At 64.5% G+C, this 55,727-nt stretch carries 52 protein-coding genes and 1 other RNA gene (1 of these 53 only partly in view); 17 read left to right on the top strand and 36 right to left on the bottom strand.

Annotated features, from left to right (window positions below; genetic code table 11):
- Window positions 1-138: 138 nt before the first annotated feature.
- Complete coding sequence (locus tag ABWW33_RS21455; RefSeq protein ID WP_353403668.1) at window positions 139-723, top strand: RNA polymerase sigma factor; 585 nt, start codon at window positions 139-141, stop codon at window positions 721-723.
- Between the two features lie 19 nt (window positions 724-742).
- Here ABWW33_RS21455 and ABWW33_RS21450 read toward each other — a convergent pair whose 3' ends face one another.
- From ABWW33_RS21450 to ABWW33_RS21415, 8 genes are all read right to left on the bottom strand, one after another.
- The gene (locus ABWW33_RS21450) at window positions 743-1,177 is read right to left on the bottom strand and encodes an aldo-keto reductase family protein (protein WP_353403666.1); all 435 of its coding nucleotides are present in this window, start codon (window positions 1,175-1,177) and stop codon (window positions 743-745) included.
- A 147-nt stretch (window positions 1,178-1,324) separates the two neighbouring features.
- The gene (locus ABWW33_RS21445) at window positions 1,325-2,866 is read right to left on the bottom strand and encodes a class I SAM-dependent methyltransferase (RefSeq protein ID WP_353403665.1); all 1,542 of its coding nucleotides are present in this window, start codon (window positions 2,864-2,866) and stop codon (window positions 1,325-1,327) included.
- A complete protein-coding gene (locus ABWW33_RS21440; RefSeq protein ID WP_353403663.1) occupies window positions 2,863-4,464 on the bottom strand; it encodes a class I SAM-dependent methyltransferase in 1,602 nt (533 codons plus the stop codon). Before ABWW33_RS21440 ends, ABWW33_RS21445 begins: the two co-directional genes overlap by 4 nt.
- 37 nt (window positions 4,465-4,501) lie before the next feature.
- Entirely contained in the window at window positions 4,502-4,630 is a 129-nt protein-coding gene (locus ABWW33_RS21435; protein WP_353403661.1) for a hypothetical protein, read from the bottom strand.
- A gap of 105 nt (window positions 4,631-4,735) precedes the next feature.
- Complete coding sequence (locus tag ABWW33_RS21430) at window positions 4,736-6,760, bottom strand: hypothetical protein (protein WP_353403660.1); 2,025 nt, start codon at window positions 6,758-6,760, stop codon at window positions 4,736-4,738.
- Between the two features lie 279 nt (window positions 6,761-7,039).
- Complete coding sequence (locus ABWW33_RS21425; protein WP_176650105.1) at window positions 7,040-7,213, bottom strand: hypothetical protein; 174 nt, start codon at window positions 7,211-7,213, stop codon at window positions 7,040-7,042.
- 14 nt (window positions 7,214-7,227) lie between these two features.
- Window positions 7,228-7,440, bottom strand: coding sequence for a hypothetical protein (locus ABWW33_RS21420; protein ID WP_176650698.1), 213 nt, complete (start codon window positions 7,438-7,440; stop codon window positions 7,228-7,230).
- A 112-nt stretch (window positions 7,441-7,552) separates the two neighbouring features.
- The gene (locus tag ABWW33_RS21415) at window positions 7,553-7,708 is read right to left on the bottom strand and encodes a hypothetical protein (RefSeq protein WP_176650697.1); all 156 of its coding nucleotides are present in this window, start codon (window positions 7,706-7,708) and stop codon (window positions 7,553-7,555) included.
- 287 nt (window positions 7,709-7,995) lie between these two features.
- Between ABWW33_RS21415 and ABWW33_RS21410 the strand changes: the two genes are divergently transcribed.
- A complete protein-coding gene (locus ABWW33_RS21410; protein WP_176650696.1) occupies window positions 7,996-8,322 on the top strand; it encodes a hypothetical protein in 327 nt (108 codons plus the stop codon).
- Between the two features lie 102 nt (window positions 8,323-8,424).
- Here the strand turns inward: ABWW33_RS21410 and ABWW33_RS21405 are convergent, their stop codons facing one another.
- Entirely contained in the window at window positions 8,425-8,763 is a 339-nt protein-coding gene (locus tag ABWW33_RS21405) for a CesT family type III secretion system chaperone (protein ID WP_353403658.1), read from the bottom strand.
- A 271-nt stretch (window positions 8,764-9,034) separates the two neighbouring features.
- On the opposite strand from ABWW33_RS21405, the gene ABWW33_RS21400 reads away from it, so the two are divergent.
- Window positions 9,035-10,420 (top strand): aminotransferase, encoded by a 1,386-nt coding sequence (locus ABWW33_RS21400; protein WP_353403657.1) that lies wholly within the window; start codon window positions 9,035-9,037, stop codon window positions 10,418-10,420.
- Between the two features lie 35 nt (window positions 10,421-10,455).
- Here the strand turns inward: ABWW33_RS21400 and ABWW33_RS21395 are convergent, their stop codons facing one another.
- Window positions 10,456-10,623, bottom strand: coding sequence for a hypothetical protein (locus ABWW33_RS21395; RefSeq protein ID WP_353403656.1), 168 nt, complete (start codon window positions 10,621-10,623; stop codon window positions 10,456-10,458).
- 129 nt (window positions 10,624-10,752) lie between these two features.
- Between ABWW33_RS21395 and ABWW33_RS21390 the strand changes: the two genes are divergently transcribed.
- Window positions 10,753-11,115: a hypothetical protein gene (locus tag ABWW33_RS21390; RefSeq protein WP_353403655.1), complete on the top strand. Its 363-nt coding sequence runs from the start codon at window positions 10,753-10,755 to the stop codon at window positions 11,113-11,115.
- A 52-nt stretch (window positions 11,116-11,167) separates the two neighbouring features.
- On the top strand, window positions 11,168-11,401 hold the full coding sequence (locus tag ABWW33_RS21385) for a XapX domain-containing protein (RefSeq protein ID WP_353403654.1): 234 nt from the start codon (window positions 11,168-11,170) through the stop codon (window positions 11,399-11,401).
- 75 nt (window positions 11,402-11,476) lie between these two features.
- Here ABWW33_RS21385 and ABWW33_RS21380 read toward each other — a convergent pair whose 3' ends face one another.
- Entirely contained in the window at window positions 11,477-12,793 is a 1,317-nt protein-coding gene (locus ABWW33_RS21380; protein ID WP_353403653.1) for a hypothetical protein, read from the bottom strand.
- Window positions 12,794-12,974: 181 nt separating this feature from the next.
- Window positions 12,975-13,302: a transfer-messenger RNA gene (gene ssrA, locus ABWW33_RS21375) on the bottom strand.
- Between the two features lie 113 nt (window positions 13,303-13,415).
- Between ssrA and ABWW33_RS21370 the strand changes: the two genes are divergently transcribed.
- Complete coding sequence (locus ABWW33_RS21370) at window positions 13,416-14,195, top strand: hypothetical protein (RefSeq protein ID WP_353403652.1); 780 nt, start codon at window positions 13,416-13,418, stop codon at window positions 14,193-14,195.
- Between the two features lie 266 nt (window positions 14,196-14,461).
- Window positions 14,462-17,692: a di-heme oxidoredictase family protein gene (locus ABWW33_RS21365; protein ID WP_353403650.1), complete on the top strand. Its 3,231-nt coding sequence runs from the start codon at window positions 14,462-14,464 to the stop codon at window positions 17,690-17,692.
- A gap of 50 nt (window positions 17,693-17,742) precedes the next feature.
- On the opposite strand, the gene ABWW33_RS21360 is transcribed toward ABWW33_RS21365, so the two are convergent.
- The 8 genes from ABWW33_RS21360 to ABWW33_RS21325 all read right to left on the bottom strand — a co-directional run bounded on the left by ABWW33_RS21360 (window position 17,743) and on the right by ABWW33_RS21325 (window position 28,172).
- Complete coding sequence (locus ABWW33_RS21360; protein ID WP_353403648.1) at window positions 17,743-20,877, bottom strand: efflux RND transporter permease subunit; 3,135 nt, start codon at window positions 20,875-20,877, stop codon at window positions 17,743-17,745.
- Window positions 20,874-22,148: an efflux RND transporter periplasmic adaptor subunit gene (locus tag ABWW33_RS21355; RefSeq protein ID WP_353403647.1), complete on the bottom strand. Its 1,275-nt coding sequence runs from the start codon at window positions 22,146-22,148 to the stop codon at window positions 20,874-20,876. Before ABWW33_RS21355 ends, ABWW33_RS21360 begins: the two co-directional genes overlap by 4 nt.
- Window positions 22,145-23,437 carry a TolC family protein gene (locus tag ABWW33_RS21350; RefSeq protein ID WP_353403646.1) on the bottom strand — a complete coding sequence of 431 codons (1,293 nt, stop codon included), beginning with the start codon at window positions 23,435-23,437 and terminating at the stop codon, window positions 22,145-22,147. The genes ABWW33_RS21355 and ABWW33_RS21350 overlap by 4 nt, the downstream gene beginning before the upstream one ends.
- Window positions 23,438-23,515: 78 nt before the next feature.
- Window positions 23,516-23,923 carry a hypothetical protein gene (locus tag ABWW33_RS21345; protein WP_353403645.1) on the bottom strand — a complete coding sequence of 136 codons (408 nt, stop codon included), beginning with the start codon at window positions 23,921-23,923 and terminating at the stop codon, window positions 23,516-23,518.
- A gap of 39 nt (window positions 23,924-23,962) precedes the next feature.
- Entirely contained in the window at window positions 23,963-24,964 is a 1,002-nt protein-coding gene (locus ABWW33_RS21340) for a hypothetical protein (protein ID WP_353403644.1), read from the bottom strand.
- 39 nt (window positions 24,965-25,003) lie between these two features.
- On the bottom strand, window positions 25,004-26,395 hold the full coding sequence (locus tag ABWW33_RS21335; protein WP_353403642.1) for a multicopper oxidase family protein: 1,392 nt from the start codon (window positions 26,393-26,395) through the stop codon (window positions 25,004-25,006).
- The gene (locus ABWW33_RS21330) at window positions 26,392-27,750 is read right to left on the bottom strand and encodes a TolC family protein (protein ID WP_353403641.1); all 1,359 of its coding nucleotides are present in this window, start codon (window positions 27,748-27,750) and stop codon (window positions 26,392-26,394) included. Before ABWW33_RS21330 ends, ABWW33_RS21335 begins: the two co-directional genes overlap by 4 nt.
- Before the next feature lie 53 nt (window positions 27,751-27,803).
- Entirely contained in the window at window positions 27,804-28,172 is a 369-nt protein-coding gene (locus ABWW33_RS21325; protein WP_353403640.1) for a hypothetical protein, read from the bottom strand.
- Between the two features lie 111 nt (window positions 28,173-28,283).
- Between ABWW33_RS21325 and ABWW33_RS21320 the strand changes: the two genes are divergently transcribed.
- Complete coding sequence (locus tag ABWW33_RS21320) at window positions 28,284-28,499, top strand: VOC family protein (protein WP_353403639.1); 216 nt, start codon at window positions 28,284-28,286, stop codon at window positions 28,497-28,499.
- On the opposite strand, the gene ABWW33_RS21315 is transcribed toward ABWW33_RS21320, so the two are convergent.
- Together ABWW33_RS21315 and ABWW33_RS21310 are read right to left on the bottom strand one after the other, a co-directional pair.
- Entirely contained in the window at window positions 28,477-28,656 is a 180-nt protein-coding gene (locus tag ABWW33_RS21315; protein WP_353403638.1) for a hypothetical protein, read from the bottom strand. The genes ABWW33_RS21320 and ABWW33_RS21315 overlap by 23 nt on opposite strands.
- On the bottom strand, window positions 28,653-29,747 hold the full coding sequence (locus tag ABWW33_RS21310) for a PepSY-associated TM helix domain-containing protein (protein WP_353403636.1): 1,095 nt from the start codon (window positions 29,745-29,747) through the stop codon (window positions 28,653-28,655). Before ABWW33_RS21310 ends, ABWW33_RS21315 begins: the two co-directional genes overlap by 4 nt.
- 94 nt (window positions 29,748-29,841) lie before the next feature.
- Here ABWW33_RS21310 and ABWW33_RS21305 point away from each other — a divergent pair, with 94 nt between their 5' ends.
- On the top strand, window positions 29,842-32,013 hold the full coding sequence (locus tag ABWW33_RS21305) for a TonB-dependent receptor (RefSeq protein WP_353403635.1): 2,172 nt from the start codon (window positions 29,842-29,844) through the stop codon (window positions 32,011-32,013).
- Window position 32,014: 1 nt separating this feature from the next.
- On the opposite strand, the gene ABWW33_RS21300 is transcribed toward ABWW33_RS21305, so the two are convergent.
- The 8 genes from ABWW33_RS21300 to ABWW33_RS21265 form a co-directional block, all read right to left on the bottom strand.
- Entirely contained in the window at window positions 32,015-32,512 is a 498-nt protein-coding gene (locus ABWW33_RS21300) for a TPM domain-containing protein (RefSeq protein ID WP_353403685.1), read from the bottom strand.
- An 8-nt stretch (window positions 32,513-32,520) separates the two neighbouring features.
- On the bottom strand, window positions 32,521-33,369 hold the full coding sequence (locus ABWW33_RS21295; RefSeq protein WP_444551009.1) for a TPM domain-containing protein: 849 nt from the start codon (window positions 33,367-33,369) through the stop codon (window positions 32,521-32,523).
- Entirely contained in the window at window positions 33,366-33,998 is a 633-nt protein-coding gene (locus tag ABWW33_RS21290) for a LemA family protein (protein ID WP_353403633.1), read from the bottom strand. Before ABWW33_RS21290 ends, ABWW33_RS21295 begins: the two co-directional genes overlap by 4 nt.
- Before the next feature lie 113 nt (window positions 33,999-34,111).
- Window positions 34,112-35,506 carry a DUF2799 domain-containing protein gene (locus tag ABWW33_RS21285; RefSeq protein ID WP_353403632.1) on the bottom strand — a complete coding sequence of 465 codons (1,395 nt, stop codon included), beginning with the start codon at window positions 35,504-35,506 and terminating at the stop codon, window positions 34,112-34,114.
- A 59-nt stretch (window positions 35,507-35,565) separates the two neighbouring features.
- Window positions 35,566-37,347, bottom strand: coding sequence for a sensor domain-containing phosphodiesterase (locus ABWW33_RS21280; protein WP_353403631.1), 1,782 nt, complete (start codon window positions 37,345-37,347; stop codon window positions 35,566-35,568).
- Between the two features lie 14 nt (window positions 37,348-37,361).
- Complete coding sequence (locus ABWW33_RS21275; protein ID WP_353403630.1) at window positions 37,362-39,023, bottom strand: methyl-accepting chemotaxis protein; 1,662 nt, start codon at window positions 39,021-39,023, stop codon at window positions 37,362-37,364.
- A gap of 189 nt (window positions 39,024-39,212) precedes the next feature.
- Window positions 39,213-40,583 carry a sensor histidine kinase gene (locus ABWW33_RS21270; RefSeq protein WP_353403629.1) on the bottom strand — a complete coding sequence of 457 codons (1,371 nt, stop codon included), beginning with the start codon at window positions 40,581-40,583 and terminating at the stop codon, window positions 39,213-39,215.
- Between the two features lie 7 nt (window positions 40,584-40,590).
- On the bottom strand, window positions 40,591-41,247 hold the full coding sequence (locus ABWW33_RS21265; protein WP_176650670.1) for a response regulator transcription factor: 657 nt from the start codon (window positions 41,245-41,247) through the stop codon (window positions 40,591-40,593).
- Window positions 41,248-41,425: 178 nt separating this feature from the next.
- On the opposite strand from ABWW33_RS21265, the gene ABWW33_RS21260 reads away from it, so the two are divergent.
- The 6 genes from ABWW33_RS21260 to ABWW33_RS21235 all read left to right on the top strand — a co-directional run bounded on the left by ABWW33_RS21260 (window position 41,426) and on the right by ABWW33_RS21235 (window position 48,672).
- Window positions 41,426-44,173, top strand: a complete 2,748-nt coding sequence (locus ABWW33_RS21260) for a TonB-dependent receptor (protein ID WP_353403628.1) — start codon at window positions 41,426-41,428, stop codon at window positions 44,171-44,173.
- Window positions 44,160-45,329, top strand: coding sequence for a DUF5009 domain-containing protein (locus ABWW33_RS21255; RefSeq protein ID WP_353403626.1), 1,170 nt, complete (start codon window positions 44,160-44,162; stop codon window positions 45,327-45,329). Before ABWW33_RS21260 ends, ABWW33_RS21255 begins: the two co-directional genes overlap by 14 nt.
- A gap of 12 nt (window positions 45,330-45,341) precedes the next feature.
- Entirely contained in the window at window positions 45,342-46,403 is a 1,062-nt protein-coding gene (locus ABWW33_RS21250; protein ID WP_353403625.1) for an acyltransferase family protein, read from the top strand.
- Between the two features lie 176 nt (window positions 46,404-46,579).
- Window positions 46,580-47,302 (top strand): PEP-CTERM sorting domain-containing protein, encoded by a 723-nt coding sequence (locus tag ABWW33_RS21245; protein WP_353403624.1) that lies wholly within the window; start codon window positions 46,580-46,582, stop codon window positions 47,300-47,302.
- A 69-nt stretch (window positions 47,303-47,371) separates the two neighbouring features.
- A complete protein-coding gene (locus ABWW33_RS21240; protein WP_353403623.1) occupies window positions 47,372-48,184 on the top strand; it encodes a sterol desaturase family protein in 813 nt (270 codons plus the stop codon).
- Window positions 48,181-48,672: a hypothetical protein gene (locus tag ABWW33_RS21235; protein WP_353403622.1), complete on the top strand. Its 492-nt coding sequence runs from the start codon at window positions 48,181-48,183 to the stop codon at window positions 48,670-48,672. Before ABWW33_RS21240 ends, ABWW33_RS21235 begins: the two co-directional genes overlap by 4 nt.
- On the opposite strand, the gene fusA is transcribed toward ABWW33_RS21235, so the two are convergent.
- Entirely contained in the window at window positions 48,669-50,771 is a 2,103-nt protein-coding gene (fusA, locus tag ABWW33_RS21230; protein WP_176650664.1) for an elongation factor G, read from the bottom strand. The two genes, ABWW33_RS21235 and fusA, sit on opposite strands and share 4 nt — an antisense overlap.
- Before the next feature lie 155 nt (window positions 50,772-50,926).
- Between fusA and ABWW33_RS21225 the strand changes: the two genes are divergently transcribed.
- Window positions 50,927-52,084 carry a phospholipase A gene (locus ABWW33_RS21225; RefSeq protein ID WP_353403620.1) on the top strand — a complete coding sequence of 386 codons (1,158 nt, stop codon included), beginning with the start codon at window positions 50,927-50,929 and terminating at the stop codon, window positions 52,082-52,084.
- On the opposite strand, the gene ABWW33_RS21220 is transcribed toward ABWW33_RS21225, so the two are convergent.
- The 3 genes from ABWW33_RS21220 to ABWW33_RS21210 all read right to left on the bottom strand — a co-directional run bounded on the left by ABWW33_RS21220 (window position 52,081) and on the right by ABWW33_RS21210 (window position 53,640).
- Window positions 52,081-52,278, bottom strand: coding sequence for a hypothetical protein (locus tag ABWW33_RS21220; protein ID WP_176650662.1), 198 nt, complete (start codon window positions 52,276-52,278; stop codon window positions 52,081-52,083). The genes ABWW33_RS21225 and ABWW33_RS21220 overlap by 4 nt on opposite strands.
- A 131-nt stretch (window positions 52,279-52,409) precedes the next feature.
- Window positions 52,410-52,658, bottom strand: coding sequence for a hypothetical protein (locus ABWW33_RS21215; protein ID WP_353403619.1), 249 nt, complete (start codon window positions 52,656-52,658; stop codon window positions 52,410-52,412).
- A 58-nt stretch (window positions 52,659-52,716) separates the two neighbouring features.
- Window positions 52,717-53,640: a class I SAM-dependent methyltransferase gene (locus ABWW33_RS21210; RefSeq protein WP_353403618.1), complete on the bottom strand. Its 924-nt coding sequence runs from the start codon at window positions 53,638-53,640 to the stop codon at window positions 52,717-52,719.
- Window positions 53,641-53,825: 185 nt separating this feature from the next.
- On the opposite strand from ABWW33_RS21210, the gene ABWW33_RS21205 reads away from it, so the two are divergent.
- Window positions 53,826-54,623: an alpha/beta fold hydrolase gene (locus ABWW33_RS21205; RefSeq protein WP_353403617.1), complete on the top strand. Its 798-nt coding sequence runs from the start codon at window positions 53,826-53,828 to the stop codon at window positions 54,621-54,623.
- Between the two features lie 11 nt (window positions 54,624-54,634).
- On the opposite strand, the gene ABWW33_RS21200 is transcribed toward ABWW33_RS21205, so the two are convergent.
- Together ABWW33_RS21200 and ABWW33_RS21195 are read right to left on the bottom strand one after the other, a co-directional pair.
- Window positions 54,635-55,306, bottom strand: coding sequence for an ankyrin repeat domain-containing protein (locus tag ABWW33_RS21200; protein WP_353403616.1), 672 nt, complete (start codon window positions 55,304-55,306; stop codon window positions 54,635-54,637).
- A gap of 7 nt (window positions 55,307-55,313) precedes the next feature.
- Window positions 55,314-55,727, bottom strand: the 3' portion of a protein-coding gene (locus tag ABWW33_RS21195) for a TatD family hydrolase (protein ID WP_353403615.1). 366 nt of this gene lie beyond the right edge of the window; 414 of the gene's 780 nt are visible here — the last part of the coding sequence; the start codon falls outside the window, past its right edge — the gene reads right to left on this strand; its stop codon occupies window positions 55,314-55,316.

The raw sequence follows: 55,727 nt of genomic DNA, 5'->3' as shown, positions 1-55,727 counted from the left end.
TCTCACGAATGTTCACCGAACCGATGCAGAGGCCGCTTGCGCTGCTATCGTCCATCCATACCCAGCCGCAACGGCGATCAAGCAGTGCTTGCGCCGGCAGGCTGTTTCCCCACCAACACATGCAGCAAGGAGAACATCATGACCCAGACAGTTTCCGCCGGCGAATCAGCGTTGGCCGAGGCCGCCAACCCCGGCATCGACATCGTCAAGCTCTACACCACCCACCGCACCCACCTGCTGCGCTTTGTGCAGCGCTATGTCGGCAACCGCGAGGACGCCGAGGACGTGGTGCAAAACACCTTCATCGAGGTGGCCAAGTGCGCGCATCGTTTTTCCGGCCTGTCCAAGCCGTCGACCTGGCTGTTCGGCATCGCGCTGAACCTGGCGCGCAACCAGGTGCGCCGCAACGCGGCCGACCGCTACGATGCGGTCGACGACGATTTCATGGACCAGATCGCAGACGTGTATGCCGATCCCGCTCTGCTGTTCGAGTATCGCCAGATCGCGGAAAAGGTCGGCGCCATGCTGGACCAGCTGCCGGTCCGGATACGCTCGACCTTCGAGGCGGTGCTGGACGGCGACGCCACCTACGAGGAGGCGGCCGAACAGCTGCATATCCCGATCGGCACGGTGCGCTCGCGGGTGTCGCGGGTACGGGCGGCGGTGCGCAGTGAATACGGCGCCGCCAGCGACGGCAATGGCGTGTCCCACGGCTTTCGCTGATGGCGCCGGCGCGCTCGTCTCAGGCCGGACTCTGGCCGGCGCAGGCCGCCGCGAAATATCCCCTGGCCATGTCTGCCGTGGCCAGGATGGCATCCATCACGTCGCGCTCGTCGCGCAACTCCTGCAGCGGCACCTTGCGCACCACGATGTAGCGCCCTTCATCGGCATGCCACAGAAAATCGATCGACATCAGGCGCTGGTCGGCGCCAGGCGCCGGCGGATGCGGGCTGTAGCCCGGCTGTTCCGCCGTCTGCAGCAGCGCCGTGATGGACAGCCAGTGTTCCGCGCCGCCCGAGGCCAGCGCGGTGCGGGTCAGGATGTCGCCGATCAGCAGTTCGATCACCGGCGGTCCCGCCGTCTGTTGGTCGGACAACTCCACCATCTCCAGCAACAGGCGCTGTACGGCTGCCACGGAAAAGTCGTCGTCGGGGTGCTTGTCTTCGTCGCGTCGCAAGATGATGGCCTTGTAAAATCGGCGCCGGAGTGCCACGGCCGATGGGTGTCGATCTGATTATTTTATCCCAGGCGAGCCGCGGCAGGCCGCATTTTCGCGGACCGTGCCGGGCAAAGCCCCTGAGGCGGGGCTCGGAGATGGGCTGCGCTACAGCATGTGCAGCGCGCGCCAGACCGGCGCCCGCTGTCGTACGATGGCCTCGGTCAGGTAGCACAGCTCGGCGTGCAGGTCGTCCTCGTCCACCAAAGCCTTGCCGTCCTTGTTCAGGTGCAATCCCTGGCTGCGCAGGATGGCGCCGATCCGGCGGGCCCAGTTGACCGTGTCGGCCGGTTCCGCTTCCTGTTGCAGCAGGCCGTACACCAGGCGCTGCACCAGCCCGGACTTGAGTCCGTTGCCCAGCAGCGGCGACGCCAGGGCCTGGTACTGGTCGCCAAACAGCGACGCCTGCGCCACGGCGGCGTTCATCTTGCGCGCCGCGTCGGGCGCGGTGGCGGCGGCGCCGGTGAAGTAGGCCGAGGCCTGGTCCGAGGCGGTCAGCAAGGCCGCCATCTCGCCGATTTGCAGCAGGCTGCAGCCGGCCAGCGCGGGCAGCGCCGCCAGTTCGTCCAGGGTGTGCGGCCGCAGCGCCAGCGCGTCGAGCACCGGTTGGTAGGTGGCGGCGTCGACGTCGATGTTGCCGATGGGGAGCTTCAGCGCCAGCGTGGCCTGGCCGGGCAAGGCCGTCAGCGCCAGGCCGACCTGGCGCAGCCAGTGTTCCTGGCGCGCCGGCGTCATGCGGCGCGCGCCGCGCACGAAGATGTCCTCGCGAAAACTGGTGTTGGTCAGGTAATCCTTGATCGTCTCGCGCAGCGCCAGGTCCGGCACGGTCTGCAGCAGCTCAAGCTGCTCCGGCGTCAGGAACAGCTGGGGGAAGCTGCGCGACAGCTCGCCGGAGCCGATGTAGTCGAGCTTGGCGGAGGCCATGTCGCGCACTACATCGGCGTGGTACAGCGGCCGCCAGCCGGTGCTCATGTATTCGTGCGCCAGGTAGTGGGCCTTGTCGCGCATCAGCGAATCGATGCGGTATTGCAGGTCCGGATTGCCCTTGAAAAAGTCGGCGCCGCTGTCGACCAGGCCGCCGACCAGCGCGCGCACATGCTCGACCTGCTGCGGACGCGGATGGCTGTCGCGCTGCGCATATTCAAGGATAAGACGCTGCAACGGCAGCGCCGCGGTCCAGCCCGGCATGGCGTTGTAATTGAGATAGACGATGCCGCCCGGCTTCAGGTAGCGGTTGATGAAGTCGGCGATGTGCCGGCGGTTGTCGGCGTCGACCCAGCTGTAGACGCCATACATGGTGATGAAGTCCAGCTGCGGCAGCGCCACCTTGCCGGCGGCCAGTTCGGCAAAGCTGTTTTCCAGCAGCGTCAGGTTGTTCAGTTGCGCCGCCGACGACAGCTGGCGCGACGCGGCCACCTGCGACGGACTGAAGTCGACCGCGTAAAACTCGCCCCGAGGATGGCTGGCGGCCAGGATGTTGGCCGTCAGGCCCTGGCCGGCGCCCAGTTCCATGTAAGTGAAATGGCCGTCCAGCGGCACCGGCTCGTAGCCGTTGAGCACGCAGGCGAAACTCAGGTGGGTGGGACTCTGTTCGCGGAAAAACGCGGCCGGGTAGTCGATATTGGATACGTAACCGTCATTCCAGTTCATTGCTCGCACTCCTCTGTATGCAATGGCGGCGGCAGCATCAGCAGGCCGCGCCATAGCGGACTGCGCCGTTCAAGTATGGCTTGCACCGTGGCCCAGATGCCGCTGATGATCTCGTCCTCCGAATCGAGTTCGAGCTCGTCGCGCACCACCGCCCGGCCCTGTTCGACCACCTGCCGCCAGACCTGGGTGGCGATCGCGTCCACGTTGAGCGGCAGCGCCTGCGCCGCCACGGCCGGCAGCACGGCGCGGTAGACCAGGCGCTGGAACAGCGGCGCCTTGATGCCGCTGCCCAGCAGCGGCGCGGCAAACACGCGGTAGGCCGCCTCGCCGCCGCGCGCCTGCCCGGCGATGGCCAGGTTGAGCCGGCGCGCGGGCGACGTGTCGGCGCCGGCGGCGCCGAGGAAGTACGGGGCGGCTTGGCCGGTGTCGGCCAGCAGCGCCGCCGCTTCGGCGATCTCGGCCAGCGTATGCGATGCCATGGCCGGCAGCCGCGCCAGCTCCAGCAAGGTGCGCGGCTCCTGCCCCAGCGCCGCCAGCAACGGCGCGTAGGCCGCCGGCGGATTGGCGCCCTGGGCCGGGAACTTCAGGCCGGCATGGAGCTGTTCGGGCAGCACCGTCAAGGCGATGCCGCACTGTTCCTGCCATTGCCGCTGGCGTTCCGGGCCCATGCGGCGCGCTCCGCGCACGAACACGTCCTTGCGGAAGCAGGTGTTCTTCATGTAGTCCTTGATGGTCTCGCGCAGCGCCGGGTCGGCGATGGTGTCGAGCAAGGCGCTTTGCGCCGGCGTCAGGTACAGGGCCGGCAGCGCCCACGACAGGCCGGCCGAACCGACATAATCAAGTTTGGCGGCGGCCACGTCGCGCACCACGTCGGCGTGGTACAAGGGCTCCCAGCCACGGTTCATGTATTCATGCGCCAGGTAGCTGGACCAGTCGGCGTCGCCGGTCATGGCGGCGTCGAGGTAGGTGCGCAGGCCGGCGCCGGCATTGTTGGCGAAGTAGGCGGCGTTGTTTTGCACCAGCCCGCCCACCAGCTTGCGCATGTGTTCGATCTGCTGGTGGCGGCTGCCGGGATACAGGTCGACATGCTCGAGGATCAGGCGCTGCAGCGGCAAGGTCGTGCTCCAGCCCGGCATCGCGTTGTAGCTGATGTAGGCGATGCCGCCCGGCTTCAGGTAGCGCGCGAGGAAGCGCACGATATGGCGCCGGTTCTCGGCGTTGACCCAGCTGTAGACGCCGTGCAGCGTGACGAAATCAAACTGCGGCAAGCTCACGGCGCCATCGGCCAGGTCGGCGAAGCTGCTGTCCAGGAATTCCACATTGGCCAGTTCGGCGCTTTCCGCCAACTGGCGGCTGGCGGCGATGTGCGCCGGATTGAAGTCCGCCGCATAGAAGCGCCCCAGCGGATTGGCGGCGGCCAGCACATTGGCGGTCAAGCCCTGGCCGGAACCCAGTTCGAAATATGTGAACGGCCGATCCAGCGCGACCGGTTCCACGCCGTTGAGTATGCAGGCAAAGCTGAGCAGCGACGGACTCTGCTCGGGAAAAAACTCCGCGACGTAGTCGATATCGGAAACGTAACCTTCATGCCAATCCATGGAGATTCCTTCAAGTGATGGGAAAAAGCGCGGACGCCTATTTGCGGTGCAGCCGGCGGATGCGGTGCCAGGGGAAGCCGTCGTCCAGGTGGCCGGTGGCGAAATCGATCATCGGCGGTGCGCCGGGATCGCGGTCCTGATCAATGACAAGAAAATGCTCGCTCATGAAACTCCTCCATCAAAAAGTGGGTACACCAGACGAGAGCCGGAACCCGTGCGGGTTCCGGTGTTGCGGCATCAAGGCGCGGCTGCCGCACCGCGCCTTTCAGACTCAGGCGGACACGGTGCCGTCCTTGCGGGCGGCGTCGGCATCCCAGGTGGCCAGCAGGCCGTCGTGCTGGCCGTTGGTGGCCGACTCGATTTTCTTGAACAGCTCGGCGTCGTTGGCCATGTAGGCCTTGGCTGCTTGCTGCACTTCCGGCGGCACCTGGATGGTCTTGCCATCCTTGCCCGTCAGGTAGCCGGTGTCGGCCATCTGCTTCATCTGGGTGTCGGACAGCATGCCGGTGGCCTTGTCGTTCTGGAAGTTCTTGATGGTGCCGACCGCGCTCGAATCGGATGGCAGGTTGGTGTTGCCAGTTCCAGTGACCGGCGGCTGGCCGCCCGGCGTCGGCGTGCCGGTAGGGCCAGGGCCGCCGTTGGCCGAGACGCTGCCGTCCTTGACGGCGGCGTCGGCGTCCCAGGTCGCCAGCAGGCCATCGTGCTGGCCGTTGGTGGCCGACTCGATTTTCTTGAACAGCTCGCCGTCGTTGGCCATATAGGTCTTGGCGGCCTGCTGCACTTCCGGCGGCACCTGGATGGTCTTGCCGTCCTTGCCCGTCAGGTAGCCGGTGTCGGCCATCTGCTTCATCTGGGTGTCGGACAGCATGCCGGTGTTCTTGTCGTTCTGGAAGTTCTTGATGGTGTTGACCGCGCTTGAATCGGACGGCAGGTTGGTGTTGCCGCTGCCGGTAGTGGCGACCGGCGGCTGGCCGCCCGGCGTCGGCGTGCCATTGGGGCCGCCGTTGGCCGAGACGCTGCCGTCCTTGACCGCGGCGTCGGCGTCCCAGGTCGCCAGCAGCCCGTCGTGCTGGCCGTTGGTGGCCGACTCGATTTTCTTGAACAGCTCGCCGTCGTTGGCCATATAGGTCTTGGCCGCTTGCTGCACTTCCGGCGGCACCTGGATGGTCTTGCCGTCCTTGCCCGTCAGGTAGCCGGTGTCGGCCATCTGCTTCATCTGGGTGTCGGACAGCATGCCGGTGTTCTTGTCGTTCTGGAAGTTCTTGATGGTGTTGACCGCGCTCGAATCGGACGGCAGATTGGTGTTGCCGGTATTGCCGCTGCCGGTGACCGGCGGCTGGCCGCCCGGCGTCGGCGTGCCGTTGGTGCCGTAGTTGGGCGCAATGCTGCCGTCGCTGACCGCGTGGTTGAAATCGCCCTGCCCCAACTGGCCGTCGTGCTTGCCGTCGGTGGCCGATTCCAGTTTCTTGAACAGGGCTGCGTCGTTGGCCATGTAGGTCTTGGCGGCGTCCTGCACTTCGGGCGGCACCTGGATGGTCTTGCCGTCCTTGCCGGTCAGGTAGCCGGTGTCGGCCATCTGCTTCATCTGGGTGTCGGACAGCAGGCCGATATTGTGTTCCTTCTGGAAGTCGTTGATGGTCTTGGCGGCGCCGTATTCGGACGGACGGTTGGGCGACACGTGGCCGTTCATGACCGCGCTCATGAAGCTGTCCTTCGGAATGCCGGTCGGGCCGTTGTTGCCGTTGCTGCCGCCATTGGCCTGGATGGTGCCGTCCTTGACCGCGTTGCCGTAGTCGCCCTGGCCCAGCTGGCCGTCGTGCTTGCCGTTGGTGGCCGATTCCATTTTCTTGAAGAAGGCGGCGTCGTTGGCCATGAAGACCTTGGCGGCGGCCTGCACGTCGGGCGGCACCTGGACGGTCTTGCCGTCCTTGCCGGTCAGGTAGCCGGTATCGGCCATCTGCTTCATCTGCGAGCTCGACAGCAGACCGATGTTGTTATTTTTCTGGAAGTCGTTGATGGTCTTGGCCGCGCCGGACTCGGATGGCTGGTTGCCGCCGCCGGTCAATCCCATGTTGGTGCGGATCATGTCCTTGACGCTGTCGGGGATGGGCAGGCTGTTCAGCCAGTTGTTGACCTCCTGCTTGTAGTTCTTGTCGTTGCCTGGGTCGTGCAGTGCGATGTCCACTTCTTCCGGGTTGGAGGGCGCGCCGGTCAGCTTGAGGGTGCCGACGAAGCCGGAAGGATCCTCCGTGGTATAGGTAGTGCTGGTGGTGGTAGTGGTGACTGTTGACGACATGCTTTTCTCCGAAAATGGTGGGGGTCTGAAACATTCTTGAACACGTCTCGCTATCCGGCCTGCCCGACTCATCTGAAATTGCATGGCCCGTCAGGGAGCTGGTCCGCGCGGACTCGCAAATAAGTCGCGGTGCATTTGCAATAGTTCCGGCGGCGTCACGCTATCTGCATGGGTAACGCGGCCGCCGCGCGCCCACGACGGACGCGCCGGACCGCGCAGCGGCGATCCGGCGACAAGCAACAGGGGAAGCCGGCGCACGCCGGTATGTGGCGCCGCGGCCTACAAGGCGGACTGCGCGGCCTCTTCGGCCTTCTTGATGAATTTGGTGAACACGTTGACGTTGTCGACGTTGGCGGCGGCGGCGCTGACCCCCGCCATATTGGCCCGGGCCTCGCTGCCGCCGGCGCGCGCGCCAGCGCTGATGGAACCGGTGCTGCTGGTGGATATACTCATGTCGACCTCCTCGGCTATTGCTGGTCGTTGACGCTTTTTGCCATGGTGCTGAAAATCTTCAGCTTGGCCAGCGAGGTTGCCTGCTGCGATACCCACAGCTGGAATTCCATCGCCTGCGCCGATCCCTGCTGGGCCGCGCTGACCATGGAGTTGGGTGTGCCCTGCTTCAAGCCGGGATTGTCCTGCGATGCGTATCCACTACCGAGTTGGCTTTGGAAGGTGGCCATGGTGTGCCTTTCAAAAGAATGATATGCCGCCGCCGGCGGAAACAGGATGGGCAACACCAGGCATGCGCGCCGCCCATCCCGAGGAAGCACTATCTCATGCGATGGTGCCCGATCAGATCAGCGCCAGCGAGTTATCGCGGCCCTTTTTCTGGAACTTCACTTTGGCGTTGTCGCCATCGACCATTTCGCCTTCTGCGTTGGTGGCTTCTTGAGCCGCGACCGCCATACCGGCACCTACCGCTCCACCTGCTGGGACTCCCATTGCCATAATTAACTCCTCAGTTGTTTAAAAAATGCCGCCTGTACCGCAGTCAAGAAGCAAGACGGTCTTCCATGGGTCGCAACGCAAGGCGCGCCGGTTCCCGCGGCCGGCATTTATTTGCGGATTATTTTTCATCGGCATCTTCCTCACGGCAACCATGGGAACTTTAGTAAAAAATCCGACCACCCATTTTTGCAGTAAAAATTCCCTCAACTTCCAAAGGACATACCATGGGCTTAAATGTTACTTTTACGGGCAGCAGCGGCGCGAGCGGCATCCCATCCGCAGGTGAAATGGATTCGTTCGCTTCCGGCTTGAAGAACGCTTCGTCGGGCGATCTGCTGAGCGCACTCGGCAAACCCGGCATGGAACCGTGGCAAAAAGACGCCATCAACAAGGAACTGACCAACCGCGCCGCCCAGTCGGAACCGGCCAAGAGCGGTGGCGAAAGCGAAGACGACATCAAGAAGCTGCTGAAGAAGCTGCAGGACGGCACCATCTCGCCGGAGGAACTGCAGAAACTGGCCGGCATGCTGGGCGTCGATCCGGAGAAGCTGGAAGCGGTCAAAGGTAAAGGCGCCGGTCCCGACGGCACCAATATCGAGATCCAGGGCGGCTAAGCGTCTGTTCGGGCCCGGACGCCGTCCGGGCCCCGCGCCGGCGCCGCGGCAAGGGCCGCCCGTCCTCTTGTCCGGCGCCGGCGCCGCCTGCCGGCCCCTCCCTCAATACGCCGCGAACAGAAAATGATCCTGGCGCCAGCGCCTGGCCATGCCGGCAAAGAATTCCAATAATTCCACGGTCGACTCCAGCGTCGCCTCCTCCAGGGCAAAGCGGCACATCAGCCCGATCATGTTGCGGTCCGCCTGGTAGGTGAAGGCCGGGCTGTTGACGCCGAATAGATACGCATTGGTTTCCAGCAGACGCAACAGCATGCGCTCGCGCGACTGCGGCGGCAGCACGCCGAATTCGCAGTACACCAGCACGCTGTCGGGCACGATCAGCCCGCCGTGGAACAGCGTGAAATTCACATCCCCCAGCGGCAGCTGCGCCGCCTGATACATGATCCCCGGTTCAGGGATATCAAACTTCCTGCATAACTGCCCGATCAGGGCACGGTAGCGTTCTAGCACATCCGATCCTTTATTTATTTTCATTTTTTGTACCCAAGTCGATTCAGATGGGTCAACGCCGATGCCGTTGCAGTTCCCCCGCTGCAATAAGAAGAAATCCCGGCGGCAGGGAACCGATGGAACCCGGCGCCTGCCCCTGTCCACCCACGTCCATGCGCCGTTCCGGCTCCGGAGCGGTCCCTCCCCTCTACCGGAAAACGCCATGAACAAACACCCGGCCTTACCCCATCGCACCGAGGAATACCGATCCATCCACGGCGCCGTGCATCTGCTGCCCTTCGAAGACAACAACAGCGTCGATACCGGCGCCACCAGGATCATGGTGCGGGGCGAAGGCGTCCACCTGTGGGACAGCGAAGGCAACCGCTTCCTGGACGGCATGTCCGGCCTGTGGTGCACCGCCGTCGGCTACGCAAGGCCGGAACTGATCGCCGCCGCCACCCAGCAACTGCAGCAGCTGTCCTTCTGCAGCCAGTACTTCAATATCACCCACCCCGCCGTGGTGCGCCTGTCGGCCAAGCTGCTGCAGCTGCTGCCCGGCGACTTCAGCAAGATCCTGTACACCAACTCGGGTTCGGAAGCCAACGAAACGCTGATCCGGGTGGTGCGGCGCTATTGGGACGTGGCCGGCAAGCCCGACAAGAAGCAGTTCATCAGCCTGCGCAACGGCTACCACGGCTCGACCGTCGGCAGCGCCTCGCTGGGCGGCATGAAGCTGATGCATGAGATGGGCGACCTGCCCATTCCCGGCGTGCACCATATCGACGAGCCGTACTGGTATGGCGACGGCGGCGCGCTGACCGAGCACGAGTTCGGGCTGCAGGCCGCAGGCAAGCTGGAACAGGCCATACTGCGGCTGGGCAGCGAACGGGTGGCGGCCTTCGTGGCCGAGCCCTTCCTGGGCGCCGGTGGCATGATCTTCCCGCCGGCCAGCTATTGGCCCGAGATCCAGCGCATCTGCCGCAAGCACGACGTGCTGCTGTGCGCGGACGAGGTGATCGGCGGCTTCGGTCGCACCGGACAATGGTTCGCCCATCAGCACTTCGATTTTCAGCCGGACACGCTCACCATCGCCAAGGCGCTGACATCGGGCTATATCCCGATGGGCGGGCTGGTGCTGTCGACGCGGATCGCCAGCGCGCTGGCGGAAAAAGGCGGCGTCTTTGCCCACGGCCTGACCTACCAGGGCCATCCGGCGGCGGCGGCGGTGGCGCTGGCCAATCTGCAATTGCTGGACGAGGGCGGCATTGTCGAGCAGGTGCGCCAGCACACCGGCCCCTACTTCCAGCGCCGGCTGCGCGAAGTATTCGGCGAGCACGTGATGGTCGGCGAGATCCAGGGCGCCGGCATGGTGGCGGCGTTGCAGCTGGTGGCCGCCAGGGACGGCAGGCGCCGCTTCATGAACGAGGGCGGCGTCGGCGCCTATTGCACGCGCAAGGCGCTCGAACAGGGCCTGATCGTGCGGCCCCAGTCCGCCCGCATCATCATGGCGCCGCCGCTGGTGAGCACGCGCGACGACATCGAGCAACTGCTGGGCAAGCTGAAAGCGGCGGTCGACCAGACCGCGCGCGCGCTCGAGATGTTGTAAGGCGCGGGCCGGCACAGGGCCGGCCTGCGGCGCCCCTATTCCGACAGGGCCCCGAGCCAGCCGCGCAGCCAGGCACCGCGCGGCGCGCGCCGCTGCTGCTTGAGCAGCTTGATCCGTTGTGTCACGCGTTGCCGGGCGTGGTACAGGGCTACGCTGTCGCGGCCGGCGGCCGGCGGGGAGAACCAGATACGCATCATGCACATCCTTTCTGAGTGGGTATGGCCATGGGTGGCGGACGCGCGGCGTTCGTTCCATCGACACCGCGCAAGGCACGGAACTCGCTGCCGCATGGCGCCACTTATAAATTCCTCAACCACACCGATAGGCAAACCATGACCATCGCACTGAACGGCAACGGGCAGATCAACCCGTTCGAATTGAACAAGAACGACGTCCACGATATGAAGGAATTTCACAAGGAGAACGAAAACAAATCGGCCGGCGACCTGCTGAACCTGGCCGAAAACGGTCATCTGGAAAGGTGGCAGAAGGCCGCCATCGGCCAGGAGCTGCAGCACCGCCTGGACCACGGCGAGATCGGCAAGGACTGCACGCCCGAGGAAAAGAAGGAACTCCAGGGCCTGCTCGACAACATGAAAAAAGGCAATCTGTCGCCGGACGGCGCCGAACGCCTGGAGACCCTGCTGCACGCCAGCCCCACCGCCGGCCATGATCCCCACGGCGGCATCAACTAACGACGCGATGCGCGGGACGCTCCGTCCGGGCCTTCCCGCGCCCTACCCCATCATGAAAAATTACGCTATTTCCCTGCTGACCGGCATATTGGTCGGTCTGATTTATGCGGTGTTCCGCATCCCCTCGGCGCTGCCGCCGGCAGTGGTCTTCATCGGTTTCCTTGGCATGTTCCTGGGCGAAAAATTCGCCGAGACCATCCTGCGGCGCCATGCCGCCGTCCCCGAGATCCAGGCCGCCGCCGCGACCGCTGTGGCCGATGCCGCACCGGTTCCGCCACAGCACTAATCTATCGCTGTCTGAAATAAAAACGGCGGCCTGCACCTTCGAAAGTGCAGGCCGCCGTTGTGCTGGCGCGTTGAATCAGGCCTGTGTTGCGACGGGAGTCTCCTCACGCATCCGGCGTACCGCGTCGACCAGCTTCGCATCGACCGCAGGACCGAACGCGAGCACCGCGGTCCAGGCAGCGTTGATCGGCGACAGGCTGGCGGCGAACACCAATTCCTTGGCGGCGGCGACCGCCAGATCGGACGCTCCATGCTGCGTCATATAGGTGCCCAGCTGGTTCGAGGCAAAATTGCTGAGACCTATCCCGACGCTCCAGATGGCGGCGCTGGCCACGGTTGATGCCGGCTGGTCGCGCAGCTGGTGGACACCGTCGCGCAGGCCCTGCACCAGTTTTTCTCCAAAGTCGTTGCCTACCTGGCGCGCGCCGCCTGCCAGTGTCGCCGCCGTGCGGTCGCTCCACGCGGGCATATCGTGGCGCTGCCTGAGTTGCTCAAGCTGCGTTTCCCAGGTTTGACTGGCCAACAACAGCGCCGGACCGCTGCGGCTGTGTTTTTCCTCGACGGTCTTGTCGATGCCCGCCACCACCGAGCCGCCGATGAGAGCGGTCACCGGACCGCCGACGCTTTGCGCGATCATTCCCGCCCTTGGGCTGTGCACGTGCGCCAGGGTCGGCAATTCGCCCACCGTGGCGAACGACGCCGGGAAGCCCTGGAAGCTGGCCATTTCCTTGTATTTTTGTACCGAGCCGGGTTGCAGCCCGGCGACCGCCTCGGCCATGGCCGGATGCAGATCGGTCGGGTGCAGCCATGGCGTATGGGCCGTCGTCCGGCCATTGACGCCGCCGCCGACGTGCACCAGCAAATAGGTCAGGAAGCCGGACAGCAGGCCGACGTTGATGTCCCTGACCTTCGGCAGCCAGGTGGACAGCTGGCCGCCTACCGCGTTGGCTACGGCAAACGGCAATGCGCCACTGCCGCCGGCCGCCATGTGCGCGCTCAGGTCGATGGCGTGCGCGTAAGCAAACAAGCTCTGCAGATTTGCCACCGTCTCGCCATTGCCATGCAGCGCAGCGGCCCGGTTGGCGGCCAGTTCGTCGATGGCTGTATCGTTGGCGCCATTTTTATACGGTGCGAACAGCGCGTTGACATATTCGTGCATGGCACGTTGGGCGTCGGCCGCATGCGGCGTCACGCCGCTGATCGAGGCGGCGTCGGCCGACGATACCGATTGGCGCAAACGGTTTGCGATGGAGTTGTCGCGCGCGCTCGGCTGTGGCGGGGTGGACGGCGATGCCGGCAGCTGCGCTTCATTGGCAGGCAGCGGGGCCGGTTTGGCGTCGTCGTGAGACAGCGACGCCAGGGAAAAACTATTGGAGGGGGTTACAGCAGCCATGATCGTATACTTTCAATGTGGGTTATCGGGATTGCGGTCTCTTGCCGGCATGGAGGCGGCGCAGCGGCTGGCGCGTCGCCGAAAAAAACAGTGCGCCCAATGTACAGGTTGCGCCCTCTACGGCTGCCGACTATGGGAATGTCCGAAATTCCCGCTTGCGCACGGCATCTCTCGCTGCAAACGACAGAGTTGGTCCGGCCATTCTGTTCCCAAGCCTTCTTGCGAAGGGGCCGGTGTCTCGGCTTAACGGTGTTTAGGTGCCGTAAGCAAGAAATTGCGATTCATTTGCAATTATCGATTTGCGCTATTTACGTCAGACGCCTGACGTGATGTATCGCCGATTACTGGCCGCCCTGTCGAAACCTGTACACCCCCGTCAGATGCCGGCGCCTTCCGCCACGCGGAAGATCACCGGCATTTGGTGGAGGTGGGGGGAATCGAACCCCCGTCCAGCACGGTTTTAGCCTTTGAGTACGCGTTGTTCCGCACACACCAATACTGGTATGTGTAGGCTGCCGGTACCCAAGTTCCATGATTCGCAAGGCAGTCGTGGCGTGGAACCGTCGTCGATCCCGGGGTTACTCAAGGACACGTATGACGTCGTCTTCACGGGGAAGGATGCATGGGAATATTTGCGCGATTTGGCGTCTCCACGGATGCGTATATCGCACCTGACCCGCTGTCCCCTGCTGCCCCGTCCAGATCAGGCGCGGCGCCCGCTGTCGTGCCGCCCTTGTCCGGGCACGTCTATGCGCAGGCATCCGCTCCTCCCAAAAAGAACGCCTTGCAAATCAAGCTGCTGGCAACGCTCAATCACACATCCTCGGCAGGCATTCGAAATCTTGATGCGGCAAGCGCCGCGAAGACGATGGTCCGCGAGGACTTTTACACGAAAGAAGGCAACTTCAAATCCGCCAACAAATACAGCGCGAAGAAGGCATGGAGCGAAGAGAAGACCCGGCTGCTCGCATCCAATAGCGCAGTCAAGCAAATCAGGGCGGTCAAGGGCGACCGGCCAGCGATGGTGCGGGCCGCGCTGGCATCGAAGGGGCACAATTGCTTTGATCTGTCGCTCATTGCACAAGACTGTTTGCGCAGCTCGGGCAAGCAGGCAATACTCGGCGGCACGCCCGATCACGTCTTTGTCGTGGTCGGCGCGATTGAGCCAGGCCCCATGCCGAAAGACATGACGAAATGGCCCAAAGACCTGGCCATTTGCGACCCCTGGGCCAATATTGCCTGCCTGGCCAAGGACTATCCGGAGAAATTTACCGAGAAGATGGGGAAATGGGACTCGAAAGAAAAGTTCATCCTGGATAAGGACGTTCAACATCTCAGTCCAACCTCCGATCAGTGGTTAAAGCGCCAGCTTGAAGGCGACAAAGACGTCGGTGATGCCTAGCCGATGCCGATGTGCGGGCGCCGGCGGATACGATATTTCACCATATCAAAAAATAAAATGTGCTGTTCTCCCGGCAAAATTCCGTAACATCGTGCTATTTGACGCTTACAAAGTTTCTTGGCGCGCACGCTTGACATGCGCGATAACGCAAGATATCTTCATCGCCATTGCCTCATTGAAAGTTTTCTAAAACCTCAAGTCCGGGATGGAAACGTTTCCTATTATCGGAATGCTGCCGTAACAAACCACGTATAGGGTATAAAAAAATGAATACACCTCCGTATCGACAGCGCTTGCCGCTGCAACAGCTACGCAAGCTTCCCATCCAGGGCTTGCCATTGGCCCTGACCTTGCTGCTGGCCGCTTGCGGCGGCGGCAGCGCCGATTCCACCGCCAACGCGCCGCGCACCTTGAGCGCAATGAAAGTCCAGGGCGGCGCCGTGGCGTCGGCCGAGACCGCGTTGACGCCGGTCAGCGCCATCGCCAGCTCGTCCGAGCGCGGCGACCTGTCCGGAGCGGCAGCCATCGACCACAACGAAGGCACCCGCTGGAGCAGCGGCTTTAGCGACGACCAGTACCTGACGCTGGACTTCGGCAGCACGCAGACCATCACCCGCGTGCGTATCGACTGGGAAAACGCCCACGCAACCCAGTATCTACTGCAAGTGTCCGACGACAACTCGACCTGGACCACCATCAAGACCGTCGACAACAGCCAGGGCGGCACCGAGGACTTGACCGGACTGAACGGTCAAGGCCGCTACCTGCGCATGAAGGGCGTCAAGCGCTCGACCAATTACGGCTATTCGATCTTCGAGATCCAGGCCTTCACCGGCAGCCCTGCCACCACGCCGCCGCAGGACCCGATACCCGATCCGCCGCCGACGGTGCCGGTTGACGTGAGCAAGCCCGGCGTGGCCATCAAGCCGGTGGCGGCGACCTCGTCGGCCACGGAAAACGGCGGCCTGTCCGCCGCCATGGCGATCGACGGCCAGACCAACACCCGCTGGGCCAGCGCCCCCGAGGATGGCGCGTGGATACAGTTCGACTTCGGCGCCAAGGCCCAGGTCGGCTACATGAAGCTGCTGTGGGAAAACGCCTACGGCAAGCAGTACAACCTGCTGGTGTCGGACGACGGCCAGAAGTTCACGACGATCCGCACGGTGACCGCCGGCCAGGGCGGCACCGAGGAGTTCTTCAACCTCGGCGTCAACTCGCGCTACATCCGCCTGCAGGGCGTGGCTCGTGCGACGCAATACGGCTACTCGCTGTTCGAGGTCGAGTTCAAGACCCCGGGCAGCGACAACACCCTGTCCAGCGCCACCACGTCGGCCTTCAAGTTCCCGGCCAGCGGCGCCGGCCTGGCGCCGTTGCCCGCGGCTGAAGCGCTGGAGTCGCTGCAGTTCACGCTGCCCGACGGCACGCTGGTGACCCGCTTCGGCGCGCGCGGCCTGGCCCGCCACGGCCGCGAGCGCGGCGAGGAATGGAATGAAATCGGCTACGGCCCGAACGAGACCGTCGATCCGGTCACCGGCCTGCCGGTCGACAAGGGGCCGGGCAACTACCTGACCTTCGTGCCGCAATACTTCAAGAACCGCAGCTGGGGTGTCGAGGTCATCGACAACAGCCGCGTGGCCGGCGTCACCAAGCCCACGCTGACCGTCAACCAGTACACCACCGTCGACTTCCTCAAGGGCGGCGTGGCGTTCTTCCGCGCCATCGACCGGCCCGGCGTGACCGGCTACGGCTGGATGGCCCCGGGCCAGCTGGTCGACGACAACATCGCCATCTGCAAGCCGACCGCCTACCCGGCCAACAACCGCCTGACCAATGCCAACGGCATCAACGGGGGCTGCACCATCCAGGTCAGCAACTATCCCGGCATGACCGCGCTGGACGCCAACGGCTTCCCGAACGGCAAGGACATCCCTGCCCGGCCGCTGGTCGTCGGCGACGTGATCGAGGTGTCGCCGTCGATGTTCAGCACCACCGCGTCGATGACGGCCAAGGGCGACACCGGCGGCATCCGCTACTACTCGCAGGAATGGGTATACGTGGTCGGCTCCGGCCTGAAGCCGTGGTACGGCGTGCAGCCGCGCCTGAACTCGGTGCCGCTGCCGGATGAAACGCTGTCCGGCGGCCAAGGCTCGGTGTCCTACAACTACTCGGACAACGCGCTGTTCATGTTCCAGCAGCCTCACAACAACATCGGCATGCAGAACATGCAGCGCTTCGTCGAGGGACGCCGCCTGTTCCACACCAACTTCACCACCGGCGACCACAACGAGCCGGGCAACGACCGCTACGACGGCGCCGTCGGCCTGCAGGGACAGCGCTACAACCAGTCCTCGTGCTTCGCCTGCCACGTCAACAACGGCCGCAGCCCGGCGCCGACCGCGCTGAACCAGAAGCTCGACAGCATGTCGGTGCGGGTGGCGTCGATCGACGCCAGCGGCAACCAGCTGGCGCATCCGCAGTACGGCGCCGCCGTGCAGATGAACGCGGTGTCGCCGACCGGCGCGGCGCAGAACTGGGGCACCAACGTCAAGGTGGCCGCGTTTGAAACCAGCACGGTGACGCTGGCCGACGGCACCAAGGCCGAGCTGCGCAAGCCGACCTTGGCGTTCGAAGGCCCGGTGCCGGATGCGTATTCGCTGCGCGCCGCCCAGCCCATCATCGGCGCCGGCCTGCTTGAAGCGGTGCCGGAAGCCGACATCCTGGCGCGCGTGCGCAGCACGCCGGACGCCGACGGCGTCAAGGGCACGGCCAACTTCGTCTACGATCCGGAAAGCTCGGCGGTGCGCCTCGGCCGCTTCGGCTGGAAGGCGTCCAAGGCGACCTTGCGTCAACAGGCGTCCGCCGCGCTGCTGCAGGACATGTCGGTGACCTCGCCGGTGTACCGCAACCGCAGCTGCGGCACCGATCCGGCCGGCTGCTCGACCGCCGTCGCGCAGAAGGGCATTTCGGAAGCGGACCTGCAATCGATCTCGCGCTACCTGGCGCTGGTGGCCGTGCCTGCGCAACGCAGCCTGGCCAGCGGTTTCCCGAAAGGCGTGGCGCCTATCGACGAGCTGAACGTCAATCCGGCGCTGGTGTCGGCCGGCGCCAAAGTGTTCCAGGGCATGCGCTGCGTGGCCTGCCACACGGCGGAGATGAAGACCGGATCGGGCCACCTGTTTGCCGAGCTGCGCAACCAGACCATCCGTCCGTACAGCGACCTGCTGCTGCACGACATGGGCACCGGCCTGGCCGACAAGCTGGTCGAAGGCCAGGCCAAGGGCGGCATGTGGCGTACCGCGCCGCTGTGGGGCATCGGCTACACCGACAAGGTGATGGGCAACAGCGCCAAGGTCGGCTACCTGCACGACGGCCGCGCCCGCAACCTGACGGAAGCCATCCTGTGGCACGGCGGCGAGGCGGACGTTGCCCGCCAACGCTTCGAGAAACTGTCGAAGGCCGACCGCGACAGCCTGCTGGCGTTCCTGAAGTCGCTGTAACGTAGCATTCGCCAGCCGCCGGACAGTCCAGCTGTCCGGCGGCTTTTTATTTACGCAGCCGCACGGATGGACCTGCGCCGCAACAACAGGAACACCGCCGGCACCACGAACATCGACAGCAAGGGCGCGGTGATCATGCCGCCCACCATCGGCGCCGCGATGCGCTGCATGACCTCGGACCCCGTGCCCGACCCGATCATGACCGGCACCAGGCCGGCGATGATGACGGCGACCGTCATCGCCTTCGGCCTGACGCGCAGCACGGCACCTTCGCGTATGGCGTCAAGCAGGTCCGCCTCGCCCGGAACGCCTTGCGCCAGCCGGGCTTCCCACGCGTGCTTCAGGTACAACAGCATGATGACGCCGAACTCGGCCGACACGCCCGCCAAGGCGATGAAGCCGACGCCGCTGGCGACCGAAAGGTTATGGCCCAGCGCCCACAGCAGCCAGATGCCCCCGGCCAGCGCGAACGGCAACGTCGCCATGATCAGCACCGCCTCGTCGACGCGCTTGAAGGTCAGGTACAGCAGCACGAAGATGATCAGCAAGGTCATCGGCACGACGATCTTGAGCTTGGCTGTCGCCCGTTCAAGGTATTCGAATTGTCCGGACCACGACACCGAATAGCCAGCCGGCAGCACCACCTCCCTGGCGACGAGTTGCTGCATCTCATGCACCGCCGAGCTGAGATCCCGGCCCCGGATATCGACATACACCCAGCCCGACAGGCGCGCGTTCTCGCTCTTGAGCATGGGCGGACCGTCGTCGATGCGGATGGTGGCGACGTCGCCTAGCCGTATCTGCGCGCCGCGCTCGGTCTGCATCGGCAGCTCGCGCAATTTCTCGACCGAGTCGCGCACCTCGCGCGGATAGCGCACATTGATCGGAAAGCGCTGCAAGCCCTCGACCGTCTCGCCGATGTTGTCGTCGCCGATGGCGCTCGACACGACGCTCTGCACGTCGGCGATGTTCAGGCCATAGCGCGCCGCCGCGTCGCGGTCGATATGGATATCGACGTAGCGCCCGCCGTTGAGCCGCTCGGCAAGCGCCGACGACACGCCCGGCACGCGCTTGACGACCCGCTCGATCTCGCCGGTGATGCGGTCGATCTCCTGCAGGCTCGCGCCGGCCACCTTGACCCCGACCGGGCTCTTGATGCCGGTGGCCAGCATGTCGATGCGGTTGCGGATCGGCGGCACCCAGATATTGGACAGCCCCGGCACCTTGACGATGCGGTCGAGTTCCTCGACCAGCTTGTCGGTGGTCATGCCGGGCCGCCACTGATCGCGCGACTTGAACTGTATCGTCGTCTCGAACATTTCCAGCGGCGCCGGATCGGTGGCGGACTCCGCCCGGCCGGCCTTGCCGAACACGGACTGCACTTCCGGCACGGTCTTGATCAGCCGATCGGTCTGCTGCAGCAGCTGCGCCACCTTGCCGGCGCCGATGCCGGGCAAGGCGGACGGCATGTACAGCAGGTCGCCCTCGTCCAGCGGCGGCATGAATTCACCACCCAGGCGCGACATCGGCCAGATCGTCAGCAACGCGATCACGCCGGCCGCCATCAGCGTGGCTTTGGGACGGCGCAGCACCACTTCCAGCAGCGGCCGATAGAGCGCGATCAGCCACCGGTTCAGCGGATTTTTTTGCTCGGCGGGGATGCGTCCACGGATCAGGTAGCCCATCAGGACCGGGATCAAGGTCACCGCCAGGCCGGCAGCCGCCGCCATGGCGTAGGTCTTGGTGAAGGCCAGCGGCGCGAACAAGCGTCCCTCCTGTGCCTCCAGCGTGAACACCGGAATGAAGGACAGCACGATGATCAGCAGCGAGAAGAACAGTGCCGGGCCGACCTCGGCTGCGGCGTCGCCGATCACGGTCCACTGGGCCTCGCCTGCCAGCCGCTGGCCGGGGTGGGCGTGATTCCATGCCTCGATATGCTTGTGGGCGTTCTCTATCATCACGACCGCCGCGTCGACCATGGCCCCGATGGCGATCGCGATGCCGCCCAGTGACATGATGTTGGCATTCACGCCCTGGTAGGACATGACGATGTAGGCGATCAGTATGCCCAGCGGCAGCGAGACGATGGCCACCAGCGCCGAGCGGATGTGAAACAGGAAGATCGCGCAGACCAGCGCGACGACGATGAATTCCTCGATCAGCTTGTGCTCCAGATTGTCGACCGCGCGCTTGATCAGGTTGGAGCGGTCGTACACCGGAACGATCTCCACCCCGGGCGGCAGGCTGGATTTCAGTTTGCCGAGCTTGGCCTTGACGGCCTCGATGGTTTCCAGCGCGTTCTTCCCGGAGCGCATGACGATCACGCCGCCGGCGACTTCGCCCTCCCCGTCGAGGTCGGCGATGCCGCGCCGCATCTCCGGTCCCAGCCCGACGCGCGCCACGTCGCCCAAGCGCACCGCCACGCCCGCGTCGGTGGTCGTCAGCGGAATTTTCCGGAAGTCGTCGAGCGACTGCAAATAGCCGGACGCCCGCACCATGTATTCGGCCTCGCCCAGCTCCATCACCGAGCCGCCGCTTTCCTGGTTGGCGCGCTGCACGGCCTCGATCACCTTGCCGTGCGGGATGGCATAGGCGCGCAGCTTGTCGGGATCGAGCACGATCTGGTACTGGCGCACCATGCCGCCGACGCTGGCCACTTCCGCCACGTTCGGCACCGCCTTGAGCTCGAATTTCAGGAACCAGTCCTGCAGCGAGCGCAGCTGCGACAAGTCGAGTTTGCCGCTGCGGTCGACCAGCGCGTACTCGTAGATCCAGCCGACGCCTGTCGCATCCGGACCGAGCGCCGCCCTGGCCTGCGCGGGCAGACGGGATTGCACCTGGTTCAGGTATTCCAGCACGCGCGACCTGGCCCAGTAGGGATCGGTGCCGTCCTCGAACAAGACATAAACGAAGGAATCGCCGAAGAAGGAATAGCCGCGCACGGTCTTCGCCCCCGGCACCGACAGCATGGTGGTGGTCAGCGGATAGGTCACCTGGTTTTCGACGATTTGCGGCGCCTGTCCCGGATAGGTCGTGCGGATGATGACCTGCACGTCGGACAAATCCGGAATGGCGTCGAGCGGCGTGCGCGCCAGCGACCATGCGCCCCAGGCGGCGATGAACACGGTCGCCAGCAGCACCAGGAAGCGGTTGACGATAGACCAGCGTATCAGTCTGGCGATCATTTGCTCGCTCCCGCCGGCGCCATGGGCATCGTCGCGTCGTCCATGCGGTTCGTCGCTCCTTTCAGGCTGGCTTCGGAATCGAGCAGGAACTGGCCCGACAGGACAATTTTCTGCCCCGCGGCCAAGCCCTTGCGGACTTCGGTCAAACCACCGCCCTCGCCGCCCAGTTCCACATCGACCGGCTGGAACTTGCCGCCGTCCCGGGCCAGCACCACCACGCTGCGCGTGCCGGTCTGGATCACCGCCTCCGACGGCACCAGCAGGACATCGGCAGCGCGGTTGGACGCGAACTTGATCGTGGCGAACATGCCGGGAACCAGTTGTCCGCCGGTGTTGGCCAGTTCGATACGTGCCTTGAGTGTGCGCGTCGTAGTGCTCACTTCCGGCAGAACGGCGCCTACCCTGCCCTTGAACAGGCTTCCCGGGAGGGCCGGCGCGCGCGCCTCGACGGTATCGCCGGTTCGCACTCTGGCCGCCATGTTTTCGGGCACGTCCGCGTTCACCCAGACGGTGGAAAGGCCGTTGATGCGAAACAGCTGCGCCCCCGGCGCCACGGTCATGCCTTCGCGCGCGCCAAGCTCCGTGACCACGCCGCCGGTGGGCGCGTAAATGGTGGTGCGCGGCTGAACCTTGCCACTCGATTCGACCAGCCGGATCTGCCCGTCGGACATGCCGGCAAGCCGCATGCGCTGGCGCGCACCGTCGACCAGCGAGGCAGTATCGCCGCCTTGCATGCGGCGCGCCGCCAGGTATTCCTCCTGCGCCGCGATCCAGTCGGGCACGTACAAGTCGGCCAGCGGCTGCCCCTGCCGGACCGGGTCGAGCGGAGCGCGCACATACAGGCGCTCGACAAAACCGTTGCTGCGGGCTTGGACCAAGGCCACGTCGCGTTCGTTGTACGCGACGCTGCCGACCGCGACCACGCCGGAGGGCAGCTTGCCGGCAGTGACTATCGCCGTCCGCACGCCCAGGTTTTGCTGGACCCGGGGGCTGATGGCGACGCCACCATCGTCGCTGTCGGCGCCGGCATAGACCGGCACCAGCTGCATGTCCATGAACGGCGACTTGCCCGGCTTGTCGAACTTTTGGCCGGGCACCATCGGGTCATGCCAGTAGAGCGGCTTCTTGCCGGCGGGGCCGGCTGCCGCCGTCGCTTCGTCATGTTTCGGCATGGCTTGCATGCCCTGATGCACGCCAAATTGATAGATGGCGTAACCGCCGGCGGCGACGGCGATCGCGATCAACAGCGCGAGCGTTTTCTTGTTCTTCATTTGGATTCCTGAGGAAAGAGGAAATTCAGTTGTACCCACAGCCGCGCGGTATCTAGCTCAAGCTGCAGCGCCTGCATGCGGGTTTCCGATTCGTTGCGTCTTGCGGCCAGCACCTCGGCCAGCGTCGCCTTGCCGCCACGGTAGGCGGCCAGCACCGCCTGGCTGCGTTCGCCGGCCAGCGGCAGCACTTCGCGCGCATACCGGGCAACCCGCTCCTTGCCGCTCTGCCACTCGACGATCATGGCGCGGGTCGCTGCGACATGGTCGCGCAGCATCTCGTCGCGCTCGGCCTTGGCCTGCTCGGCCAGGGCGAGCTTGGCGGCCAGGTCGCGGTCCTGCCGGTTCTTCCTGTCCCATTGCAGCGGCACCGAAATGCCGACCGACACCATGTTCGAATAGGCAGGGCCGCGCTGTTGGAACGCGACCTCCACGCTCCAGTCGGCGCGCCGGTTGGCCTGCGCCAGCTTGACGTCGGCTTGTGCGATGTCCTCCTGCCGGTTCAGCACCGCGATCTGCGAATGGTGAGCGAGGTCGCCGTCGAGCGAGGCCGGATCCAGACGGATGTTGTCGATGTCGGGCGCCCCGGCCACGGTGGTCTCGCCGCCGGTCCACCGGGCCAGCATGGTGCGCGCGACGCGAAGGCGGCGTCCAATTTCGCTGCCGCGGTCGTCGAGCATGAGCAAGGCGGAACGGGCCGCGAGGATGTCGGCCTGACTGCCGCGCCCGCCACGGTGGGCGGCCTCGGCGGCCTCGATCTCCTGGCGCGACAGGGCCGTCTGCTTGATAACGGCCTCGGCCATCTGTTCGGTGTAGAACACCTCCAGCCAGGAGATCGCGGTGTCGCGTTGAACGGCGGCCGTTGCGGCCTCTTTTTCGGCCTGCGCCTTGTCCGCTTCACGTTCAAGGCGCGCGGAACGCCAATGCAATTTGTCGGCGCTCGTCAATTCCTGCGATACACCGACGCGCCGCATGGTCATGAAGTCATTGCCCAGACTGAACCGGTCGGCACCGCTGACCGGCAGATTATCGACGCCCAGCTTGAGCACGGGATCGGGCAGTTGGCCGGCCGCGACAGCCATCTCATGTGCGGCGGCCGCCGCCTGATCCTGCGCGCTCAGCTGGCGCGAGCGGGCGACTGCTTGTTGTTGGGCCTGGGCCAGCGTGAGCGGCTGGGGCGCCGCCTGCGCATCGTGGGCGGCGGCGAGGAATGCGAGCGCAAGTCCGATCGTCGACGACAAGCGAAGACGGCCGGCGCGCGCATAAAAATGCACGAATAAGGGGGATGACATGGTAGCTCCAGAATGCGACGGACAACATCGCGCTCGCCGGTCCCGGCGACGCGATGACGAACTAGGCGGTCTGGAGTTTTAAATGCGGAAACAGCAGTTGCGGATGGCGACGGGCGGCGCCGTGCTTCGCGTCAGCGCGACCGGCGGATAGGGCTTTGCTTCAGGAATCAAGGCGGCAGCGAAAAACTGCAAATCCAGCACGAGCGCGGCCGGCACGAACGGCGGCACGTCGGGCGTTGGTGTTTTATCGAGCGACTGTTTGGACGGCTCGCCATGCGCGTACAGGTGGCAAAGCGCCGGCCGCGCAGCATCCATGCCTTGGCAGTTTGGCATGTCGGCCATGACGGCCTGCGCCGATGCCGCACTACCATTGCTTCCCGCCGGCATTCCCGGACACACGTACGATGCCACAGCAAACTGCATATACAGCATGCTGAGCATCGCGACGATGGCCGTCAGAAAGCGCGAGAAACGGGAAGTTTTCATTGATGAGAAGGCACTATTCGGATAATTATTTCAAGCCTATCATAGTTCGGGGCGGGGGCCATCAGGCCGCCTGCCCGCGCGCTTATCGACCGGCCTCTCCAGCCAGGACTCGCGCCAATAAAGATCGCTCGAGCGAGGACAATTTGCCACGCACGGACCGCCGCACTGGATGCCTTTGAGGACCACGGTATTTGCGAGGGGGATCATCTTGCCGGTCTTTTCCAGTATCATTTTCCGGATCGGGAAGGCCACTTCGTACTGTTTGCCGATGGCAGGCAGCATGGTCGGCACGAAGCCCAGGCCCTTGTTCTTACCCTGGGGATCGAGTTGCCGGGCGATCTCCGGAGCGGACTTGACGCGTACGATGTCGCCGGCCGCCAGGGCGAGGTCGCCCCTGGTGGGATGGGCGTTCTCGCCCAGGATGGCGTTGGGCTCCTCCCCATCCGACAAGCGTCGCCGCAGCGTTAGCCACACCAGAGTCAGGAAGTCCCTCAGCCGGACCTCACCGGTCCACACGTCGCGGGCGAAGGCAGCGACTGCCCAGCGCGACAAGGGTTTGGTGGCCGCGAGCAGCTCGGTGGATTGGCAAATATAGCGCTCGCCGTCACGGGTGACGAAACGTTGGGCCGGGACGGCGGGCGGAGCATGGGCGGCTGCCGGCTTGGCCCCGGGAGCGGGTACCAGCCACCGTTCGTGCCAGAAAAGCAGGCAACGCCGTTCGCACCCGTCGTGAAACTCGCCGCCGCAACGGGACGCCTCCAGGAAGACGGCTTTGCCCAAGCGGCGCATGCCGTAGCCCTCCACACAGGTTTTGTCCGCGCGCCGATGCACATTCAGCACGGCGCCGCAGAAACGGACCATCTCCGGCATGAACAGGATGCCATCGCATTTACCCTTCCCGTCGAGCGTTGCCAATATCTCTTCGAGAGAACGTACTTGCACCGGCATACCATGCACCAACCGCTTCATGTTGCCTCCCCAGGCAAAGGTCCACTGACAATTTTCTGACCTTTCCTCGACAGAGGCTTTGACCTTGCGCATGCGACGCGACATCCATGCCGGCATTCCCGGGCACACACATCAGTGGCCGCTATGTCCGGTCGGCTTACGCACGGTCATTTCGACATCCGGCTGGTTCACGGCCGGCATCGACTGCCCGCCCGCGCTGTAGTTGCGCGCCGGTTCGGGCAGCGCGCCAGTCCATTCACGGGCCACCGTGCCGGGCGGATGCTTGTACCAGCCCGGATCGGTGTAGTCGCCCCGCTTCTGGTCCTCGCGCACCTTGACCACCGTGAACATGCCGCCCATCTCGACGCCGCCGAACGGTCCCTCGCCCATCATCATCGGCAGGGTGTTTTCCGGCAGCGGCATTTCCATGCCGCCCATCGAACCGCCCTTGTCGCCCATGGTCATGTAGGACGGGACGATCTTGTTGATCTTCTCGGCAATGCCGCTGTGGTCCACGCCTATCATGTTCGGCACGTTGTGGCCCATCGCGTTCATCGTGTGGTGCGACTTGTGGCAGTGGAACGACCAGTCGCCCGGCTCGCTGGCGACGAACTCGATCGCGCGCATCTGGCCGACCGCGACGTCGGTGGTCACCTCGGGCCAGCGCGCTGCCGGCGGAATCCAGCCGCCGTCGGTGCCGGTCACCACGAACTCGTGGCCGTGCAGGTGGATCGGATGGTTCGTCATCGTCAGGTTGCCGACACGGATGCGCACCTTGTCGCCCTGCCGCACCGGCATCGAGGCGATGCCGGGGAACACGCGGCTGTTGAAGGTCCACAGGTTAAAGTCCAGCATGGTGTTGGTCTTGGGCGTGTAGCTGCCCGGATCGATATCGTAGGCATTGAGCAGGAACACGAAGTCCCGGTCCACCGCGTGCTGCGTGTGGTCCTTCGGATGCGTGACCCAGAAGCCCATCATGCCCATCGCCATCTGCGTCATTTCGTCGGCGTGCGGGTGGTACATGAAGGTGCCTGGCCGCCTGGCGACGAACTCGTAGACAAAGGTCTTGCCCGGCGCGATGCCCGGCTGGGTCAGGCCGGTCACGCCGTCCATGCCGTTCGGCAAGCGCTGGCCGTGCCAGTGGACGCTGGTATGCTCGGGCAGCTTGTTGGTGACGAAGATGCGCACGCGGTCGCCCTCCACCACCTCGATCGTCGGTCCCGGCGACTGGCCGTTGTAGCCCCACAGATTGGCCTTCATGCCCGGCCCCATCTCGCGCACCACCGGTTCGGCGATCAGGTGGAATTCCTTGACGCCGTTATTCATCCGCCACGGCAGCGACCAGCCGTTGAGCGTGACCACCGGATTGAACGGACGGCCGTTCGGCGGCAGCGGCGGCACATGGGTGTCGGCGTTGTTCATCGTCACCGCCTCCGGCAAGGTGGCCGCGCCGGCCTTGCTGACGGCCGCAGCGCTGACGGCCACGGCGCCTGCGCCCTTAAAGAAATCTCTGCGTGAAATCATTGTGCGTTCCTTGTGTCGTTGTTGCCGCCGCCGTTGATGGCACCTTGCAGTTGCGTTTCGGCGATCCAGAAATCGCGCTGGGTGTCGATGGCGGTGTTGACGCTGGCGAGCTGCTCGCGCGCATCGGTCAGCAGTTCGAACACGCTGGCCAGCATGCCGTTGTAGCGCAGCAGAACCTCGTCCGATATCTGCTTGCGCAGCGGCACCACTTCATCCCGGTAGTGGCGCGCGATGTCGTAGGTGGTGCGGTAGGCGGAATACGCCACCCGCACGTCGGAGCGGGCGCGCAATGCCGTGTCGGCGGTGCGGTACACGGCCTGCATGTACTGCGCCTGGGCGCGGGCGACCTTGGCGCCGCCCCAATCGAACAGCGGCAGTTCCAGCGAGACCTGATAGCCGTTCTCGCGCGGCTTGCCGCTGGTGCTCTTGTTGGCGTAGCCGGCGTCGAACACGTTGATGAAGCCGGTGGCCTTGGTCAGGCCGAGGGCGTCGGCGGTGGCCTCCGTGTCGCGCCGCGCGGCCAGCACATCGAGGCGCTGCGCCAAGGCCTGGGCTTCCGCGTTATTCATTTCCTGCGGCTGCGGCGGCAAATCCGGCAAGCGATCCGGCAGCGTGAAGCTCTGCTGCTCGCTGGACAGGCCCAGCAGGCGGACCAGCTGTTCGCGCGAGGCCAGCGCTTCATGGCGCGTGCGCGCCAGCTGCGTCACCGCCTCCTGATGGAAGGCGCGTTCCCGGGCCTGATCGAGCTTGCTCCAGTTGCCAGCCTTGGCCATCTGGGCCGCCAGCTCGGACGATGCTTCGGCGGCTGCCTGCACCTGCTCGGCAAACGCCGCCGATTGCGCGGCCGCCACCGCCGTGAACCAGGCGCGGCGGGTGTCGCCGGCCAGTTGCACCGCTTGCGCGGCGGCCTGCAGCTTGGCCTGCTCGAAGCGGCCGGCCTCGATGCGCGAGCGTGCCGGCAGCGTCAGCAGACCGGCAATGTCGAACATGATGCCGCGGTCGATTTCGGTTTCGCCGCCGCCGCGTATGCGGCCGAAGCTCAGGCTGGGATTGCGCAGGCGGCCCGCCTGCACCAGGTCGGCCTCCGACGCGCCCAGTTCGGCAAACGAGGCTTTCAATGCCGGGCTGTTCATCAGCGCGATGCGCACGGCGCTGTCGGCCGTCAGCGGCTGGGCCAGCAGGAGTTGGACTTGTTGATCGTTGTTGGCGCCATCCCTGGCGAGGGCGGCGGGCTGCCCGATGCGCTCGGCCGTCAGGCGTGAAACGTCGTTCATGCCGCCGTCGGCGGACAAGCTGGCACAGCCGCCAAGCAGCAAGGCGCCGGCCGCCAGCAGCGGTAGTCGAAAATGAGTCATGTTGATTCCTGGAAAATGTCGAACAAACGGGCTAACCCGTGGCTACGGCAAGCTCAGGACATGCGGGGAGGACGCTCGAGCGTAGCGGGAATGTAGGCGGTCATGGCCGGTTCTCCGGCGCTGATACCGCTGCCGGAATATACGGCCGGCAAGGTGACTGCCGGCACGCCCGGCGGCGCCGACGCACCGGCGCAGCAGCCGGCGCAGTGATTGCATTTGCCATGCTCGACGGCGCTTGCCTTGCTCTTGCCGGCCTCGGCTGACGCGCAATGGCCGGCATGCGCCGCCGGCTGCGCCGCCACCGGCGCCGGCATCGTCAGCGCGGCGATGGGCATGACGGCCGCCGCCACGGCCTGCAAAGGCAAGGCGGCGATCAACATCCACAACAGGAACCGAACGAGTGTGCGCATAGTGGTCAGCATGGTACCGCAGTCACTCCGACCACGGCAAGTATGCAAGAATACACCTTCCTATTGCGGGAAGGTCAAGCGAAAGCGAGGAAATTATGAAACCAATGTCGCGCTGAGCTTCAGGTGGTACCAGTCGCTGTTCGGCTGCGGCTGTTCTTCCGCGTGGATGACTTCGATGAAGCCCTGCTGCGCGCAAGCACGCTGGCCCCAACACTGGAAGAAGAACCTCACGTCAACCCCGCCACGGGTACCCGGGAATTCGCACTCAGCGATCCCGACGGCTACTACGTCATGGTCAGCGCGCTCGCCGCCTTCGTCACTTCGAGCGGCGGGTTCTGAGGCCGTACCAGGCGCCCGCCAGCACCGGTATGCCCAGGGCGACGGCGGACAGGTAGTCCCACACGCCGTCGCCGACCAGCGCCGAAATCAGGCCGATGATGGTGAGGACAGCCAGCACAATCGGCGCGCCCCACAGCCGCATGAAGGCGCCGTTCATCGCCCGCCTCCCTTTCTCTTCAACCACAGATACAGGCCGCTGCCCAGCACGATGATGGTGGCGATGTCCAGCATCGCCCACAGGAACTGCATCCATCCGCCACCGTAGTCGCCGAAGTGCAGCGGCTGCGAGATCAGCATGGCGGTCAGATACCACGGCAGCGCGCGGCGGTCGGTGACCTGGGTGGTTTGTGCGTCGATCAGCACCGGCTTGTACAGGCGCGAAGTCAGCGCCTCGTCGCCGCGCATGAAGACGCCGTAGTGATGCGGACTGGCGAACGGCGTGCCGGGGAAGGCGACGAAGCCTATCTTCATGCCCGGTTCGGCCGCGCGCGCGTTGACCAGGGACTTCTGCATCGAGCCCAGCTTCGCCGGCGGCGGCTGGCCTTTGTACGGCGCGATCATCTCGGCCATCTCGGTGAACTGCCAGTACTTCAGCAGCAGGTCGGCCCAGGTATTGATCATGCCGGTGGCGCCGACCACCAGCGCCCAGGTCAGCGTGACAACGCCCAGCAGGTTGTGCAGGTCCAGCCACTTCAGGCGCGGGCCGCGCTCGCGCCGCACCTCGCCGAAATCCAGCTTGCGCATGAACGGCGCATACAACACCACGCCGGTGACGATCGCGACCACCAGCAGCAATCCCATCAAGCCGAGGAACAGCTTGCCCCACAAGCCGGCGTACAAATCCACGTGCAGGTGGAACATCACGCCGATGAAGCTCCCCTCAAGACTGGGCTGCGCCAGCACCCTGGCGGTGCGTGCGTCGACCGCGATGGACTTGTAGCCCTCGTCGGTGGGATGGTCGCCCAGGGTCAGGTTCCAGATGTTCGGCTCGTCCGCTTCCTGCGAGATGTACATCATGATCTTGCCGGGATACATGGCCTTGCCGGCGGCGATGATGGTGTCGAGGTCCGCCTTTGGCGCGTCGGGCGCCATCTCGGGTGCCTGCACGCCGTTGCCCAGCAGATGGTCGATTTCGTGGTGGTAGATCAGCGGCAGGCCGGTCAGGCACAGCAGCAGCATGAAAACGGTGCAAACCAGGCTGCTCCATTTGTGTATCCATGCCCAGCGGCGTACGGTATTGGTGTTCATTCCGCAATGATAATGCAAATCACTCTCATTTAGTGGCGAAAATCGCCCGCCGCCGATATAATGAGAATCAATCGCATTTAAATGAAGAATAAATATGCCCACGTCCGCTCTGAAACTGTCCCCGTTCGCCCTTGCCGCCGCCCTGCTGATGCATGCCGCGGCGCAGGCTCAATCCGCATCCGCCGCATCCATTCAGACCGTCGTCATCAGCGCTTCGGCCGATGCATCGGCCGATGGCCTGTCCAAGGACTACGCCGGCGGCCAGGTCGCGCGCGGCGGCCGCCTCGGGCTGCTCGGCAATGTCGACATGATGGACACGCCTTTCAACACGCTGAACTTCACGCAAGCGCTGATCCAGGACCAGCAAGCCCGCAGCGTCGCCGACGTGCTGCAGAACGATCCGTCGGTGCGCGTGGCGCGCGGCTTCGGCAACTACCAGGAGCTGTATGTGATCCGCGGCTTCCCGGTCAATTCGGACGACCTGGCCTACAACGGCTTGTACGGCCTGCTGCCGCGCCAATTCGTGGCGTCGGAACTGCTGGAGCGCGTGGAAGTCTTCCGCGGCGCGAACTCCTTCCTGAACGGCGCGGCGCCGGGCGGTGGCGGCGTGGGCGGCTCGATCAACCTGCTGCCCAAGCGCGCCAGCAACAACCCGCTGACCCAGCTGACGCTGGGCGTCGAAGCCGGCGGCCAGGGCTATGCGGCGGTTGACATCGGCCGCCGCTTTGGCGCAGACGGCAACACCGGCGTCCGCGTCAACGCCGCCCGCCGCGACGGCGACACCGGCGTCGACCGCGAACACCGCGAACTGACCATGGCATCGGTCGGCGTCGACTTCGAAGCACGCGATTTCCGCCTGTCCGCCGACGTCGGCTACCAGGACCACAAGCTGAAAGGCGCGCGTCCCAGCGTGACCGTCAACACCGGCATCGCCCTGCCCGCCGCGCCTGACGCCAGCAGCAACTGGTCGCAGAAATGGACGCACTCGAACGAGCGCGACACCTTCGGCACCCTGCGCGGCGAGGCCGACCTGGCCAGGGACGTGGTCGCGTGGGCCGCGTTCGGCGCACGCAGCGGCGACGAGTCCAACATCCTGGCCGCGCCCACCGTCGCCAAGGCCGACGGCAGCGCCAGCATGTACCGCTTCGACAACGAGCGCCACGACAGCGTGCGCACCGGCGAGGTCGGCGTGCGCGCCAGGCTGAGCACCGGCGCCGTCGGCCACAACCTGAGCGCGACCGCATCCAGCTACTGGCAGGAATCGCGCAACGCCTATGCCTTCAGTAATTTCAGCGGCTTTGCGACCAGCATCTACGCACCGGTCGACGTGGCAGCGCCGGCTGCCGACTTCTTCGCCGGCGGCGTGTTGAGCGATCCCAAGCTGACCAGCAAGACCATCCTGTCCAGCTACGCCGTGGCCGATACGCTGTCGCTGCTGGACGACAAGCTGCTGGTGACGATCGGTGCACGCAACCAGACCATCAACACCGACAGCTATGACTACAACAACACCGCCACGCTGTCGCACTACAATGAAAGCAAGGTGACGCCGGTGGCCGGCATCGTCTACAAACCATCGAAGAACGTTTCGCTGTACGCAAACTATATCGAAGGCCTGCAGCAAGGCGCCGTCGCTTCCGGCCAGAACATCGACAACATCGGAGAAGCATTCGCGCCGTTCACGTCGAAGCAGAAGGAAGTCGGCGTCAAGTACGATGGCGGCACGCTGGGCGCCAGCGCGGCGCTGTTCACCACCAACCAGCCGTCGGCCTATGTGCAGAACAATCACTTCGGCGTGTTCGGCGAGCAGCGCAACCAAGGCCTGGAGCTGACGGTGTTCGGCGTTCCGCTGCACGGCCTGCGCGTGCTGGGCGGCCTGACGCTGCTCGATGCAACCCAGCGCGTGACGGCCGGTGCGGTCAACCAGGGCAAGGACGTGATCGGCGTGCCGGATACGCAGCTGAACATCGGCGCCGAATGGGATGTGCCGGGCGTTCGCGGCCTGGACCTGAATGCCCGCGCCCTGTACACGTCGTCGCAGTACGCGGACGGCACCAACAAGCAGCAGCTGCCGTCGTGGAACCGCCTGGACATCGGTGCCAGCTACGCCACCCGCATCGCCGAACGCAACGTGACCTTCCGCGCGCGCATCGACAACGTCGCCGATAAAAACTACTGGGCCTCGGCCGGCGGCTACCCCGGCTCCGGCTACCTGGTACTGGGCGCACCGCGCACGATCGTGATATCAGGCTCGGTCGATTTCTAATCTACAGCAGCACGACCTTGTCGGGCAGCTCGTTGCGGCGGGCGCCGTGGGATGGGAAATACGTCGTCAACAACCGGGTGATCGCCTGGATGCCGTCGATGACGCCCTGTTCGTAGCGTCCGCCGCGAAACGCGGTTTCCATGCCGCGGCAGATTCGCTCCCATTCGGGCGCGCCGGTCTTCGCGTGCACGCCCCGATCGGCCACGATTTCCACCGAATGATCGGCCAGCAGCAGGTAGATCAACACGCCGTTGCGCTCATCGGTATCCCATATCCGCAGCAGCGAAAACATATCGATCGCGCGCTCCCTCGCGGATTGATCGCGGTACAGCAGCGAAGCCGGCAGGCCTCCTTCCACGGCAAAACGGATTTCGCCCAGGTGTGCCGCTTCGCTGGTCTTGATCTCCTGTTCAATGGCGGCCAATGCGCTTGGAGGGAACGCGCGCTCCACCTGCCAATGCGTCAACACTGCATGCCGCAAGATGCGCTTCATGTTGATCTTCATGTTCACCACCGTCCCGAGGCGCCGCCACCGCCGAAGCTTCCGCCTCCGCCGTGAAAGCCGCCCGATCCACCGCCAAAGCCGCCACCGAAGCCGCCGCCATAATGCCGTCCGGCCATGCCGAGCGCGCGTCCACCCACCAAGGTGAAGAACAAAGCCAGCACGCCAGCAATCACGGCGGCGGACAACGCTCCCGCAAACAGCCAAGCAAGGAAGGCCACCAACCCGCCTGTCATGATCGCGCCAGGCAGCCTGCCCAGCAACGCGCGCAGGATGCCGCCCACGACCAGCGCCAGGACCAGCAGCACAGGCAGGTATGATCCCACGCCGCCATCCGCTGCCGGTCGGGCCGGCGCAGGCAACGGCTCACCCTCAACGACGCGCAGCATGCCGTCGATGCCGTCGCGAATGCCGCCATAAAAGTCGCCCTGCTTGAATTTCGGCGTGATGACTTCACTGATGATGCGCTTGCACACCGCATCGTTGAGCACACCCTCGAGGCCATAGCCGACCTCGATCCGCATGGTACGGTCGTCCTTGGCGACGATCAGCAACGCGCCGTCATCCACTTTCTTGCGGCCCAGCTTCCATTGCTCGGCCACGCGCAAGGAATACTGCTCGATGGTTTCCGGGGTGGTGGAGGCAAGCATCAGCACGCCGATCTGGCTGCCCTTCTTCGCTTCGAAGTCCTGCAGCACCTGTTCCAGCGACGCCTTCTGGTCCGAGGTCAGCGTGCCGGTCGTGTCGGTCACCCGCGCCGACAACGGCGGCACAGCGACCTGCGCACCAGCGGCGACCGCCCAGCCCAGCAGGCAGACAAGCAACAGGACTCTTGCAAGACTAAGCGCTCTCACTGGCCGCCTCCCGGCGCGGGATTTGGCGGCGGACGCGTGGCAGGCGAAAAGTCGACCTTGGGCGGCACCGCGATGGCGCGCTCGTCCGCCACGCTGAAGTTGGGCTTGACCGTGTAGCCAAACGCCATCGCCGTCAGATTGGTGGGGAAGGAACGCACGGTCACGTTGTAGTCCTGGACTGCCTTGATGTACCGGTTGCGCGCCACGGTGATGCGGTTTTCAGTGCCCTCCAGTTGCGCCTGCAAATCGCGAAAGTTGGCATCGGCCTTGAGCTGCGGGTAGTTCTCCGATACCGCCAGCAAGCGGGACAGCGCACCGGAAAGCTCGCCCTGCGCACGCTGGAATTTCTCGAATGCCTGCGGATCGTTGAGCAATTCCGGCGTGGCCTGGATCGTCCCCACACGCGCCCGTGCCTGCGTCACCTCGGTCAGCACGGTGGCCTCGTGCGACGCGTAGCCTTTGACGGTGTTCACCAGGTTGGGAATCAGATCCGCGCGCCGCTGGTATTGATTCACCACTTCCGACCAGCCGGCCTTGATCTGTTCGTCCTGCGCCTGCATCGCGTTATAGCCGCAGCCGCTCAAGCCAAGCAGCAGCATCGCTAGCGCTACAAATTTGCAATATTTCATGAGATTGCCTCCGGTCATCGGCTTATCTCAATGATATGGCTCAAAACATCGACATTCCTTGATGTGAATCAAGCGCGGAAGTATGACCGGCGTGCCCAACCATAGGCTTTCAATCAGTAAATCTCACGGCGCAGGCGCTGCATTTGCAGGTCGTGACGCTCCGCCCAGCGGCGGGCGTCGTCCAGCTGGCGCTCCAGGCGCTGGATATAGTCGGACAGCTCACGGCGCTCCTGCTCGCGACGGGCGTCCTGCCTTTTCGTGTCGTCGCTTACGACGCGGTCCTTCGCCTCCAGATTGGCGCGAATCTCGCGCTCCAGGCGTCCCAGCCGGTTGCGGCTGTCGCGTACGCGGCCCGACAGTTCGTTCACGTCGCTGACGGCCTGGCGGTATTTGACGGCGGCCACCTCGTAGTCCTGGCCGCTGACATAGGCGTGCTTCAACTGGTTGCGCAGCTCGGCGCGGCAGACATCCACCGCCATGCCGCTGTTGGCGCGGCCGCGTTCGAAGGCGTTGTCCGGCACACAGTACCTGGCGTTCTGTTCTTCCCAGGCCGCCGTGTACACGCTGCGCGTGGCGGGAATGACGAACACGCCGTTGCGGCCGGCGTTTGCGATGCGATCCTCCAGCATGAAGGGCTTGCCGTAGCCGTCGTCCTCGCCGGCCTGGCGCCAGTAGTCCGTCAGGCGCGCCTCCCACGCCAGGCGATATTCGGTTTCGTAGATCTTCAGGCCCTTGACGCGGGCTTCCTTGCCGCGCGCGGTGAAGTCCTTGCCGCTGACCGCATCCTGCGTGCCGAGATTGCGCCAGTAGTTGATGATCTCCGCGTTCCACGCGGCGCGGTAGGCTTCTTCCTGCACCTGCACGCCGGCGTTGCGGGCGGCGGAGGCGCGGTCGCGGAACTCGCTGTCCGGCGTGCCGTTGCGGGCGTCGGTATAGCCCGCGTCCTGCCAGAAGGTGCGGTTGCCAATCTGCCAGCCGTCGCCATACGCGGCATCGTCGTAGCGCAGTTGCATGGCGGCGGCCATGGCGCGCGCGGCCTCCCGTTGCGACAGCGGCTTGCCGTCCGTGCCGTCGCGCCGGCCCAGCGTTTTCCAGTATTCCGAATTCCCTAGCGCCCAGCCCGCGTCGTAGGCCGGACGGTTGAGCGGCGTCCTATGCTTGCGTACCTCGTCGCCGACCACGTGGACATCGTAATGCGACGGCTGCATGCCCGCCGCGCCATCCTTCTGGCCCAGCACCGACCACAGGTCCCAGTTGCCCTGAGCCCAGCCGTTGATGTATTGGGCCTCCGAGCCGGTGGCGGCAGGCTTCTTGTCGTCGGCGTGATCGTCGCAGAAGTCCTTGCGCTCGACGTAGTCCGGCGGATCGCCTGCCAGGCCATCCTTGTGGCCGATGGCGGTCCAGTCGCCGACCTTGCAGTCGGCGATGCGCTGGGCCGCGGATTGGCAACCGGCCAGCAGCAGCGGCGCGATCAGGATCAGGGCGTGAAGTCGGTTCAGTTTTGTCATTGCCCGATTATATGGCAAAGATGACAAAAGAAAAAAGGCCGCTTGACGGCGGCCTCCAGTCAGGCGGCGACCTTGTGGCTGTCGCGGTACCGGATCACGTGCGCCAGAAAGGCCTGCGCCGCCAACGGCTTGGCAAAGTGGTAGCCCTGCGCGATATGGCAGCCCCACTCCCGGATCAGGCCCAGCGACTGCTCGGTCTCCACGCCCTCCGCCACCACCTGGTAATCCAGCTCCCTGGCCAGCGAGATCAGCGAGCGCACGATGCGCTGGTCGCGCGGGTTGGCGTGGACGTTACGGATCAGCGACTGGTCGACCTTGACCACCGTGGCCGGCACTTTTTGCAGGTAGGCGAAATTGCTGTAGCCGGTACCGAAATCGTCCAGCGCCAGGCTCATGCCGAGCGCGCGGATGTCGTGCAGCGTTTTCAGGATGCCGCTGCCTTCCATCCAGATGCCTTCGGTGCATTCGATCTCCACGTAGCGCGGATCGACGTTGAATTCGCGGCAGACATCCGACAGCCGCTGCACGATGTCCGGCTCCTCGAAGTTGTAGGCCGACAGATTGATGGCGACCTTGATATGGTTGCCGTCCGCGTGCCACTCCGATACCTGTTTGATCGCCGTGCGTATCACCCAGTGCGTCAGGGGACCGATCAGCGCGGTCTTCTCGACCAGCGGGATGAATTCAGCCGGCGATATCGGTCCCAGTTCGTCGTGATTCCAGCGCAGCAGCGCTTCCGCCGACAGGCAGGCGCCGTTCGCTAGATCGTGCTTGGGCTGGTACACCAGCTGGAACTGGTCGGCCTCGATACCGGCCCGCACGTCGTTCAGCAGACGGAAGGCGCGCTGCTGCCGTTCGTCTTCCGCGTTGTTGTATACACTCCATCGCTGCTGCTTGATCAAGGCCTGGTTGACGGCCGCCGCGGCCTTGCGTGGCGCATCCTTGGCGGCGGTCGGGCACAGTTCGAAGGCGACGATGCCGCCGAAGCTGGGCAGGTTCAGCGGAATATTCAGGTTGAGCAGCGGCGCCTGCAATTGCGCTTCCAGTCCCTGCAGATAGTCGATGAAGCCCTGCGTGTCCTCGTCGTTGGAGAGGATGGCGAAGCGCGCGTCGGTCAGATGATAGAGGTGCGCCCGGTTCTCGAACAGCAGCTTCAATCTGTCGCCGACGGCACGTATCAACTGGTCGTAGACGGCGACGCCAAGCACGCGGACGATTTCGAAAGCGCGGGCGGAATCCGGCATGTCGATCGCCACCAGCACCCGCTGCTGGCCGGCGTGACGTTTGCCGAGCGCGTCGAGGTCGTCGGCCATCTGGTATTTGTTCGGCATGCCGCTGACCGAGTCTACATGGCCTACCGCGCGGCCCAGCATGATGTGCGACATCACCAGCGCCGCCATCCCGGTCATGCGGTCGCGATCGGCCTCGCTCAAGGTGCGCGGCTTGGTGTCGATGACGCACAGGGCACCGATGGCGTAGCCTTCCGGCGTCACCAGCGGCGCGCCGGCGTAGAAACGTACGCCGGTCGAACCGATGACCAGGGGATTGTTGGCGAAACGCGGATCGAGCAGCGTGTCCTCGATCATCAGCACCCTGCCCTGGCGGATCGTGTGATCGCAAAAGGTCTGGTCGCGCTGGTTGGCGCTGGGCGGCGGACAAAAGCCTACCGTCGATTTGATCCACTGCCGGTCGCTGTCGATCAGCGAGATGTACGCGCCGGACATGCCGAACATCTCGGCCACCAGGCGCGTGACGGCATCAAAATATTCGCTGGTGTTGGTGTTCAGGATACCCAGCTGGTGCAGCGCCGCGATGCGCTCCGGCTCGGAATTCTTCAGCATAATCTCCTGCATCATCACACACCCGCCGGTGCCGGCAGCATGGCGCGCTGGCGCGTGCCGGCGGCCTGTTTGCCGCGCGCAGGCGCAGCATGGTGCGATGCCGGCTCGGTCTTGAACACGCCGACCGCGTGGTTCAGGTGCCCGGCCTGGTCCTGCAGCGTCTGCACCGCGCCAGCCGCCTGCTCCACCAGCGCCGCATTCTGCTGCGTGACCTGGTCCATCAGCGAAATGGCGCGGTTGACTTCCTCGATGCCCTGGCGCTGCTCGTTGCTGGCGGTGGTGATCGCCTCGACCATGCCACTCACTTTCTTGACGCTGTCGACGATGTCGCGCATGGTCGTACCGGCGTGCTCCACCAGCTGGGTGCCTGCATGGATCTGGCTGACCGATTCGTCGATCAGCGCCTTGACTTCGCGCGCCGCCGTCGAGCTGCGCTGCGCCAGGTTGCGCACTTCGGAAGCCACCACGGCAAAGCCGCGGCCCTGCTCACCGGCGCGCGCCGCTTCCACCGCGGCGTTCAGCGCGAGGATGTTGGTCTGGAAGGCGATGCCGTCGATGACGCTGATGATGTCGACGATCTTGCGCGACGAGTCGTCGATGGAGTTCATCGTGACCACGACTTCCTCGACGATCTGCCCGCCCTTGCTGGCGATGTCGGAAGCGCACTGCGCCAGCGTGTTGGCTTGCTGGGCGCTATCGGCGTTCTGCTTGACGGTGGCGGTCAGCTGCTCCATCGCCGACGCGGTTTCTTCCAGCGAGCTGGCCTGGTCTTCGGTGCGGCCGGACAGGTGCTGGTTGCGCTCGGAGATCTGGCCGCTGATGTCGCTGACGGCGTTGGCGCTTTCATGTACTTCGGTGACGGTGGTGCGCAGGTTGCTGCTCATTTTTACCAGCACGGCCATGATGCTGTCCCTGTCGCCATCGCGCAGGTCGACATTGTGATACAGCTCGCCGCGATCGACGGCGTTGGCCAGCGCCTTCACTTCGGCCGGCTCGGCACCCAGGGCGCGCAGCAGATATTGGGTCACGCGCCATGCCACCACCGCGCCGAGGGCCACGGCCGCGGCCAGCAGCGCCAGCATCAACGACTGGAAGTTGTGCGCGGCCTTGCGCGCCAGTTCCGATTCGGCTTCCGTCATCTTTTCCTGCTGATCGATGAAGCCGTTGATGGCGGCCAGCCATTCGACAAACGCCGGCTTGGCCTGCGCCAGCATCATCTGGCGGGCGCCTTCGATGTCACCGGCGCGGCGGGTGTCGATAATCTTCTTGATCATCGGCGTGGTGCGGCTTTCGCTTTGCTTGATCTTGGCCAGCCAATCGCGTTCTTCGCTGCCGATCTTGGCGCCGGAGGCGGAGAACAGGCTGTCCAGCGGCTGTGCGGATTTCTGATAGTCGGCGTCCAGCTTGTCGATCAGGCCGGTGACGCCGCCGATGTCGCCGTCGGCCACCAGCGTCACGTCGCGCAATGCGATGGCGCGGTCGTGCACACTGCCCCGGAAGTTGATGGCGTAGCGCTGCTTGACGTTGTTGACGTCGCTGATGTGCTGCAGGCTGGCGTCGATGGCGTTGACTTTGTAGATGCTCAGCACCGTCAGCACCAGCATCATGGCAAGCAAAATGCCAAAGCCGACCGTGAGACGCGTCGCAACGCTGATTTCATTCTTTGAGGATTCCATGCTGTTTCCTTAATTCTTACGTGGTGAACGCAATCATATTCCATACGGCAAATGTTCGTGAAATTTATTAATTAAATAAATTCAATAGATATTGACTATACGAAATGTCGATAAGTTAATCCACTTAAAAATTTACTACCAATTGGCAACGAAAACGACCCTCGAAAGAGGGATTGTGCGGAATGGGCGTCAGGTGATACCGGTACCAAAAACCACCAGTACCCTCAGGCCGGGGCCGTCGTCGCGGTTGTCCAGCCGGATGGTGCCCTGGTTGCGCGCGGCGGCTCGTTCGGCGATGGCCAGGCCCAGGCCGCTGCCCGCCTGGTCCTGGTCCGGCAGGCGGAAGAAGCGTTCAAACACCTTGCGCAGCATGTCGGCCGGGATGCCCGGCCCCTGGTCGGCCACGGACAGCGCAACCCGGCCGTCCAGCTCCGCGATGGAGATCGACACCCGCCCGCCGAGCGGCGAATACTTGACCGCGTTGCTGACCAGGTTGTCGATCAGCGAGGCCATGCTTTCCAGATGCATGGGCAGCGGGCAGCGCTCGGGCGCCTGCAGTTCGATCTCGATGCCGCGCGTGGCGGCGATCTGCCCGGCCAGCGCCAGGCGGTCGGCCACCAGTTCCACCAGGTCGCGCGGCGTCAGGCTGGTGTGATCGCGGTCGCCGCCGGAACGGGCCAGCGCCAACAGTTGATGCACTGTATGGGTGGCGCGCTGCACGCCTGCGCGCAGGCCCTCCCCCGCCTGTTCCACGCGCTGTACTGTCCGTGTAGTGGTCAGTGTATCGGCGTTGATCTGAATGATGGACAGCGGTGTTTTCAGCTCGTGCGCGGCGTCGACCAGGAATTCCTGTTCACGCTCCAGGCGCTCGGTCAGCCGCTCCATCAACTTGTTGACGGAGCCGACCAGCGGCGACAGCTCCTGGTACGGCGACGCCGCCAGCGGCGACAGGTCCGTCGCCGAACGCTCCTCGATCTCGCCGACGATGGACTTCAGGGGACGCAGGCCGACGCGGATGATGAACCACGCCGGCAGCAACAGGAAGGGAATGCTGAACAGCAGGGGCGCGAAGTAGTAGCCGATGCTCGACACCTGCAGCATCCACTCGCCAATCACCTCTGTTGCCATGCGCACGGTGACGCCGGTCGCGGGATCGTCCTCCACCGAGACGACCCAGCCTTCCCGCAGCGGCTGGCCGTACGGACCGGCGGCGGCGTCGGTCGGCGGCAGGCCCGGGTCCGGCGATGCATAAACCAACTGGCCGCGCTTCCAGACCTGGGTCTGCAGCGCCGGAATGTACCAGCCCAGTTCCTTGTAGAGCGCGTAGTGCAGCCCTTCCATCTTGCGCACCACCGGCTGGATCTGTTCCGGCGGCCGCTCGCCGATGGTCTGCATCACGACCAGGATGCGCAAGGCGCTGGCACGCAGTTCGCGCTGCATGTCGCGCCGCTTGGCGGTGCGGGTTTCGTAGACGTCCAGCGCCAGATTGGCCAGCCACACCAGCAGCATCACCGAGATGAAGCCCAGCAGCAGGCGGCGGAACAGCGAGCGGTTTTTCATCGGCTGTTCATTTGTCGACCACGTAGCCGACGCCGCGCACGGTGCGGATATAGCCTTCGCCGATCTTCTGGCGCAGGTGCGACATGTGCACGTCCAGCGCCGCGCCTTCGCTGTGCGGCAACGCGCGCGACTCCAGCTCGCGCCGGGTCAGCACCCGGTCCGGGTAGCGCATCAGCGCATGCAGCAAGGCGAATTCGGTTTTCGACAAGACCACATTGGTTCCCGCGCGCGTCAGCAGCATGCGCTTGTCGTCCAACACCAGGTCCTTGACCTTCCATACCGGCTCGCCCGATTCGCTCCAGCCGGTGGCCCGCCGCAGCACCGCGCGCAGCCGCGCCAGCAATTCGGTGACGACGAAAGGCTTGACCAGGTAATCGTCGGCGCCACGATCGAGGCCGTTGAGGCGGTCCTCCAGGCTGTCGCGCGCAGTGATGACGAGGATGGGCAGCGTGTGGCCGGCGGCGCGCAGGTCGCGCAGCACGTCGATGCCGTTCCCGTCGGGCAGGCCGAGGTCCAACAGCACCGCGTCGAACGGCTCGGTCTCGACCCAACGACGGGCGTCGCCGGCGCGGCGCACCCATACCACTTCCTGTCCCGCGTCCTGCAAGGCCGATTGCAGCGCCTTGCCCAACTCCAGGTCGTCCTCGACCAGGCATATCTTCATGACTCTTTGCTCCACTGCGTGAAGTCCGTATCTACGCATCTTCTTGCCGATGTGTCAATCGCCTGCGCGCCACAGCCTTAGGCAAACGTTAAGGTTTCTTTTGGATTTGCTTAAGGAAGACTGTGGAGAATCCGGCAACAGTAGTTCGAATAAATCCAATCAATACAAGGGAGAGTAGATGGACAGCAAAGCAGGGATGAAAACGGTGCCGACGCCTATCGCGTCGGCTGTGGCATTGATGCTGGCGTCGATGGTGACGTGCGCATCGTCGCCGGCGCTGGCGCAGCAGGCCGCGGCCGACGGCCAGCCGATGGAACAGGTTGTGGTGACCGGCATCCGCGCCTCCCTGCAGCAGGCGCTCACGCGCAAGCGCAACAGCGACACGCTGTCCGAAGTGGTATCGGCCGAGGACATCGGCAAGATGCCGGACAAGAACGTGGCCGACGCCATCCAGCGCGTGCCAGGCGTGAACATCTCCTCCTCCGCCGGCGGCGAAGGCGGCTTCGCCGAGAACGACCGCGTCAGCATCCGCGGCACCAGCTCCAGCCTGACGCAGACGCTGGTCAACGGCCACACCATCGGCACCGGCGACTGGTTCGTGCTGGACCAGGCGGGCGCCGTCGGGCGCAGCGTCAGCTACGCGCTGCTGCCGTCGGAAATCGTCAGCGCCGTCACGGTGCAGAAAAGCCAGCAGGCCGACATGGTCGAAGGCGGCGTCGCCGGCTCGGTCAATATCGAAACCCGCAAGCCGCTCGATTTCAAGAAGCAGCTGACGCTGGAAGCCTCGGTCCAGGCGATCCGCGCCGACCTGCCGGGCAAGACCGACCCGCAACTGAATGCGCTGATCGGCTGGAAGAACGACGCCAAGACCTTCGGCGTGCTGCTGCAGCTGTTCTCGGAAAAACGCCACGAGCGCCGCGACGGCCAGGAGTTCTACGGCTATGCGCCGATCGACGCCGAGAGCAACGCCGCCAAGGCGCACCCCGAACTGGCGGGAGTCCTGGCGCCGGCCGGCATCAGCGCCTCGCTGTTCGAACAGACCCGCAAGCGCACCGGCGGCGCCATCGACCTGCAGTTCAAGCCGAGCAGAGACTTCAGCTTCGACATCAACGGCTTCAGCTCGCAGCTGGACGCGGCCAACTACAACCGCAGCTTCTACAACAACATCGCCGGCAACCTGAACGCCACCGATCCGGACACCGGCGCCTCCGTCGGCGTGGTGCCGTCGGCCTACACGGTCAGGAGCGGCACGCTGGTGTCGGCCACGATACCGGCCTCGCAGTACCCGGCGGTCAGCGCCACGAAGCCGTACAATTCGTCGCTGTACTCGGCCTTCGGCGACCAGATCTATCGTCCCGGCTCCTCGTCCTCCTCGGCCTACATCGATCTCGATGGCGCCTACAAGGTCAACCAGGACTTGCGCATCACCGGCAGCGCGGGCTACACGCGCGGCACCGGCAAGACCCCGGCCGATATCGGCTACGAGGCAGGCCTGACCGGCGCCGGCTCCAGCTACACGCTGAACGGCATGTCGCCGGCGACGATATCCTTCCCTGGCGCAGACACTTCCAAGTTCACCAACTACGTGACCGCCTCCGCCTGGGGCTCGCACGTGGTCACGCTGGATACGGAAAAATACGGCCAGCTTGACGGCGAACTGAAACTGGACAAGGGCGTCATGGAGTCGGCCAAGTTCGGCGTGCGCTACGCCGAGCACCACCGCAACGTCAGCCAGCCCGAGAACCGCAGCTGCGCCGTGTGCGACGGCACCACATCGGCGCCGCTGCCGGTGTGGGATGGCGCGACGTATCCGTCCAACTTCGGCAACGGCATTTCCGGCAGCAGCGGCTTCCTGCGCAACGTGTGGCAGATCAGCCCCGCCAACATCGCGGCCTGGGCCACCAGGTACGACCTGGCCGGCGGCCCGAATACCGAGAACTGGGCCGGCGAGATGGATGTCAAGGAGAAGACCAGCGCCGTCTACGGCATGGTCAACCTGGCCGGCGACGGCTGGCGCGGCAACGTCGGCCTGCGCTACGTGCACACCAACCAGGCGACGATCACCAACATCCCGGGCGGCGACAATCCGATCGGCCAGAACAACGTCAACGGCGTCTACACGCCGACCCTGAACCAGCGCGGCTACAACGACGTGCTGCCTAGCGCGAACGTCAAGGTCGACCTTTCGCCGACGCTGGTGGGCCGCTTCGCCGTGGCCAAGACCATGGCCCGCGCCGACTACAGCGCGATGGTGGGCGCCGTCACGCTGAACGACACCAACCTGACCGGCAGCAGCGGCAACCCGAACCTGAAGCCGGTCCGCTCGACCAACTACGACGCGGCGCTGGAGTGGTACTTCTCGCCGAAGTCCCTGCTGTCGGCCGGCCTGTTCTACATGGACATGTCGTCCTACGTCACCTACGGCACGGCCAACCTCACCTACTTCAACAACTCGTTCAAGCGCTTCGACAGCTACACGATCTCGTCGCCGACCAACATCGGCGCCAAGAACAAGGGCGCGGAGCTGGCCTACCAGCAGGACCTGTTCGGCGGCGTCGGCGTAGTGCTGAACTACACCTACACCGACGGCAAGGCGGACGACGGACTGGCGGTGGTGGGCAATTCCAAAAACACCTACAATGCCGAGACTTACTACGAGGACGACAAGCTGAGCGCGCGCCTGGCCTACACCTACCGTTCCAGCTTCTCCGGCGGCTTGTACAACAGCTTCCCGCAGGTGATGGCGGGCACCGGCAACCTGGCGGCGTCGGTCAGCTACAAGATCAACGAGAACCTGTCGGTCACCTTCGATGCGCTGAACCTGAACAACGCCGTGCTGCGCTACTACGGCATGAACAAGGACCAGCCTATCGCATCGTATTCGAACGACCGTCAATACTATCTGGGCTTGCGTGGCAAACTCTAAACCACAACGGGTGCTGGCGATCGATGCCTTCCGGGGCATCACCATACTGGTCATGATCTTCGTGAACGCGCTGGCAGGCGTGCGCGGCGTGCCGGCCTGGATGGATCACGCCCCGGCCGGCGTGGACGGCATGACCTTCCCCGACGTCGTGTTCCCGGCGTTCCTGTTCATCGTCGGCATGTCGATCCCGTTCGCTGCGGCGCAGCGGGTGGCGGCGGGCGACTCCACGTGGCGGCAGTGGCGCCACATGCTGTCGCGCGCCGCCGGCCTGCTGGTGCTGGGTGTCTTCATGGTCAATGCCGAGGAAGGCTACAACGAGGCGGCGATGGGCATGTCCATCCATGTGTGGTCGCTGCTGTTCTACGTCTGTGCGATCCTGGTATGGGCGGTGTACCGGTTCGAAAACAAGGCGCTGGCAATCGGTTTGCGCCTGCTCGGCGCGGCCGGCCTGGTCGCGCTGGCGCTGGCTTTCCGGGGAGGCCCGGACGGCAGCCTGCGGCTGGCGCCGCAGTGGTGGGGCATATTGGGACTCATCGGCTGGGCCTACCTGTACGCCAGCGTGGCATTCCGGCTGACGCGCGGCAGTCTGGTGGCGGTGGCCCTGCTGGTGCTGGGCTGTGCGGCGTATTACTGCCTGGCCCGCACCGTGGCGGCACCGTCGTGGTTTGGCGCCCAGGCCGAGAACGCGGTGCACACGTCGATCGCCTTGTGCGGGCTGCTGACGGCGCTGATCTTCTTCGGCGATGGCGGGCGGGCCGGCCGGGCATTCGGCATGGCGGCGGCGCTGGCCGCCGTGCTGGCTGTCATCGCCTTCTTGCTGCGCCCTGCCTTCCACGTCTCCAAGATCGACGCCACGCCCAGCTGGGCCTTGTACAGTTCCGCCATCTGCGTGCTGCTGTTTGCGGCGCTGTACTGGCTGGTGGACGTCCAGCGGCGGCAGCGCTGGACCGCGCTGGTGCGCCCGGCCGCCGCCAATCCGCTGCTGACCTACATCATTCCCTACATCGTCTACGCGCTGATGCAGTATCTGCATCTGTCGTTTCCCTCCGTGCTGGGCGCAGGCTTGCCCGGCCTGCTCTGGGCCGCCGCCTATGCCGTTATCGTCATGGCGCTGGCAGCAGTTCTCAACCGCATGCATATCAAACTGCAGCTATAAACTTAAAAATCTATGCGCATCAATTCTATCGACGCAGTGCGCGGCCTGACGGTGGCCGCCATGCTGCTGGTGAACGACGCCGGCGACTGGTCGCACGTCTACCCCTGGCTGGAACACGCCGAATGGCACGGCTGCACGCCGCCCGACTTCATATTCCCCGTCTTCCTGTTGATCGTGGGCGTGTCCATCAACCTGGCGCTCAGCCCTCGCCTGGATGCAGGAGCGGCCACGGCGCCGTTGACGCGCGCCGTGCTGCTGCGCGCCGTGCGCATCGTGCTGCTGGGCCTTGCGCTGCACGTGGTGGCGATGCTGCTGCTGAATGGACGGGGCTTCCGCCTGTTCGGCGTGCTGCAAAGGACGGGCATCTGCTTCGCCGCGGCGGCGCTGCTGACGATCCATGTGCGCAGCGCCCGCGCACAGTGGGCGATATGCGCGGCCATCCTGCTCGGCTACTGGGCGCTGCTGACCGCCGGCGGATCGCTGGAGCCCGGCCTGAACCTGGCGGACCGCATCGACAGCGCCTTGCTGGGCCACCTGGCCTACCAGTACGACGCCGCCACCGGCATCGGCCACGATCCCGAGGGCATCCTGGGCACGCTGCCGTCGCTGGCCACGGTGATCCTCGGCCTGCGCGCCGGCGACTGGCTGCGCAAGGGACAGACCCGCAACCTGGCGCTGGCCGGCGCGGCGGCGATGCTGCTCGGCGGCCTGTGGTCGCTGGCACTGCCGTTGAACAAGCAGTTGTGGACCTCCTCGTTCGCGCTGTGGACCGGCGGCTTCGGCATGTTGGCCATTGCGCTGGCGCACCAGTTGATCGATGTGCGCGGCTGGCCGGCGCTGGGCCGCGCGATGGGCGTGAACGCCATCGCCGCCTACGCCGGATCGTGGATCGCGACTTGCGTGATTGAAGGCAGCGGGGTCATGGCGCCGCTGTATGCCCATGTTTTCAGTCGCCCGCTGGCACCGCTTTTCGGTCCCTGGGTGGCGTCCGTGGCCTTCGCGGCGGCCTTCACCGGCGTGTTCTGGCTCGCTATGGCGTATGCCTACCGGCGCAACTGGCGCATGACGATCTGACGGGCGCGGTTTGCTCAGGCCGCCGTGGCAGCGCTTCCAATTTTTAGCATAAGACTTAAACTAGTGGCAACTTACTTTACAAATTAAAAATATTCCTAAAAAAACTATTCTTGAGCATAATGTCGTTCAGGCAAGTTATTGCTTTTATTACTAGTGAACTTTATCTGGAGCCATCTATGCGTTTGAAATCCTTACTGCTGGCCGTTACCGCCGCCGCTGCCCTGTGCAGCGGCGTTGCCAGCGCATCCACCGAGCTGATCGTCAACGGCAATTTCGAATCCGGCGACTACGGCCAGATCAACTGGGGCGGCCATCAACTGCAAGGCTGGACCACGGCCGGCTACAACTTCCTGTTCAGCGGCTCTAACGTCGATCACGGCGGCACGCCCGGCAGCTACGGCAACCTGCAATTGTGGGGCCCGAACAATGGTTCGGCCAATGGCCTGCAGGCCAGCCCGGTCGGCGGCAATTTCGTCGCCTCCGATGGCGCGTTTGAAGTCTCACCTCTGTCGCAGACGGTCAATGGCCTGGTGGCCGGCCAGCAGTACAACCTGACCTTCTACTGGGCCGGCGCCCAGCAGTCCGGTTTCAACGGCGCCACCACCGAACAGTGGAAAGTCTCGCTGGGCGGCGAAACCCAGTCGACCGCCGTGAAGAACAACGTCAACCACGGCTTCACCGGCTGGCAGAAAGAAACCTTCACCTTCACCGCGACCGGCACCAGCGAACTGCTGAGCTTCCTGGCCGTGGGCACACCTGCCGGCGTGCCGCCGTTCTCGCTGCTGGATGGCGTGTCGATGACCGCCGCCGTACCTGAGCCGCAGACCTGGGGCATGCTGGGCCTGGGTCTGGGCCTGGTTGGTTTCGCCGCACGTCGCCGCAAAGCCAAGGCTGCGTAATATACTGTCAGCCGCAACCGATGCCGGACGCACGCGTCCGGCATTTTCTTTTCCGCTATCATTCCAGCCATGACACTGATAAACGACATCCTCGCCTACCTGCCCACCTTCGCCGTCAACGTTGCGCGGCTGTGCCTGTGGCTGGTGCTGCTGTCGCTGGTATTCGTGCCGCTGGAACGCTGGCTGGCGGTGCGCAAGGCGCGGCTGACGCGGCGCGCGCTGGCGCTCAATCTCGGCCTGTATTTCCTCAACAGCCTGCTGCCGGCCGCCATCCTCGGCGCGCTGATGGCGGTGGTGGCCGTGGCCGCGCAAGCGGTGCTGCCGGCCGCCGTGCCCGCCGCCATGGGCGCGCTGCCGCTGGCGGTCAAGCTGCCGCTGTCGATGCTGATCGCGGAAACCGGCTTTTACTGGGGCCATCGCCTGAGCCACCGCTTGCCGTGGCTGTGGCATTTCCATTCGGTGCATCACAAGCCTGAGCACCTGTACTTCCTGATCAACACGCATGCGCATCCGGTGGACATGATCGTCACCCGCCTGTTCGGCATGACGCCGCTGTACGTCCTCGGCCTGGCCGGCGCCAGCGCGGGCGGCAGCGCGGCGCCGGCGCTGGTCATCGTCATCGGCACGGCATGGGGATTTTTCATCCATTCGAACTTGCGTGTCCGTCTCGGCCCGCTGGAATCGATCATCGCCACGCCGGCCTTCCATCACTGGCACCACACCAGCGTCGCGCCGCTGGACCGCAACTTCGCATCGACCCTGCCCTTCCTCGACCGCGTGTTCGGCACCTGGCACCTGCCGGCCGAATGGCCGGAGGCCTACGGCCTCCACCGGGACGCTATAATCCGTCGTCCTCAACATGACGAAGAAAGCTTCGGATGATCAAAAGTTTGCGTATTGCCGGCGTGGTGATGCTGGCCTGCCTGTCCGGTGCGGCGGCGGCCGACACCTTTGAAACCATCGAATCGGCGCCGCTGAAGGAGGTGTGGCTGAACGGCGGCTTCTACTCCTACCACTTCCAGCGCGACAAGGGACTGAACGACAGCAACCCCGGCCTGGGCGGCGAGTACCGCTTTTCGACGGTGGCGTCGGCCACGGCCGGCCGCTTCTACAACAGCGACCGCGGCTACTCCAATTATGTGGGCTTGTACTACCAGCCGTGGAAAATCGGCCCGGTGCGGCTGGGCGCGGTGGTAGGCGGCTTCGACGGCTACCCGAAGATGCGCGACGGCGGCTGGTTCCTGGCGGCGATCCCCACCGCCAGCTTCGAATACAAGAGCGTGGGCGTCAATGTCGCCATCGTGCCGACCTATAAGGACCGGCTCTACGGCGCCATTTCCGTCCAGCTCAAGCTGAAGGTCTTCGACTAACGGCCCTTGACGGCGACCTGGTCCAGGATGTGCTTCGGCACGGCGGCGTAGTGCTTGAACTCCATCGTGTACGTCGCCCGGCCCTGGGTCAGTGAACGCAGCGTGGTCGAATAGCCGAACATCTCGGCCAGCGGCACCAGCGCGCGGATGATCTTGCCGCCGCCGCCCGGGATCTCGTCCATGCCCTGCACCATGCCGCGCCGCGCCGTCAGGTCGCCCATGGCGTTGCCCATGAACTCTTCCGGCGTTTCCACTTCCACCTGCATCATCGGCTCCAGCAGCACGGGATCGGCGCGCTTCATGCCGTCCTTGAAGGCCATCGAGCCGGCCATGCGGAAGGCGTTTTCGTTCGAGTCCACGTCGTGGTACGAGCCGAACGTCAGCGTGACCTTGACGTCCACCACCGGATAGCCGGCCAGCACGCCGCTGCGCAAGGTTTCCTGCACGCCCTTGTCGACGGCTGGAATGAACTCGCGCGGCACCACGCCGCCCTTGATGGCGTCGACGAACTGGTAGCCCTTGCCCGGCTCCAGCGGCTCCAGGGTCAGCACCACGTGGCCGTACTGGCCCCGTCCGCCCGACTGCTTGACGAACTTGCCCTCGATATCGCTGGCCGTGCGCTGGATGGTTTCACGATAGGCCACCTGCGGCTTGCCCACCGTCGCCTCGACGCTGAACTCGCGCCGCATGCGGTCCACCAGGATCTCCAGGTGCAGCTCGCCCATGCCGGACATGATGGTCTGGCCCGATTCCTCGTCCGTGTGCACGCGGAACGACGGGTCTTCCTGCGCCAGCCGGTTCAGGGCGATGCCCATCTTTTCCTGGTCGGCCTTGGTCTTCGGCTCCACCGCCTGCGAAATCACCGGTTCCGGGAAGATCATCTTTTCCAGCACGATCACGTGATCGGGCGAACTGAGCGTATCGCCGGTGGTCACGCCTTTCAGCCCGACCGCCGCCGCGATGTCGCCGGCGTAGACCTCCTTGATCTCCTTGCGCTCGTTGGCGTGCATCTGCAGGATGCGGCCCAGCCGCTCCTTCTGGCTCTTGGTCGGGTTGTAGACCGTGTCGCCGGAATTGACCACGCCCGAATACACGCGGAAGAACGTCAGCTGGCCGACGAACGGGTCGGTCATGATCTTGAACGCCAGCGCCGAGAACGGATCGCTGTCATTCGGATGGCGCTCGATCGGATTGTCGTCCTCGTCGGTGCCGGCGATCGCCGGCACGTCCACCGGCGACGGCAGATACTCGACCACCGCGTCCAGCATGGCCTGCACGCCGCGGTTCTTGAACGCGCTGCCGGCCAGCATCGGCACGATCTCGTTGCGGATGGTGCGCTGGCGCAGCCCGGCCTTGATTTCCTCCTCGGTCAGCACGCCACCGTCCAGGTATTTTTCCAGCAGCTCGGGCGAGCCTTCGGCGGCGGCCTCGACCATCTTGTCGTGCCACTCCTGCGCCAGCGCCTTCAGGTGCTCCGGAATGTCCTCGTAGGTGAACTTGACGCCCAGGCTCTCGTCATCCCAGTTGATGGCGCGCATCTTGACCAGGTCGACCACGCCGTGGAAATTGTCCTCTGCGCCCAGCGGTATCTGGATCGGAATGGCGGCGCCCTTCAGCCGCGTGGCGATCTGCTCGCGCACGCGGAAGAAGTCGGCGCCCACGCGGTCCATCTTGTTGATGAAGGCGATGCGCGGCACCTTGTACTTGTTCGCCTGGCGCCACACGGTTTCCGACTGCGGCTGCACGCCGCCTACCGCGTCGTACACCATGACGGCGCCGTCCAGCACCCGCATCGAGCGCTCGACTTCGATGGTGAAGTCGACGTGGCCCGGGGTGTCGATGATGTTGATGCGGTGTTCGGCGAAATTGCCGGCCATGCCTTTCCAGAAGGCGGTGGTGGCGGCCGACGTGATGGTGATCCCGCGTTCCTGTTCCTGCTCCATCCAGTCCATCGTCGCGGCACCGTTATGTACCTCACCGATTTTATGGTTGACGCCGGTGTAAAACAGGATGCGCTCCGTGGTCGTGGTCTTGCCAGCGTCGATGTGGGCGCTGATGCCAATGTTGCGGTAACGCTCGATGGGGGTCTTGCGGGTCATCACAATTCTCCTTGAACACAATTCTGTTGGATGCAGGTGCGGCGGTTTATGGCGAATTCAAGTGCTGCCTTAGCGTGCGACATGACTAGAGGCAAGTAATATAGTCTGTGGAACAAACAGCAACCTGTATAGCTTACATCACCTGGAAAATCTGCATGCCGCTTCGACCGAAAATCTCATTTATCCTGACCTTGGGCGTGGCCCCTGGCCTGGCCCTGGCCCAAGCCGCATCACCGCAAGCCTCCGACCTGGAGATGCGGCTGGAACGCTGCGCGCTGCTCGGCGACGCCAGCGCGCGCCTCGCCTGCTATGACGGCCTGTCGAAAACCGGGCCCGCCGTCACCGCCGCCGGCGGCAACGCGGTCGGCAAACCCGATCCCGGCAAGACCAGCGCGCTGGTGACGGCGATCACCCAGCCATCCTCGGCGGCGCCCACGCAAGCGACGCAGCCGGCAGACCCTCCGGCCGAGCCCAAGCTGCCGTCCAAACTGGCGGCCATCACCACGATTCCGCCGGAAGACACGGTGTCGCGCATGGTGCAATGGTGGGAGCTGGACCGCTCGGCCAAGCGCGGCGTGTTCAATTTCCGCCCCCATCGCGACACCTACCTGCTGCTGGCCAACTACAGCACCAGCTCCAACGATGGGCCTTTTGAGGATTTCACGCCGGCCGGCGTCAAGTCCAAGCACGTGGAACTGACTTACCAGCTCAGCTTCAAGATGAAGTTGATCGAACAGATGCTCAATACGCCGGTCGACCTGTGGTTTGGCTACACCCAGAACAGCTTCTGGCAAGCGTACAACCGCGCCGCCTCCAGCCCCTTCCGCGAGACCAACTACCAGCCGGAGCTGATGCTGACCACGCCGCTGAGCCTGGCACTGGGCAGCGCGCTGGACATCCGCTACCTGACCCTGGGCATGGTGCACCAGTCGAACGGGCAGACGTCCACGCTGTCGCGCAGCTGGAACCGGGTTTATGCGGAAGTGGGGGCGGAACACGGCAAGTTCGCCGCGCAATTGCGCTTTTGGAAGCGGCTGGACAACGCCCGTTCGGACAACGACAACATCGACATCACCGATTACCTGGGCCACGGCGACCTCAATCTGAGCTACCGCAGCAACGGCCACGAAGTCTCGCTGATGGCGCGGCGGAATTTCTCGACCCGCCACGGCGCCCTGCAGGCCGGATGGGCGTTCCCGCTGTCGGCCAACCTGAAGGGGTATTTGCAGGCGTTCACCGGCTACGGCCAAAGCCTGATCGACTACAACTATTCGCAGAAATCCCTGGGAGCGGGATTCCTGGTCGACTTTTAACGGGGCGAGCCGCGCAGTATGCGCGCCGGCAGCATGACGACGGCGCGCAGCAGCTCGAACACACCCTCGACGCCGATGCCGATCAGGCGGAACGGCAGGCTGATCAGCCAGAGCAGCGGATACAGCACCAGCGCCAGCAAAGCCAGCGGCCAGCACAGGAATAACAGAACCAGCCACAGCACGAATCCCAGCATGAGATGCTCCCGAGTCAGTTAATGCGTTGTCAATGCTATCACTGTAATGCGCTGCCCGGCGACGGGCAATTGCCATGCGACCAACTGCAGAAAAGCGCGATCAATGGCGGGAATTCGCGGATGAATGGAGATTACTGGCCGACGCAGATGATCTTGGTGACGTATTCGTGGGCGTTCGGTTTCTTCTTGGCCGCCCATTCGATGGCCTGGTTGGCCTGCTCGATGGTCAGGATCGACGCTTTTTCCTTGGATTTGATGAAGGAAACGCCTTCGAACACGCCTTCCTTGCTGCGCATGACTTTGGCAAACACGGGCGGCTTGGTGTCGCCGTCGGCGATCTTGTTCTGCTGGATGAGGTAGCGCTGGTCGTTCTGTTCCATATATTTCTCTGTGCAAAAGACGAAATATACGCTGCGGAACGACCTTCGTGGGGACTATTTATGCGTAGGCGGGAACAGATTGAAAAGGCTGCATTGCCGCTTCGTAGAGGATGTCGGCGCGCAGCGAAGCCTGCAGCGACGGGATCGAACCGCCGGCGCGGTACTGGAAAGTGACCTGCAGCACGTCGCCCTCGCGCGCCTGGACCGGCGTGGCCAGAGGCAAGGTCATGTAGTGGTTCAGCCAGTCGATGGTGGACGAGCGCTCGCTCACCACGGCCAGGATGTTCTTGGTGACGAAGCGCATGGCGTTGATCTCGCCGTTGCGTTCGACCACGAACTTGCCCTGCCACGAATAGGTCAGCTCGTTGGGCTGGTTGAAGTCGATGATGCTGTAGACGGCCGGCTGCGCCATTTCCACGGTGCCGGGATAGATGACGGTGGTTTCCTGGAACTGCACGATGGGCGCGTAGAAACCTTCGAAATCATATTCCTGCTGCAGCGGCTGCACCGCCATGATGACGGCTTCCGGCAGGAACACCGGCAGCGGGCCGCCGAAGCGCTCGGTATAGCGGCGCTTGAACGATTCGATGACTTCGACCTGTTTTTCGCGCAGCATGCCGACGTGGATCATCTCGCAGATGACGACGTCGACCGGTTCCGGCGGCAGGTATTCGAAGGCGTCGGCGTGCACCACCTCGACTTTTTCGCCGTTGGGGTTCAGCGCCAGCATCTTGCGCGCTTCCTTGACCATGTCGGGATTGAACTCGACGCAATAGACCTTGTCCGCCTTGGCCGCCGCGAACCACGACAGCACGCCGGTGCCGCCGCCCAATTCCAGCACCTTGGCGCCGGGCTTGACCGCGTAATCGATCGCCGACTTGAAGCCGTGCATGCGGTTTTGATCCATCAGCATGTTGTGATGGTAGTGGACTGGAATGAATTGCCCCAGATAGCAGCTTTCAATCTCGCGTTCGTTCAGCATGGGTATCCTTGGTTGATGCGCATTGTGTCTGGGAGCAATGCACTGGAGCCATTATCGTCAACAATGTTGACCCGCCAAGCTGGGAACTGGAGCCAAAAAACCCGTCAATTCGGGCGTTGTTGAAAAGCCAAGCACCAGCCGCCATTGGTGTCTATACTAGCGCCACCATAACCTCCGGAAACTTCATGACCATTCAACGCCGGAACAATGTGCACTGCCTGGGCTCCGGTCCGAAAACCATCATGTTCGCGCACGGCTACGGCTGCGACCAGCAGATGTGGCGCTTCCTGGCGCCGGCGTTCGCCGAGCGCTACCAGGTCATACTGCTGGACCTGGTCGGTTGCGGCGAATCCGACCTGAGCGCCTACGATCACGAGAAATACGGCAGCCTGCACGGCCACGCCAATGACATCCTCGATGTCATCGAGGCCTGCGCCACCGGGCCGGTGATCTTCGTCGGCCACTCGGTCAGCGCGATGATCGGCATGCTGGCTTCGATCGAGGCGCCGGAGCGGTTCGCCGGACAGGTCATGATCGGACCGTCCGCCTGCTACATCAACGATGACGACTACGTCGGCGGCTACAATCCCGAAGACATTGAAGGATTGCTGCAACTGATGGAAGAAAACTATCTGACGTGGATAAAAAAGATGGCCCCGGCCATCATGGGCGCGCCGCGGTTTCCCGCGCTCTCCATGGAGTTGCTGAACCGCTTCGAGCGCAACGACCAAACCATCGCCAAACATTTTGCCCGGGTCACGTTCACCGCCGACCATCGCGCGGACTTGCCCAAGTCCACCGTACCGGCCCTGATCCTGCAGTGCAGCGACGACCTGATCGCGCCGCGCGAGGTTGGCGACTATCTGCATGCGCACCTGCCGCGCAGCCGGCTGCAAGTGATCGACAATACCGGCCACTGTCCGCATCTGAGCGAACCGTCGACCAGTTCGGCTCACATCCACGATTTCCTGGCCAGCCTGTAGCTGCCGGACAGCTAGCGCTTGGCCTTGGCGGCCAGGTGGGCGTTGATGGTCTTGGCGATCCAGGGCTTGTCGGCCTTGGTCGCGAATTCGGCGGCGGTCAGGTGGAAGCCGCCGTCTATCAGCGAGGCGTCGGCGCCCTGCTCCAGCAGCAGTTCGACGACTTTCTCCTGGCCTTCGCGGGCGGCGATCATCAGCGGCGTCATGCCGGACGGCGCTTCGGCGTCGATGTAGGCGTAGTTGTCCAGCAGCAGCTGGGTGACCTCGACGCTGCCGGCGGCGGCCGCGTAGTGCAGCGCGGTCCAGCCTTTCTGGTTCACCTGGGCGCCGCGCTTGATCATGTCCAGCACCACCGCCTTGTTCTGGCGGAACGCCGCCATCATCAGCGCCGTGTTGCCGTTGGGCGCCTTGGCTTCGAGGTCGATACCGGGCTGGTCCATCAATATCCTGGCCACGTCGTAGGCTTCATAGCGCATGGCGACGATCAGGGCGGTCTCGCCGGCCGGTTCGCGCAGGTTCGGGCTGAGGCCACGCGACAGCAGCTTCTTGATGCCGGAAGTGTTGTTCAGCTGGGCCGCGCGGAAGAAGTCGACTTCGTCATCGCTCTGCTCGGCGGCCCTGGCCGGCGCGGCCAAGGCGCATGCCAGCATGGTCAACAGCAGGCGCCGCTTGGATAGAATCAACATGAGAAAGTCACGCTACCACGTTGAATAGTTTGAAGAAATTGGCGCTTGTCTGCTCTGCGACCTGCTCCACCGGGATGCCCTTCAGCTTGGCGATATACTCGCCGACGTGGGCGACGAAACCCGGCTCGTTCATCTTGCCCCGGTGCGGCATCGGCGCCAGATAAGGCGAATCGGTCTCGATCAGGATGCGCTCGAGCGGCACTTCCAGCGCCACCGCCTGCAGGTCCTTGGCGCTCTTGAAGGTCACGATGCCGGAGAACGAGATGTAGAAACCCATGCCGATCGCCGCGCGCGCCACTTCCAGCGACTCGGTAAAGCAGTGCATGACGCCGGCCACGCCGCCAGCCTCCGTGCCCGCACCCTCTTCGCGCATGATGCGGATGGTGTCCTCGCTGGCGCTGCGGGTGTGAATAATCAAGGG

This window comes from Duganella hordei (genome assembly GCF_040369125.1).
In the GTDB taxonomy this organism is placed as follows: Bacteria; Pseudomonadota; Gammaproteobacteria; order Burkholderiales; family Burkholderiaceae_D; genus Rugamonas; species Rugamonas hordei.
This window is presented reverse-complemented; position numbering and strand designations above follow the sequence as displayed.

Bases quoted from the DNA above. Each gene is read 5' to 3' on its own strand.
- ABWW33_RS21455 (WP_353403668.1), top strand. From the start codon at position 139: ATGACCCAGACAGTTTCCGCCGGCGAATCAGCGTTGGCCGAGGCCGCC.
- ABWW33_RS21445 (WP_353403665.1), bottom strand. From the start codon at position 2,866: ATGAACTGGAATGACGGTTACGTATCCAATATCGACTACCCGGCCGCG.
- ABWW33_RS21440 (WP_353403663.1), bottom strand. From the start codon at position 4,464: ATGGATTGGCATGAAGGTTACGTTTCCGATATCGACTACGTCGCGGAG.
- ABWW33_RS21435 (WP_353403661.1), bottom strand. From the start codon at position 4,630: ATGAGCGAGCATTTTCTTGTCATTGATCAGGACCGCGATCCCGGCGCA.
- ABWW33_RS21430 (WP_353403660.1), bottom strand. From the start codon at position 6,760: ATGTCGTCAACAGTCACCACTACCACCACCAGCACTACCTATACCACG.
- ABWW33_RS21425 (WP_176650105.1), bottom strand. From the start codon at position 7,213: ATGAGTATATCCACCAGCAGCACCGGTTCCATCAGCGCTGGCGCGCGC.
- ABWW33_RS21420 (WP_176650698.1), bottom strand. From the start codon at position 7,440: ATGGCCACCTTCCAAAGCCAACTCGGTAGTGGATACGCATCGCAGGAC.
- ABWW33_RS21415 (WP_176650697.1), bottom strand. From the start codon at position 7,708: ATGGCAATGGGAGTCCCAGCAGGTGGAGCGGTAGGTGCCGGTATGGCG.
- ABWW33_RS21410 (WP_176650696.1), top strand. From the start codon at position 7,996: ATGGATTCGTTCGCTTCCGGCTTGAAGAACGCTTCGTCGGGCGATCTG.
- ABWW33_RS21405 (WP_353403658.1), bottom strand. From the start codon at position 8,763: ATGTATCAGGCGGCGCAGCTGCCGCTGGGGGATGTGAATTTCACGCTG.
- ABWW33_RS21400 (WP_353403657.1), top strand. From the start codon at position 9,035: ATGAACAAACACCCGGCCTTACCCCATCGCACCGAGGAATACCGATCC.
- ABWW33_RS21395 (WP_353403656.1), bottom strand. From the start codon at position 10,623: ATGTGCATGATGCGTATCTGGTTCTCCCCGCCGGCCGCCGGCCGCGAC.
- ABWW33_RS21390 (WP_353403655.1), top strand. From the start codon at position 10,753: ATGACCATCGCACTGAACGGCAACGGGCAGATCAACCCGTTCGAATTG.
- ABWW33_RS21385 (WP_353403654.1), top strand. From the start codon at position 11,168: ATGAAAAATTACGCTATTTCCCTGCTGACCGGCATATTGGTCGGTCTG.
- ABWW33_RS21380 (WP_353403653.1), bottom strand. From the start codon at position 12,793: ATGGCTGCTGTAACCCCCTCCAATAGTTTTTCCCTGGCGTCGCTGTCT.
- ABWW33_RS21370 (WP_353403652.1), top strand. From the start codon at position 13,416: ATGGGAATATTTGCGCGATTTGGCGTCTCCACGGATGCGTATATCGCA.
- ABWW33_RS21365 (WP_353403650.1), top strand. From the start codon at position 14,462: ATGAATACACCTCCGTATCGACAGCGCTTGCCGCTGCAACAGCTACGC.
- ABWW33_RS21360 (WP_353403648.1), bottom strand. From the start codon at position 20,877: ATGATCGCCAGACTGATACGCTGGTCTATCGTCAACCGCTTCCTGGTG.
- ABWW33_RS21355 (WP_353403647.1), bottom strand. From the start codon at position 22,148: ATGAAGAACAAGAAAACGCTCGCGCTGTTGATCGCGATCGCCGTCGCC.
- ABWW33_RS21350 (WP_353403646.1), bottom strand. From the start codon at position 23,437: ATGTCATCCCCCTTATTCGTGCATTTTTATGCGCGCGCCGGCCGTCTT.
- ABWW33_RS21345 (WP_353403645.1), bottom strand. From the start codon at position 23,923: ATGAAAACTTCCCGTTTCTCGCGCTTTCTGACGGCCATCGTCGCGATG.
- ABWW33_RS21340 (WP_353403644.1), bottom strand. From the start codon at position 24,964: ATGCGCAAGGTCAAAGCCTCTGTCGAGGAAAGGTCAGAAAATTGTCAG.
- ABWW33_RS21335 (WP_353403642.1), bottom strand. From the start codon at position 26,395: ATGATTTCACGCAGAGATTTCTTTAAGGGCGCAGGCGCCGTGGCCGTC.
- ABWW33_RS21330 (WP_353403641.1), bottom strand. From the start codon at position 27,750: ATGACTCATTTTCGACTACCGCTGCTGGCGGCCGGCGCCTTGCTGCTT.
- ABWW33_RS21325 (WP_353403640.1), bottom strand. From the start codon at position 28,172: ATGCTGACCACTATGCGCACACTCGTTCGGTTCCTGTTGTGGATGTTG.
- ABWW33_RS21315 (WP_353403638.1), bottom strand. From the start codon at position 28,656: ATGAACGGCGCCTTCATGCGGCTGTGGGGCGCGCCGATTGTGCTGGCT.
- ABWW33_RS21310 (WP_353403636.1), bottom strand. From the start codon at position 29,747: ATGAACACCAATACCGTACGCCGCTGGGCATGGATACACAAATGGAGC.
- ABWW33_RS21305 (WP_353403635.1), top strand. From the start codon at position 29,842: ATGCCCACGTCCGCTCTGAAACTGTCCCCGTTCGCCCTTGCCGCCGCC.
- ABWW33_RS21290 (WP_353403633.1), bottom strand. From the start codon at position 33,998: ATGAAATATTGCAAATTTGTAGCGCTAGCGATGCTGCTGCTTGGCTTG.
- ABWW33_RS21285 (WP_353403632.1), bottom strand. From the start codon at position 35,506: ATGACAAAACTGAACCGACTTCACGCCCTGATCCTGATCGCGCCGCTG.
- ABWW33_RS21280 (WP_353403631.1), bottom strand. From the start codon at position 37,347: ATGCTGAAGAATTCCGAGCCGGAGCGCATCGCGGCGCTGCACCAGCTG.
- ABWW33_RS21275 (WP_353403630.1), bottom strand. From the start codon at position 39,023: ATGGAATCCTCAAAGAATGAAATCAGCGTTGCGACGCGTCTCACGGTC.
- ABWW33_RS21270 (WP_353403629.1), bottom strand. From the start codon at position 40,583: ATGAAAAACCGCTCGCTGTTCCGCCGCCTGCTGCTGGGCTTCATCTCG.
- ABWW33_RS21265 (WP_176650670.1), bottom strand. From the start codon at position 41,247: ATGAAGATATGCCTGGTCGAGGACGACCTGGAGTTGGGCAAGGCGCTG.
- ABWW33_RS21260 (WP_353403628.1), top strand. From the start codon at position 41,426: ATGGACAGCAAAGCAGGGATGAAAACGGTGCCGACGCCTATCGCGTCG.
- ABWW33_RS21250 (WP_353403625.1), top strand. From the start codon at position 45,342: ATGCGCATCAATTCTATCGACGCAGTGCGCGGCCTGACGGTGGCCGCC.
- ABWW33_RS21245 (WP_353403624.1), top strand. From the start codon at position 46,580: ATGCGTTTGAAATCCTTACTGCTGGCCGTTACCGCCGCCGCTGCCCTG.
- ABWW33_RS21240 (WP_353403623.1), top strand. From the start codon at position 47,372: ATGACACTGATAAACGACATCCTCGCCTACCTGCCCACCTTCGCCGTC.
- ABWW33_RS21235 (WP_353403622.1), top strand. From the start codon at position 48,181: ATGATCAAAAGTTTGCGTATTGCCGGCGTGGTGATGCTGGCCTGCCTG.
- fusA (WP_176650664.1), bottom strand. From the start codon at position 50,771: ATGACCCGCAAGACCCCCATCGAGCGTTACCGCAACATTGGCATCAGC.
- ABWW33_RS21225 (WP_353403620.1), top strand. From the start codon at position 50,927: ATGCCGCTTCGACCGAAAATCTCATTTATCCTGACCTTGGGCGTGGCC.
- ABWW33_RS21220 (WP_176650662.1), bottom strand. From the start codon at position 52,278: ATGCTGGGATTCGTGCTGTGGCTGGTTCTGTTATTCCTGTGCTGGCCG.
- ABWW33_RS21215 (WP_353403619.1), bottom strand. From the start codon at position 52,658: ATGGAACAGAACGACCAGCGCTACCTCATCCAGCAGAACAAGATCGCC.
- ABWW33_RS21210 (WP_353403618.1), bottom strand. From the start codon at position 53,640: ATGCTGAACGAACGCGAGATTGAAAGCTGCTATCTGGGGCAATTCATT.
- ABWW33_RS21205 (WP_353403617.1), top strand. From the start codon at position 53,826: ATGACCATTCAACGCCGGAACAATGTGCACTGCCTGGGCTCCGGTCCG.
- ABWW33_RS21200 (WP_353403616.1), bottom strand. From the start codon at position 55,306: ATGTTGATTCTATCCAAGCGGCGCCTGCTGTTGACCATGCTGGCATGC.